Raw genomic sequence first — 57,671 nt, forward strand, 5'->3', positions numbered from 1 at the left:
GACATAGATTTGCAGGGATTATAATATAAGATTGATGACAGCCCGGCACCCGAATTGATGCCGGGTTTTGTTTTTAGTGGAGGTGAACATCCTTCGTGCGTCCGGCGCTTCGCCACGCGTCCAGATCCTTACGTCGGTAGGAAATGATATTGCCCACTTTCTCGTAGGGCAAGCCTCGACGCCGGTATTGAAGCATTGTTCGTTTTTCGACGCCCAACAGTTTAGCCGCATCCTCTTCGTAGAGCCGACTATTGGATAGTTGGTCAGTGGCTTCAGTAAGCGCCTTTTCCGTTCGCTCCAACGTGTCAGCCAGTCGGGTTAACAGTACGTGGTCAGTCACAACCACGTACTGTATTTGGGGCGTATTCATATCATTTATGGGTTAGGCTGTAGCGTTTGGGATAGCTAGAAAGGCAGTTTCGCTGGTCGTAGGAGCTGATTTGTGCGCAGCATCCCACTTTTTACGAATGGCTTCAACACCTTTTGGGGTCACGAATAATTGCGGATACGATTCTTCCTTACCACCCCGATTAAAGGTTTTCTGACGAACCTTAAACCAGCCTAAATCGACATATTGCTGATAGGGTTGGTTATGGCCACGCTGGTAGAAGAAAATGTTCTGTTCGCGCAGGAAGTCGAATAGGCGATTCTGGCCCGTACCGATCATTTTGGCAGCCTCAGCGACCGTATACGTGCCTTCCGCGTTCATGGTGCGGTCGTACTGTTCGACTTTAGGCTGTGCGGCTTCAATCTGTAGCTGCTGTTCCTGCGTTACCCGGAGCTGATCGAGGTAAGCTTGCAGGGCTTCGATGTGATTCTGTGGGAGGTAGTACTGCGAAGTAACTATCTGTTGAGGTTGCCGAATGAGTTTGGCAATTTGTTCGTCACACCAAATTTCAAAGTCAACATCCAGCCATTGAGCTAGCTTCAAAATCAGCTTTTCGTGTATCCAGGTTGAGCCACCACCACCTTCACCACCTTTACGGCTGATAATCAACGAAACGGGATTTTCTCGGTTCGCTCCATTTAGCGCATTGACGTAGCGAATGGTTGTAGTTAGGCGCATCCAATCGTTTGCCTGTTTGCCGAACGGCTTACACATAGCCGTTGCATTGGCGTAGACATGACCATCGATCAGTTCAAACTCAACGTCAAAACCTTGATAGTTAAACACTTGTAGCTGATTCATGGCTTAGTTGTTGAAGTAGGTAGCAACTCGTTTCTGAAACCAAGCCAATTCAGTAGCAGACACTTTTGTGCTGCCTGACAACCTCGCCCGAAAAGCGACCGGGGAAACCTCGTAATGTTTGCAGAAGGCTTTTTGCTCGATTTTCCTTTCTGCCGAATTCAACCGCTTGTACTCAAATCGAAACGTTTGTGTATTTTTTTGTACATCTTCGATTGAAGTGTCTTGCATTGTGATTGCAGTTGACATAGATTTGCTTGCTATCGTTCGTAAGTGATAGCAAACTTACTTAGTAATTCTAAGTAAAGCAAATTTATCTGCACAATTTTTTAGAATTTCTAAGTAAATGGAAATAGAGACACTTAGTATGACTTTAGGCCAAAAGCTAAAAGACCTAAGAAATAGCCTGAAATCGACTGATAAAAAGTGGACTATGGAGTTTGTTGCTCGTAGCGTAGGCGTTTCAAGTGGTGCTATTTCTCAATACGAGGGCGATTTATCAGTACCAGGAAATGATGTCTTACTTAGTATAGCTAAGTTGTATGGTGTTGGTGTAAATGAATTGATTGATCCTGACGAAACACCTTCCACAGAAACCTATAAAAAGAAGAAACAGCGTTGGAATGGAGATACAGTAAGTCCATTACTGCCCTATGAAAAAACCAAACTATACCTGGCCAACTTACCTGATAAAGAGGCGGAGTTGTATATACCTTTTTATGATGTAGAAGTTACGGCTGGTAACCTTCAGTTATATTTTGATGATGTAGAGGAAACGCCAGAAGGATACGTCTACGCTCCACAATATAGAGGCTGCATTATGTGCCACGTAAAGGGCGATTCGATGTACGACCGAATTTACCCAGGCGCACGACTTTACGTTCAGCAGCTACCTAATAAGAAGTACATTGACTTCGGACAGATATATCTAGTCGTCCTAGATGGGTATCGACTCCTGAAGTATATACAACCTCACCCGACCGATGAGACAAAAGTTCGTCTCGTTTCCCACAATCAGCAGTATCATTTTTGGGATGTTGAGCGGGTGGACATATTGAACCTGTTTTTAGTGAAGGGGTACGAGAATCAAAATGCTATGTAAAACTAATAAATGTAATTATGAAAGGAATTGGTTTTATTGATGAAAATCCTGAGCCTGAGCCGCCTCTAGATACTAGACTTAAATATCAGCACCTTATTGATGCCCATAACTTAGCTTCACCATGCCCAAACGAGTGCAGTCCGGTCAATATGGTTGCCTACCGTTTCGTAAAGTCTGAAAATATAACACTAGATGATTTTTTGCCAACCGAAATAGAAGACAAGCAAAAACCTGGATATAATAGAAAGATAAAAAACCAGGCTGCTTTGTGTCATAATTGCGCTATTTCGCTGTATGACAATGCCGAAAAGGCCATTTATAAGCTAAACTATTTATCCGATCGCTTCGCCCATGCATTTGCGGGAAGACTTATTGCAATCGGTATGATTGATGAAACTGATGGACTGGCTTCTAAGTCTGATGAGTCGGGGCATTTCAGTTTTTACGAATACATTAATTCGGAAATTTACACTAATTTTGCTGTATTTACATACGCCGCGTAATGGTTGAGGAAAAGGTCACAATTAGCAAACTACCTTATCGTAACCTTACTAAGGTTATTGACCTAATCACTTTTGAGCGAACTATATTATCCCTTTTTACAAACGATAAAAATGAATATTTTCTTCTATACTTATATGATGTTTTAAGTGAGTATGATGAATATTTTTTTTGGAAGGTTAATTTATTGGATTTGTATAGTTTTTTATATAAACGGGTATCACTTAAAGAATTAATATTAATAGATACGAAAGAATTTGTATTCATTATTTACTCTGATTATCATATAATTGAAGATTTTAGTGATAGTGATAGCTATTTAAGGGTTGAGCAAATATTGTTAGGTGATATTTTAGATGACTGCCTACCCAAGTCTGATAGTTTTTGGGCTTATTCTATACCAAAACCTTTAATTTCAGTATTAGAAAAATTTTCTAGAGAAAACTACCTCGAAACGTTGCGCGAGAATTCTATATACTTTATTGTTGAGCCTAGTGATAGTCGCTTTTTGAATACAGTCAGCACGCTTGATATTACTGGATTCCTAACAAATTTAACTAGTTCTTACTTAGCCTTTGTGGAATATGACTTTTCAGAAAAATTCAGTGGTATTTTTAATGACACTGAAAGTTATGATAATTCTGTTACACTCTTAAAATCCACTATGCTCCCCCGGGTATCTGATACAAAATTTGGGAGTTTTGAGGTTGGGCTAAGCGTTGATTTTCAGTATCCGCTAATACAAGAAAATGACGAAATGGTTGCGTGGCAAAAAACAGCAATTGATGTTTATAAGGAGAAAGTGTTAGATTTAAATTACGAGTCTCCTGTTGAAATTAATGAGATTTTAGAGAGCTATCCATTAAATGTACGGCAAAGAATATTTAATCCTATTTATAATATCTCTACTAATCCAAGATATACAGTTAAGTCAACAAATAGGTTAAAGACCAAATTTGAGAATTTGCCGGTAATCGCAAAAGAAACAAAAAAAATTATCACACAAAATGATAACGATGAATTGTTTGAATTAGAACATGAAATACAACGGGAATTAACAAATGTGATACTGTCACTTCCCAAAGGCGGTAGTATTGGAGATTTAAATAAACGTGCATTTTTAAAAAGCATTCTTGCTGTCACTAAGAGTGAAATATCAGAATCGAAATATTCAGAACCATTTGATTACAGAACAAAGCATTTTAATTTCATTACACCTTTACCGATTTCGATTGCTGTAAGAGGGTTGGCTAATGTATTGTTTTGCGATATATTAGGGATTGAGGTTAACTCAACGGATAATCATGAGTTATATAGGAATTTTCATAAAGAAATTTATGAATATTATGTAACGAGAGTCATGAATAACCCTCGTTCACCAGAAGCAAAAATGTTTTACATATACATTGATGTTTCAGATATTGCCGAATTATAATTCTACCCATCCTCGCTCAGCGCGTCCATTGCTGAATCCAGCCACTCCTGATCCATATCACCAAAGTACATTTCAGTGGTCTTCATGTCGGTATGGCCGAGTAGTTCTTTGGCATCGAAATTCGTCACCACCCGTCCTTTGGCGTCGGTTTTGCCGTGTTTAATGGCCAGTCTTACTTTATCGGCAAAACTATGCCGGGCCGTGTGATTGGTCAGGCTAACCCCATCTGGCAACTGAATGCCAAATTCTTCGCACATCTCTTTCAGCCACCGATTCAATTGACACGTTACCGCATTGACGCGGGTTTTCAATCGCCAGTAGTCACCGGCTGGCATACCATGAATCTGCTGACGGGTCACGTACTTAAAAAACGGCTCATCGGGCCTTAGAAACGGAAGCAGGTAATCCTCTTTTTGCTTGCCTGTCTGCCAGACCCAATCCAGATGCTTTTGCAGGGGCTTGGATACCGGAATGGAGATCCATTTACCATTCTTCTGCATCTGGTAGCGTAACCGAATCGGTTTGCCCTCACTGTCGGTTTCGTACCAGCCGTAGCGGGAACGGATCAGATCGCCAATCCGCATGCCTGCCTGAAGGTTACAGGCCAGCCAGCACCACCGCGCCCAATCAGTCGGACGCTGGTAGAGCTGCTTACCGCTAACTCGTTTAAAGGCCAGATTAAACGGCTTTTCCTGTAAGACATGAATCGTCTCCAATGATAGTCTACCCTTACGGGCCTGCTTGACAATAATATTTTCCCATTCTAAAAACGGCGAAGCCGCAATGGATTCTTTTTTGGGAATATTGCGCAGGCGCTGCACGCGTTCGTAGAGTACCCGCAGGTTGGAGATGTAGGTGTTGATGGTAGCCGGCATCTTATCAATCGACAGCAAATGCTGCTTAAAGCGATTGATGAGGTCGGGCGTAATTTGTTCAATGCAGATTTCTTCACCCGCCCACCGGATAAAGTAATTGTACTGATACAGACGGGCAGACCTGGTTTGACTCGATAAATTAGTTTGATCAAAAATAGTTGGCAGAAAATCAACCAGCCGGTTCATGCTACTGGCTTCGTAGCGTTCTTTTGCCCGCTTGGGCGTCAACAGAGGATCTAGTTTGAGATAACTTTCAACCACTTCTTTGACCTGGTTATAAGCCGACATGATTTTATTATTCATATCGGCTTGATGTTGATGGGATTTGCGGACCCACTTACCCCAGTCCTTTTCGGGGTTCCAGTGTTTGGGAAGGATTTCAATGCTGGTCTGAATCCGGGCCGGTAACTGGCCTTTGCTGTGAAGGCGAATCATGACGTGGTGAATACCACGAGAATCCGGTTTGGCGGTTAGCTCTACATTGTAGGTCATAGCAAACGCAAGATAGCATTTACTGTAACATTAGTGTAACAAAACAAGAATCATTACTGCGTATACGGGAATTTAAAGGAGGTCAAATAAGCCCATAAATGGCAATATTGTAGTGAAAATGCGAAGAAGTGCGGTTTGCTTACGCTATGTCTTTACTTATTTGTAAGGTCAAGCATGAATCTGGTAAATATCCGGCAGTCAATTCAATATCTTTCTGGCTGAATGACGGAGGTTGGTCTAAAGCAATTAAACTGCAAAGTTAGCCTAAAAAAGAAAGCCAGACGCCCCATGCTCCTGGCTTTACGTTTCATGTAAAAAGTTGTTCCGTTACGTTGCCTTTTCTGGATGTCGATTGTGTCTACTACGTATTCGTGGACTCCCCAACAGACTGACTCGCTGGCTGGCGGATGACTACTCTTTCAAGGGCATCGATGTAGCTTTTACTGCTGGCGTTCAGCACCGGGATTTTGCGAAAATCGGCGTATTCGCGTAGGATTTCGTAGCCCAGAAATGTTTTGTGAAGCGATAAAAACTGACTTGCCATAGAAAATGTACGGGTACGATGAGCGTCGCTGTAAACGGGGGCAAAAGCGACGTCTTTCGGCTTATCATAGAAGTGAATTTGCTTGATTAGGAGCTGGTTACCTTCATCTACTCGAATTTGTTCGTGCCAGGACGTATCAGCGCCAAACAGAAAAATTTGCTCGAATTTCCGGTTAATCATCAGAAACAAAGCCGTAATCACAACGGTCTGTGCTTGTAGCATCCCGATATTGGCGCTGTATAACCAGTATCGGAACCATCTGAAACCACGTATCGGGGTGGAGTTAAAAAAAATCAGTTCGATACGTCGATTTTCCGCTTGAATTTTCTGAATGAAATAAGACCCTTTCGCAAAATTCGGTACGTAGAGTCGCATAGGCCAGTCGACCAGTTCGATGAGTGATTTCAGAATCTGGTGCAAGTCTTCGCGTCCGCTTGTGCTCGCATTGAACGTAAAACAGTTCGGGTCGGCTATGATGTAATTGGTTGGGCGCAAACGGGTAAAATAATCAGTCAACGCAAAGCCATTAACAACTACCAGTTCGGTTTCGAGCAGAAAATCGAGGTGATTGGTAAGTGAATCGTTGAGTGAAGGACCATTACCTAAAATCGAACATCGCGTTTTTTCCGGAGCTGGAAGGCGCACGCCCCACCGCGAACGTAGCAGCACTTTTGCCAGCGACAGTACCGACGCAAGTAGATTGGAAAAAAAAGCCGAAACGGCATTAAACGTAGTTTCAAGCATCAGCACAGACGCCCCAAAATGATGGCGTTCTTCTGCAAAATTAGTCACTTTTGTCATGCTAACGAAGGAAGCATCTCAAGGCATCTTTGTTCTCAAGCTATGACACTTTAAGATGCTTCGTGCCTCAGCATGACAAAAGCACTATCCAAAACACATGTTATAATGCCTTCTCGAAAATCAGTTTAGGAGACGTAACAGCGCCCAGATTTAGTTTGAAACGCATCAGACTCGGTTTAGGGCAGTGGTTGCTATCGAGCGATACACCCAGATCGAGCAGCCGGATTCCTTGTTGCTGGCAATACGTATATAACCCATCTGTAAGCATGACCATTGGACTAAACGTGCGATAGTTGGGGTGCGATGCTGGCATAAAATTGTAGAGAATGTCGTGACGTACCCGGACGGCTACGGTCAGAGCAGCCAAATTTGCTCCATCTGTAACTACGAATATGAGAAATTGATCGGGGAAATTTTGCAGTAATTCGGTCAGACGTTCAGGGCTGAGCGTTAGCCGATAGCCTTGTTGTTGCCGCGTTTCTCGCAGAAAATCAACGACTTCAGTGATGGATGGTCTTTTCCATTGACTAAATTGAAAATCGGCGTTTTGGCATTTATTCAGCCGACGACGTTGCTCGGGTTCGATGAGATTTACGAAATTCTGGTTACTGACTGGCAAAAAGAAATTCTGATTGGTTTCGACAACCCGAAAACCATGTCGAAATAGCTTCCTTGTCAACCGACGAGCCTGTCCGGGAGCGTAACAGTGCGGATAGTTGACCACCCGGAACGTAGTGGTCGCCGTTGCCCGAACCGATTCCGTAAGCGTATCTAAAAATTCATCCAGAATAGAATCAGGCAATTTTTCTGTGAACTCGATCGAGCCAAATGGAGCCGCACCAGGGCTAACCGCTTCGTTGGAGCGGACGAAAAAAGCACAGCGGGCATCGGCCTGTCGTGTGGTTTGATTTAGCGCCGTCAGCAGATGAAACTGGCCGTCCTGTTGCTGTTGTAGATGAGAAAGTTCGTTGAAGAAAAATCCAGATTCGCAGAATTCAGGAATGTCGGCCGATTGCGGCTTTTCCTGTAATAACATAGTATACGTTGCCATAGAATGAATACGACGAATGAACGGTCGGAAAGTAATGACATAACATCGGCCAGCGTTCTCGGATGAGTTCTTTTTGAAGCATTACTCAGTAACGTAACGGACTGACGGTGAGCGAATAAATGATTGGAAAGTGATGTATTTAACAGCTTACATTTTAGGCTATTCAACTAATTTTAGGGAACGTATTACTACGGTATTTTACTCGGCGCAAAGTCTGTGCCAGAAGCTTGTAAAGGTTAAATGCACCGGAGTAGAAGCAACGTATCAATAACAAAAAATCCCGCCAGGATTTTGATTCTGGCGGGATTTTGAAAATAGCTAAAGGCTAGTTAGTGACTATGTTTTCGTTTACACAACTGGTTGTAAACCAATTGAATAATCCCATCTTTTAGGCCCAGATCCGGAACAATGATGCGGCTGGCGCCCGCCCATTTCATCACTGAAATATAAATGTCGGCGGCTGGTACGATTACATCGGCGCGGTCGGCGTTCAGACGTAATTTATTGATGCGATCTTCCTGACTGAAACCTGAAATGTGATTCCGAATCCGTTCGATTTCGTCACGAGTGGTTTCTGATTCTGAAATTTTGGAAGCCAGATTGAACAATTTACTGATATTTCCGCCCGTACCGACAGCAATGATCTCCTGCGACGTATCGACATTATCCTCGACCCAGTCTTCTATTTTTCGCCAGGCGCCTTTGCTTTCTTTACCTTCGAGCAGACGTACCGAACCAATCTTAAACGATTTCGAATTGATTTTCTCCCGGTTCCGGTAAAAATTTAATTCGGTACTGCCGCCACCAACATCAATGTGGAGGTATTGACGGTCGTCGAGTGCCTGAACCACTACGTTATTAATCAGTTCCGCTTCTTTACGTCCGTCGATAATTTGAATTTTAATTCCTGTCGTAGCTTCGATGCGTTTTGCTACGTCGTGCCCGTTATCAGATTCGCGCATGGCCGACGTAGCGCAGGCCATATAACCCTCTACTTCATGCAGTTCCATCAAAAGCTTGTAAGCTTGCATGAGTTTTGTAGTACGTTCTTCGCTGGCTGGCGTAAGGGAACCGTAATTAAATACATCGTGGCCTAGCCGAAGCGGGAACCGCACATACTCAACGCGTTTAAAACTTACGGAATTGTCGTTGTGTAAGACCGTTGAGATTTGCAGCCGGGCTGCGTTGGAACCGATATCAATAGCTGCGATTTTCAAGGGCAAACGGCGCTGTAGCGCATTTTGAGTGGCTCAAAGGTACTTTTTTTGCCTTGATGCGCGAATCCGCACAGTCGATTAATTTGTATACGTCTGCTAATAACCAATGTCCCCAGGATTAGATGTTTCGCTGAAAATTATAGGTATTTTCCAACTATTACTGACTTTGTAGAATCAAATAGGTCTCATCAGCAATTATTTAGTACTAAAATTTAGCCGTACCCTACTGTTTGCTTGATTTTAGCTTTTATTATCATAAAACGCTTTATAGTAGAATTGATTAATGAATACGCGTACTCGATTTTACCGTTTTTTCTACTGGTCTTTTATCCCAATTACCCTAATCGCGCTCTTCGTTTTACTGGTCCAGCTAGTGTGGGGGACCGAGTCGGAAGTAATTACTGTTGTTTACAGTACGTTTAACTTACTCGCTGGTATTAGCCTCATCAGTCTGAGCGGCTACGTGTTCGTTTACGGGAAATCGTGGGCGCAGGGTGTTGTGTTGTCAGTAGTGAGCCTGCTGGTCAGCTGGGTCGTGCTGGAAGGCGTGTGCGGATTGATTCTGCGCTGGAAAGAAGGCCCTCCGATTTCAGCAGCAGGTTTTAAAAAGACTGGACCAGTTGCCACGAAGCAGACAAATTTTCAGCTCGTGCATTACGACAGCCTCGGAATGAGCCGCCCGGCACCGGGCGGCTATGAGATCAGTTACGCCGTTGATGGCCAACGATCGCCGGATGGTAAAAGTCACGTTATTCCGGTCAAGTACCACATCGACAGTTTATCCCGCCGGATAACGCCGTTTTCCAACACGCATCCAACGGGTAACTATGCCCTGTTTCTGGGATGCTCATTTACCTACGGAGAAGCCGTATCAGACACCAGCACGATTCCTTATTTCTACGGAAAACAGACGGGCGATCGCCCCTATAATTACGGTGTTTCGGGTCATTCGCCCGCGCACGCACTGGCTATTCTGCAAACGGTTAATCTTCGGAAAGAGATTACTGAGAAGACCGGGGTCGCTTTTTATACCTACATTGATGACCAACTGGCGCGGGTGACACCCAGTTCCAAATGGGCCTACAACTCGGGTGGTTACCTGCCTTCGGTGAATCCGGCCAGTCTGGTTGTCGACGGGACATATGCACAGCGGCATCCTGTCCGGCTTCGGCTGATCAACTGGATGTATAAAAGCAATATTGCGAAATTATTAAAACTTAATTTTCCCCGCCGATATACGACCGAACACTACCAGCACTTTGTTAATATTGTCCGCAAAATAGAGATTATTTACCGGAAGCAGTTAGGTAACAATAATTTCTACGTCGTTATTTTTCCGGCTTATCCGATGGACCCGGAGCTGCGTCGGTTGTTTGAGGAGGCCCACATAAAGCTGCTTGATTATTCGCATTTATTGGCCTGGAAGACAGCACCGGATGGGATGCATCCGGACGATGAAGCCTACCGGCGAGTCGCAATTAAACTGGCTGAAGACGTCAGTCACCGACACAAATGATGTTACATCTATTTGCCGATCAGTAAGTAGTTTGCTACGATTGATTAAAAAAAACAGTTACTTTTGTCCCCTTTGACGATTTTTGTTAATCCATGACCATATTAGGTATTTCTGCTTTTTATCACGATTCAGCGGCTGCGCTAATCGAAGATGGAAAAATTATCGCTGCTGCTCAGGAAGAGCGATTTACCCGCAAAAAACACGACCCGGGCTTCCCCACACAAGCTGTTAAATATTGTCTCCAATACAGTGGCGCTGATCTTAATAAATTAGACGCGATTGTCTTTTATGACAAGCCACTGCTCAAATTCGAGCGGCTATTGGAAACGTATTACGCCTTTGCGCCACAGGGACTGCGGTCTTTTTTAATGTCGATTCCTGTATGGCTGAAAGAAAAGCTGTTTCTGAAGCGACTCATCCGGGAAGAGCTGGAAAAGATTGGCTACAACAAGTCGAGCAAAGTCAAGCTGCTTTTCCCTGAGCATCACCTCTCGCACGGAGCTAGTGCTTTTTATCCATCTCCGTTCGAACGGGCTGCCATTCTGACCATCGATGGAGTAGGTGAGTGGGCCACGGCGTCGATTTGCCTGGGCGAAGGCAAAAATATTTCCATTCTGAAAGAACTGCGGTTTCCGCACTCGCTGGGCTTGTTGTATTCTGCCTTTACGTATTTCCTGGGTTTTCGGGTTAACTCGGGCGAATACAAACTGATGGGGTTGGCCCCTTATGGAGATCCAACGTCGCCGGATGTTAAGCGGTACATGGACCTGATTAAGGAAAAACTGGCCGATCTTCGTCCGGATGGTTCTGTGTGGCTGAATCAGGAATACTTCGATTATGCTACTGGCCTGAAAATGGTAGACGAAGCCAAATGGGCCGAACTGTTTGGTTTTCCAAAACGTCAGCCAGAAGATGAATTGCAGGCGCACCATTGTAATCTGGGGCTGGCGATTCAATACCTGACCGAAGAAGTAGTACTAAACATGGCCAGCGAAGCCAAACGCCTGACCAATGCCGATAATCTCGTGCTGGCTGGTGGCGTAGCGCTGAACTGCGTATCGAACGGAAAACTTCAGGCGGCTGGTTTGTTTAAAGATATTTTCATCCAGCCTGCTGCCGGTGATGCCGGTGGCGCGTTAGGCGCTGCTTTAGCGGCTTACCACATTTATTTTGGTAAAGAACGCGAAGTAACGAAAGAGCGCGATGCCATGCGGGGTTCATATCTGGGTCCGACGTTCTCCGACTTGGACGTAGAACTGATGGCTGTCAAGTACAAAGCCGTTTCGACGCATTACGATAATTTCGGTGATCTGGCTAAAGAGGCCGCACGCTTGCTGGCCGAAGGTAACGTAGTAGGTTGGGTGCAGGGACGCATGGAATTTGGCCCACGCGCACTTGGCGGACGTAGCATTCTGGGCGATCCACGTAACGCCGAGATGCAGAAAAAACTGAACCTGAAAATCAAGTATCGGGAATCGTTCCGTCCATTTGCGCCGTCGGTGCTGGCCGAAGATTGTGCCGAATATTTTGATTATGATGGTATCTCGCCGTATATGTTGCTGGTACATCCAGTAGCACAAAGTCGCCGGACACCCGTTCCCGCTGATTACGCCAGCTTCCCGCTACGTGAGAAGTTGTATTACCAGCGTTCCGACCTGCCGTCAATTACACACATCGACTATTCGGCTCGTATTCAGACGGTTCATAAAGACACCAATCCCCGTTATTACGAGCTGATCAGTTCGTTTAAAGATCTTACGGGATATGGCGTTATTGTAAATACCAGTTTCAACGTGCGTGGTGAACCGATTGTATCGACACCTGACGATGCGTACCGCTGCTTCATGCGTACCGAAATGGATTACCTGGTTGTAGGTAATTATATATTCGACAAACGCAAACAACCTGAGTGGCAGGACACAGATAACTGGAAAGAAGAATTTGTATTAGACTAATCGTCACGGCGCTGACGTATCAATTTTAATGGGTTCAAAACTCGTTTCTAGTGTAGTTCGCTTAGTATTACTAGGGTTTCTGGCCTTTATTTTGTTCTACGGCGATCACTTTGGCGTTAGTTTCGACTATCCGCACAAGGGGCTGTTCGACAATATTTATGTCAGGTTAGCAAAAGCCGCTATGCTATTGTTGCTGGTTGTAGAAATGCTACGTATCTACTACTACGGCATTGTCAAGAACCCGAAACCGCCGAAACTAATCGGTAACGTAGTGACGCTACTCGTACCGCTGATCGTCCTGCTGGTTTTCATTGAGATAGGCTTCATGTTTGTTTCGCAGAGCCAGGAAGGCGGCATTACGTTAGCCTCGAAAATCTGGTTTGAACGCTACTGGCCACCCATGACCGGCGACTATCGCGACGACGTAAAAACCGACACAGTAGGAAAAAAGAAAGTGCTCATCGTGGGCGATTCTTTCACGGCAGGACATGGGCTGAAACGCGCTGAAGAACGTTACGGCAACGTAGTGGCCCAGAAATTAGGTACCCAGCAATACGTTACGTATAACCTGGGTATTTCCGGTTCCGACACCCGCGACGAATTTGCCCGTCTAACCAAATTTGGTGTAAAACCCGACGTACTGGTTCTGCAATATTTTCCGAACGATATCGAGAAAGTGGCGCGTGATCATGGTTTGATACCAGATGCATTTAGGCCCTATTCAGATATACCACGGGCTTTTCAGTCGTTGTTTATCAAGTCGTATTTACTGAATTACCTGTACTGGCAGTTTCCGCACGGTAATTTCTCTCCATTCGATGTATATGCCCGAAAAGCGTATGGTACGGGGGCTATCATTAATGATCATTTAAGCGATCTTAATCAATTTATAACTTACGCAAAACTACATAATGCGCAACTTTATGTAGTTTTATTCCCGTTTTCGCATAATCTGGAGAAAACAAGTGAGTATGTTAAGCCAGTTGTTCAGTTTTTTCAACTGAATAATATCCCTGTTTTGGAAGTCGGTAAACTTATCGGCGACATTGAACCAAACGACCGCGTAGTGGGACGTAATGATGGCCATGCCAGCGCCGTTGTAAATCAACGAGTAGGTGATGCGCTTTTCCAACTGATGCAAACAAACGCGGGTCTTACGAACGTAACAAGTAGTACTAAATAAACTTAATTTAACCATGGAATTTTTACAAGACATCTTCAAATTTCTACAACAGCGCAAGAAATGGTGGTTAGCTCCAATGATTATCTTATTGTTACTCATTGGTGTTCTCATTGTTATTGGTGGCGGTTCAGCTGTTGCGCCTTTCATTTATACGTTATTCTAGAGAATGGATGTTACTGAAAAAGTAAAAGCCCAGTTAGTTATTGTAACGGGTTTAGTCGTATTGTACTTCATATTCAAGTCGCCCTGGTGGCTTTATGCGGCTGGTGCTGTTGGTGTGTTGAGTTTAGCGATCCCGGTAGTAGGCGACCTGATTGTAAAAGCCTGGTTTAAGCTGGCCGAGATTCTGGGGAATATTAACGGGAAAATTATCCTGTCGGTTATGTTTTTCGTGTTTTTGTTTCCTATTGCGCTTCTGTACCGCATGTCGAGCAAAAATCCGCTGGCTATCAAACGTACACAGGATGCTTCGTTTTACAACGAACGAAACCACCTGTATACCAAAGAAGATCTGGAACAGAGCTGGTAAGCCTCTCTGATTTGCATTATTGTAGGGTACGCTGTTTGCTGGCGTGCCCTATTTTTTTGTATTTTTGTGAAAGCTTATCCTGAAAGACGGAGGGAACGGACCCGATGATGTCTTGGCAACCCTTTCAAATGAGAACGTAGCAAGCAGCTAATTACCAGCTAACTACCCCTATTACCACGTAAAAACTTATTGAAAAATGGTGCCAATTTCCTCCCGGCTTAACTGCCCGGGGTAGATAAGTTAGCCTGTTGCTATCTGTCTTTTGCTGCTAAGCTTCTGTTTGATTGGACTTTTTTAAGGACACTGATTGTTAGCTGTCTGACAATCGCGCTAGATAACTGCCTTTGAAAACAATACACGAACTTCTACACGAACGTATCCTCGTCCTCGATGGGGCCATGGGTACCATGATTCAACGGTATAATTTGACGGAAGCTGATTATCGGGGAGAACGATTCCGTGACTGGCCACATGACCTGAAGGGGAATAACGACCTGCTGTCGCTGACGAGGCCTGATATCATTCAGACCATTCATAGACAATATTTGGATGCTGGTTCAGATATTATTGAAACCAATACGTTCAGTGGTACAACCATCGCTATGGCCGATTACCATATGGAAGAGTTGGCCTACGAACTGAATTACGAGTCGGCCCGGATCGCCAAGGAGGTTGCTGCCGACGTAACGCGCCAGAACCCAGATAAACCACGGTTTGTAGCTGGGGCAATGGGACCGACAAATCGTACGGCTTCGCTCTCGCCCGATGTAAATAATCCGGCCTATCGTGCTATTACGTTCGATGAGCTGGTAGATGCTTATTATGAGCAGGTTAGCGGTTTGGTGGAAGGCGGATCGGACATCCTGCTGGTTGAAACCATCTTCGATACGCTCAACGCGAAGGCGGCCATGTTCGCTATCGATAAGTATTTCAATCTGAATCCGCAACGGCCGGTTTTGCCCGTTATGATTTCGGGTACGATTACGGATGCGAGTGGACGGACATTGTCGGGACAGACAACAGAGGCTTTTTTATACTCGGTGTCGCACCTACCGCTGCTCAGCGTTGGCCTGAATTGCGCCCTCGGAGCCGAACTGATGCGGCCATACGTGCAGACATTGGCCAAAGAGTCACCGTTTTTCACGTCGGCTTACCCGAACGCGGGTTTGCCCAACGAATTTGGTGAGTACGATCAAACGCCAGAGAATATGGCGTTTCAAATCGAAGATTTCATAAAAAGTAGCTTCGTCAATATTGTAGGCGGCTGCTGCGGCTCCACGCCCGATCATATTCAGGCCATTGCCAACGTAGCGGCTAAATATCCGCCACGCCAGTTACCGGAACCTGAGCCTTATCAGAAACTCAGCGGCCTTGAACCGTTGAAAATAACCGAACAAACTAACTTTCTGAACGTAGGTGAACGTACCAACGTAACGGGTTCGAAGAAGTTTGCCCGGCTGGTTAAAGAAGGGAATTACGACGAAGCTCTAAGCATTGCTCGTGGGCAGGTTGAGGGTGGGGCACAGGTAATCGACATAAACATGGACGAAGGCATGCTCGATTCAGTCGAAGCCATGACTACGTTCCTGAACCTGATTGCGTCTGAGCCTGACATCGCCCGTGTGCCTATTATGGTCGATTCGTCGAAGTGGGAGGTAATTGAAGCAGGTTTGAAATGCGTTCAGGGGAAAGCAATTGTCAATTCCATTTCGCTCAAAGAAGGTGAAGGAGCTTTTATCGAGCGGGCTAAACTGGTTAGACGATATGGTGCGGCAGCCGTAGTAATGGCGTTTGACGAGACCGGGCAGGCTGACTCTTATGAACGACGTATCGAAATCTGCGAACGTGCCTACCGGATTCTGGTCGATAAAGTTGATTTTGCGCCACAGGATATCATTTTCGACCCCAATATTCTGACCGTTGCAACAGGCATCGAAGAACATAATAATTACGCTGTCGACTTCATCAATGCCACGCGCTGGATTAAAGAAAACCTGCCGTTAGCCAAGGTGAGTGGGGGCGTATCGAATATTTCGTTCAGCTTCCGGGGCAACGACGTAGTACGCGAGGCTATGCACTCTGCGTTTCTATTTCACGCCATTCGCGCCGGTATGGATATGGGTATTGTCAATGCCGGACAACTGGAAGTGTACGATAGCATTCCAAAAGACCTGCTGGAGCGCTGTGAGGACGTACTGCTAAATCGTCGCCCCGATGCTACCGAACGCCTGGTCGATTTTGCCGAAACGGTTAAGGCGAAAGGGAAAGCCATTGTACAGGATGAAAGCTGGCGGAACGAGCCCGTCCGCGAGCGACTCAAACATGCCCTTGTCAAAGGTATTACTGACTACATTGATCAGGACGTAGAGGAAATTCGCCAGCAGGTGGAGCGCCCCTTACACGTAATTGAAGGCCCCTTGATGGATGGCATGAACGTAGTAGGCGATCTGTTTGGGGCAGGTAAAATGTTCCTGCCGCAGGTAGTGAAATCGGCCCGGGTGATGAAAAAAGCCGTAGCGTATCTCACTCCGTTTATCGAAGCCGAAAAATCAGGAGGGGGTTCATCATCGGCAGGTAAAATTCTCCTGGCAACGGTTAAAGGAGACGTACACGACATCGGCAAAAACATTGTGGGCGTTGTTTTAGGTTGCAATAATTACGAGATAATTGACCTCGGCGTGATGGTGCCGACGCAGAAAATTCTGGATGCGGCCCGCGAACATAATGTCGATATTATTGGCCTAAGTGGCCTAATTACGCCCTCATTGGACGAAATGGTTGGTGTCGCTAAAGAAATGCAGCGTCAGGGCTTTACGTTACCGCTGTTGATTGGTGGGGCTACTACGTCGCGGATGCACACGGCTGTAAAGATTGATCCACATTATTCGGGTCCGGTGATTCACGTATTGGATGCCAGTCGGAGTGTTCCTGTAGCAGGTCGATTGACGAGTGAAGCACTAACTACACGCGATACGATCTTCAGCGAGATCAAAGCGGAATACGTAAAACTTCGGGAGGATCATGCTCGGCGTCGGCAGGATAAAGCTACCCTGACTATCGATAAGGCTCGCGAAAATCGTACGTCTATAAACTGGAAGGATTTTGAGCCCACAAAGCCAACTTTCCTGGGTAATCGCTATTTTGAAGATTACGATATTGCCGAACTAGCCAAGTACATTGACTGGACGCCATTCTTCCAGACCTGGCAGCTACACGGAAAATACCCCGCTATCTTCGAAGATGCTACTGTTGGCAAAGAAGCCCGTCAACTCTTCGACGATGCCAATCAGTTATTGCAGGAAATCATTGATGGTAAGCTTTTAATAGCAAAAGCAGTCATTGGTTTTTACCCAGCCAACTCGGCCGACGACGACGTATTGCTGCACGATTTTGATGAGCAGGTTCGTGATATTCCCTGCGAACGACATGGTTCGCACCGGCACATCGAATACAAAATCAGTCGTGCTCAGTCGCGGGCGTCAGTCAATTCAGTAGGCGAGTTGATTTACGATACCAAAACGGTGCTGCATTTTCTGCGTCAACAGAATCAGAAAGCACCGGGCTTGCCCAACTTCTGTCTGTCAGACTTTATTGCTCCTCTGGAAAGCGGGCGCGAGGATTACATTGGCGGGTTTGCGGTAACGGCTGGCATTGGTATCGAAGCGTTACTGGAGAAATACGAGCGCGATCATGACGATTACAACAGCATTATGGTGAAAGCCATCGCTGATCGGCTGGCCGAAGCCTTGGCGGAGCGTATGCACGAGCGCGTACGTACTGAATTCTGGCCCTACGCCAACGGTGAAACGTTTTCCAACGAGCAACTTATCAAAGAAGAATATCAGGGAATTCGCCCGGCACCCGGCTATCCGGCCTGTCCTGACCATACCGAAAAAGCGACGTTATTCAATTTGCTGGATGCCAATAAAATTGGTATTGAACTTACGGAAAGCTTTGCTATGTATCCAGCCTCGTCGGTGAGTGGATTTTATTTCTCACACCCCGAATCGAAATATTTCGCGGTCGGCAAAATTAACAAGGACCAGGTTCACGACTACGCCCAACGTAAAGATATGTCTGTAGAGGACGTAGAGAAATGGCTGTCTCCGGTACTGAATTATGACGCGTGAATTAGTTGATAATTCATAATAAACAACAAACCCCGCCCAAGCTTGGGCGGGGTTTGTTGTTATTGAGCCAATTACGGCATCAACACCGTATCGATTACATGAATCACGCCGTTCGACTGGAATACATCAGCAATTGTAACGGTCGACGTACCACCTTTAGCGTCGGTCAATTGGATTTTATTGCCTTGCTGCATGGCTGTCAACGTACCACCCGATGCCGTTTTCAGTGTAGCTTTACCACTCCCATCTTTGATAGCTTTCATCAAATCTTCAGCGCTCATTCGGCCTGGTACTACGTGGTAAGTTAAAATTCCAGTAAGCATTTGTTTGCTTTCCGGTTTTACCAGCGTTTCTACAGTGCCTTTTGGAAGTTTGTCGAACGCGCTGTTCGTCGGCGCAAACACTGTGAAAGGGCCGGGACCCGATAACGTTTCAACCAGACCTGCGGCCTTAACAGCGGCTACTAACGTAGTGTGGTCTTTGGAGTTGACAGCATTTTCAATAATATTTTTTGACGGATACATAGGTGCCCCCCCTACTGTTACCGTTTTTTCCTGGGCAAATGAAACCTGACCGACAGCCAATAAGCTAAGTAAGGCAAAAGTGAATTTGAGCGTCTTCATTGTCGTTGTTTTTGACGTAGTTGAAAATGTACTGAATGCTTTACTGTGTGTCGATCAACAGGAAGACTTACGCGGGAGTAGTGATGTTTGGATTTGTTGATTTTATAAATATTTTTTAATCTGCTGTAAATCAGTATATTGACTAATCTAATTTTAGGTAAAATTACGTAGTGATATAAAAAAAGCCCCTTCCACTGGAAGGGGCTCAGTAAATTTTCAACACAAAATACCTTAGTTTTTCTTTGGCGGTGTTGCTGTTGAACCGGTTGGAGTCGTTGTCTTAGGAGCAGTTGTGCTACCACCTGTTGTAGCAGGTTTAGCAGCAGCGGCAGCCGCAGCAGCTTTGGCAGGGTCGATTCCCAGTTTTTTCAAAACCAGTTCGGTAATGTTGTTTTCTTCAGGGGCAACCAGCAGGATAGGGATGGTATTAGCACCGGCATCCAAGTTGAATACGTATTGATAACCAGCTTCTTTAGCAACAGCATCAATCGCCTTTTGAATTTTCTGAACCACCGGATTAACCAGCTGCTGATATTTCTGCTGTAACGACTGCTCAGCTGTCCGACCAAACTCCTGAATCCGTGTGTTCAGACTTTGTAGTTCGGTTTCGCGGTCTTTACGAATCACATCCGACATCTGGGCAGCACCTTTTTCGTAGGCTTCGTATTTGCCCTGAAGCTCGGTTTGCATCCGCTTCAGCTCATTTTCAGACTGTGTCCGCTGGATGGTCAATTGGTTCTGAATATCTTTAGCTTCAGGCGTTTGGGCTAATACGTAGTCAATATTCGTATAACCTAACTTCAGTGGGCCTGCTGTAGTCGTAGTTGGTGTTGCAGCGGGCGCTTGTGCCTGTGCGTTTAAACCACCCATTAAAAGGGCTGCCGCAAACGCTATGACAAGATTTTTCTTCATTTCAAATTTAGTTGTTTGTGTTACTTAGGTTTTGTGGTTGTTTTATTTGTTGGATTACTATTTGTAGCCGTTGGTTTAGTATCTAATCCCAGATCTTCCATGACGTAGTCAGAGTAATCGTGTCTGGGATTTGTATAGAGCATAACAAAATCTGAAGCTTTATCGAAAATGAAATCCAGTTTCCGTTGTGCGCATATTTTCTCAAGTGACTTATTAATCAAATCGAGCGGAGTTTTCATTAACTCTTTTTTCTTATCAAACAAAAGACCCTGATAACCAAATACTTTGTTGTTATAATCCCGCGCTTCACGCTCCCTGTCACTGATGATACGTTGCCGTTCGCGCTTCATATCCTCGGTTAGCAAAATTTCTTCGGCCTGATACGCTTTCTGCAACTTTTCAATCTCGACGTATTTATCCTGAATGTCTTTCGACCACTTGTCGGCAAACTTGTCGATTTCCGTTAAGGCTTTCTGATACTCTGGCATTTTACTCAAAATGTACTCGCTATCGATATAGCCAAACTTTTGTGCCTGAGCAGGTAGTACGAACCAAACGGAATACAAAAGTACGAAAAACAAGGCTCTTTTCATGGCCGAACGTTTTATTTTTAAGGGAAGTGATTGATTGTCAGGAAACCCAGTTTATATGAAAAAATATAGATTTCCTGACTGAAAACGTTTGCCGAATTAAAATCTTATCTGAACTGCTGACCAATTGTGAAGTGGAACTGACCTGATGCCTGGTCTTTAACACCCGGAATCTTGTCGAAACCGTAACCATAGTCAATACCGATCAAGCCAAAGGCAGGCATGAAAATACGTGCTCCGAAACCAACTGATCGCTTGAGATCGAATGGGTTATACTGCTTGTAACTCGCCCAGTTATTACCCGCTTCCAGGAAGCCCAGCACGAAAATCGTTGCCGATGGATTCAGCGAAACCGGATAACGTAATTCGGCTACGAACTTGTTATAAACCACCCCGCCCTGACTCCGCGACTGTGCGTCAACGGCCCGGTTGTAGTCGGCTGTATACACGCTCCGATCGTCATAGCCGCGCAAACCAATAATGTCCTGCGCCAGTGCAAACTGCCCCTGACCAGCCAATCCCGAACCACCTAGCACAAACCGTTCGAACGGACCAATTTCGGTGCGGCTGTTGTAGCTGCCCAGGAAGCCCAGGTGAGCCCGCGTGTTAAGTACCAACTTCCCAAATACGGTCTGGAACCAGCTTGCATCGAACATCCACTTATGATATTCCACAAACTTGTACTTATCCTCAGGCTTTGTGGATTCTGTAACCGTTTTGAAAGCTGAATATGGCGGTGTAAACGAGCCACTTAACGTGAATGAAGATCCGTTCCGTGGGAACTGCGGGTTATCGATACTGTTGCGCGACAGCGTTGTATTGAACGTAATGTTGTTCGAAATACCGTTCTTGTAACCGATGTAGAACAAGTCGAGGTTGTTCAGATCGTAACGCTGATAAGAAATCGAATGGCTTAAGGAGAAATAATCGTCGGGTACTTTCAACTGCCGGCCCAACCCTATCGAAATCGCCGTGTTTGTATACGAACCGGTGGGTGTACGTCCTTTCAGACTTTGATAAATACTATATGGATTCAGTGGGTCGTAGAACGTTTGATACACCGTATGGCTTGCACTTACCGATAGCGCATTCGGTTTGCGGCCACCCAGCCAGGGTTCCGTAAACGATAACGAATATACCTGATACTGAGATCCGTTTGCCTGGAAACGTAGCTGTACGCGTTGCCCGTCGCCCGCTGGCAAAGGCCGCCAGGCGCTGAAATTTGTAATGTTACGTGCCGAGAAGTTGTTAAACGTCAGGCCTAACGTACCAACGAAACCAACGTAGCCACCCCAGCCGCCCGATAATTCAATTTGGTCAGACGGTTTTTCTTCGACAGTGTATTCAATATCAACCGTACCATCGTTTTGTGGTATGGGGTTAATTCCGATTTTTTCGGGGTCGAAATAACCGATGGTGGCTAGCTCGCGCTGGGTACGTATCAGGTTAGTTTTGGAGAACTTCTGCCCAGGCAGCGTACGAATTGTACGCATTACTACGTGGTCGCTGGTTTTGCTGTTGCCATTCAGAATCACACGATTGATGGTCGCCTGTTTCCCCTCGGAAATACGTACTTCCAGGTCGATAGAGTCGCCATCAATGGATTTCTCGATGGGTTGGGCGTTATAATACAGGTAGCCGTCGTCCATATAAAGCGAGCTTAAATCCTGACCAGGATTACCATTAAGCTTCTTATCCAGATCTTCCGGATTATACACATCACCCTTGGCAACGCCCAGCACTTCGCGCAGACGGTCGGCGGTATAGAGGTAATTCCCCGAGAACGTAACGTTTCGGTAGAAATACCTGTGACCCTCGTTTACCTTCATGTTGATGCTGATAGTTTTACCACCATTGTTCACCACCGTGTCGTGCTCGACAGTAGCATCGCGATAACCGAGTTTGTTATAATACTCTACCAGCTTCTGTTTATCTTCTTCGTATTTCTTGGGAATAAATTTTGAGGGCGTAAATAAGCGACCGAAGCGCATCTCTTTGGTGCCCTTCATTTTCATACGTACCGCCGATTCTTCCAGCTCGTCTATGCCTTCGAAGTTGATTTTGGCAATCTTCACTTTCTGCCCTTTATCCACCAATACGCGCATGGTAGCGTTATTGCGGGCACTATCAGGAATTGTCGTGATTTTAACTTTGGTATTCAGATACCCCTTATCAACGAAGTATTTCCGAACGGCCATCTGGGTGTTTTTGGTGATTGTATTCGTCACGATTTTACCCAGATTCAACTTCACTTTATCTTTAAGCTGATCCTGTTCGCCTTTCTTGACACCCATGAAGTTTACCCGATAGAGCCTTGGCCGCTCCAGCACGCGAAACATAAGCGCAACCTTCCCTTCTGTTACGTTCGTCGCAAACATTTCGACATTGTCCAGCAGGCCGGATTCCATCAACTTACGTACCGCCGAGCCCATCACTTCGCCCGGAATACGAACTTTATCACCTACTTTCAGCCCTGCCAGCGAAACCAGTGAGTTAGGGTCGAGGTAGCGGGTGCCCGTTACAGTCAGGCCGGTGATTTCATATTCTTTTGGGCTGGCATAATTTAGTATATCGTCGGTGCTTGCCGGTGTTTCGGTCGGGCGACCTACGCCAACCCGCACTTGCGCCTGAACCAGAGCAGGTACTAAACTGCCGAGTAATAAAAGGGCACTCAGTACGATTTTTATACGGTGTTCCAAGTTGTGGTACGTGTTATGTTATTGATTGTCAAGACTCCATTTGATCACAAACCGTTGTAGTGTATCCTGTTTATTTTCAAGCTACAATCCGGCGCGACTCAATCGGTCTTATTTCACTAATTGTTCGCTGGTTTTTCCAAATCGACGTTCCCGGTTCTGATAACTGATGATCGCCTGATAAAGGTGTTCACGCCGGAAATCAGGCCAAAGCACATCGGGCATATACAGTTCAGAGTAAGCCAGTTGCCAGAGCATAAAATTACTGATACGCATCTCCCCGCTCGTCCGAATCATCAGTTCCGGATCGGGCATATCGTGAGTAGTCAGGTGTTGTTTAAATACGTTTTCATCGATACGTTCGGGTGTTAGCCGACCTGCCTGTACATCTAACGCTATCTGACGAGCCGCTTCCAGAATTTCCCAGCGACCGCTATAGCTAAGTGCCAGAACCAGCGTTAATCCCGTATTCTGAGATGTTTCGCGTATGGCTTCGGCTAGTTCGCGCTGACAATCGCCGGGCAAACTTGTCGTATGACCAATAGTTGCCAGCTTGACATTATTGTTCATCAACGTTTTAATTTCTCCCCGAATGGTGTGTACCAGCAGCGTCATCAGGGCGTCTACTTCAAATTTCGGACGATTCCAGTTTTCGGTGGAAAAGGCGTAGAGTGTTAGAAATTTTACGCCTAATTCAGCGCAGCCTTCCGTCACTTCCCGCACTGCCTTAATGGCATTGTGGTGGCCAAACACCCGGGCTGCTCCCTGCTTTTTAGCCCAGCGTCCGTTTCCATCCATGATAACGGCTATGTGCTGGGGCAGATTGCTCGGGTCAATGTGTTCCTTCATCCCAATTGGGGAGTTTTAAGGTAATTTAACAAGACCGCGAAGATACGCAAATTTAATCAGTTAATCAGCCCACTTTTTCAACGAACTCCGCCTACCTTCTCCAATCGTTCTACCTAAAGAACTATGCGTATCTTTGTTCAACGATACGACAGACTAACTCAATCCGTTTCTTATATATAAAATCTCACCTTGTTAGTAAGACACTGGATATGACTACTTCTTTTCCGATGTTTCTGAATCGATTTATCTGGTTGCTGTTGGTGGTGATGGCTGGAGGAAGCTGTAAGAAGGCTGACGATGCTGCCGCGCCTAAAACCATTACGGACTATATACAGGAAAATAATCAGCTCAGTCTGCTGCGGGCAGCTATTGGGCACGCGGGCCTGGGTGATGCCCTCAAAGCGGCCAATCTGACGATTTTTGCGCCGAACGATGCGGCTGTTCAGGCCGCAGGGTTTTCGAGTGAAGCGGCTATTCGGGCGTTACCGAAAGAGCAGGTTAAAGCACTCGTGCTTTATCACGTTTTGTATGCGCCGGTGTCTACGTCGGCCATTCCGTCGGGCGTCAATTCGATTGAGACGGCCAGCAAAGGGATAGCGTTTCTGAATAAAACCAGTGGCGGTACCATCTACATCAATCAGGCTCAGATCACGCAGGCCGATATTTCGGTTGCCAATGGTACGTTGCACGTTATCGATAAAGTGCTGAATCCATCAACGGGTAGCTTACTAACTGCGCTTCAGGGAAATACCAGCCTCACGCTGCTGACGGCCGCGCTGAAACGTATCAGTAGCAGCAACACAACCGTAGCGGGCATTCTTAACAACACTACGTCGACAAATACCGTTACTTTGTTCGCGCCAAACGATGCCGCGTTTCAGTCTGCCGGTTATAAGGACGTAGCAGCTATCAACTCGGCCAACCTGAATACGTTGACCAATACGTTGCTGTATCACGTTTTGTCGGGTGTTACATTTTCGAATCAGTTTCAGACCAACAGTTACACTACGTTGCTGAGTGGTAATAAAGTAAACGTAACGGCAACCTCTAATCAGGTAGCCATTAAAGGGAATAAGAATTCTGGATTTGCGACGATAAAATCCGCTAATATGGCTACTGCCAACGGCGTGATTCATGTCATCGACCAGGTGCTTCTTCCCTAAAAACGTAGCAACTCATTCCAACGCTTTGCCACGAATGGGTGTCTAGTAGCGTAGTAGTTTTATTGTTCACTAAGTTTATTTTCATGCGTACACTTCCTCTTTACATTGTCGGTGCCTTGTTGCTGGGCGGATTAGCTTCGTGCCAACCCGCAAGTGTCGATGCCACTGATGACACAGCTGCTGTATTCGAATCAAATAAGATTGACATCGAAAATTACCGAGTCAGTAAAGGAATTTCTGGTACAGCATTATCTTCAGGTCTGTACTATGCAATTACAAAAGCCGGTTCATCTTCTGTAACCCCTGCATACGGGCAGGAAATCGAATTTAATTACAAGCTTTACGCCCTGACCAGAAGCGCGAGTAATTCAGCGGTAGTGACGGATAAAGTAGTCGACTCCGCTTATGCGACGACACCCGCGTATTTCCCGTTCTTCGCCAGCTCACTAAAACCGGGCCTGGAAGAAGGTATTTTGCGAATGCACGAGGGCGAACAGGCTGTACTCCTTATGCCGTCTATTCTGGCATTTGGTAGCACCGCAAGTGCTGATATTGCGGCCAACTCGCCGGTCCGGTTCGATATAACGTTACGTCGATCCCGCACAGAGGACCAGCAGATCAATGAGTACATTGCGGCTAATAAGTGGACAGTAACCGAAACAACGGCTAATGGCGTGCGCATCATTAAAACTGTAGACAAGCAAACTGGTCCTTTTCCTGAGGCTGGTAAGACAATGACGCTCAAATATGCCGGTAAGCTCCTGCGCGCCACTACTGGATTTGCGGGTGGTACAGGTACCGATACCAAAACGGTGGGCCAGTCGAAATACGTACCGGGTTTTGAAGAAGGTCTGTCGAGATTGCGGGTTGGCGAAAAAGCCACTATTATTTTTCCATCTTCGCAGGGATACGGGTCAGCAGGAGCCGGACAGAATGGAGTGTACGTAATACCGCCCTACTCGCCCCTTCAATTTGATCTGGAAGTAGTTTCGGTGCAATAATCGATACGTTGTAGCGTACTTATAATACCCTAAAAAATCGGCCTGTAGCGTTTATAGGCCGATTTTTTATTCTGCTACGTCTCCTTTCAATTCACCTGCCTGGTGTTATCGTCTGGGTCCAGGTCAAAAAGCAGGTAATTAGGATCGATGCCAGCCCGGTTGGGCTTTTCTGCTACGTTCACTGTAATCGTCTGACTGCCAGATTGAATGCGATGTTTTTGCAGGTGAAGTGGTTTACTGGAGTCGTTCGGAGCGAAAATGCCAATTTCTATCCAGTCATTCATTGGCAATGATTTTTCGGTGCCTGAACCGTTAACGATCACTTTCCTGGCGTCCAGTTTTAGTGTGACCTGCCATGAGTTTTTATCAAGCTGTTGCGTAGTTACCTCTTCTGTTTTGAGTTGCCAATAGGTATTTTTCTCGAAATAGTCTTTCAATAAATTATGGAGGGAGTCAGGAGTAACCGCCTTAAGCTCCTGATAAAGGTTGAGCGAAGTAGGCAAAGGCGGCTGACCAGAACCATGTTTGGCGAGCAATTGCCGGAGTGCATCATTCACGCGCTCTTTGCCGATGTATCGGGTCAGGGCATACAAGGCGAGGGGGCCTTTTCGATAACCAAGGAACGAATTGTTAGCTAGAAGCAATGGAGGAGAAGCACGTTCGCGGGGCACCTCATACGAGTCGCGCCACAAGCTGCGGAGCTTTTGCACCTGCTCATCGCCGTAGTTTTCTTCCAGTACGTTGAGCCCGGAGTAATTGGCCAGTGTCTCAGCCAATAAAATCTCTCCCTGAACAGGCGCAGGGGTGAGTTGAGCCGCTCCCCACCATTGATGCGATACCTCATGCGCCATCCCGAAATAAACAATATCAAGCGCGTTGGGGTGAGCCTTGAAATTCGATAAGGTGAAATTTTCGCCATAATCGATGGTAGTTGGCTCCGCGTTTAGGGCGCCAGCACCGGAACGTTCAACAATGGTGAGATGATTGTATGGATATGGTCCAAACTTCGTCGTGTAGTACTTAAGCGAAGCCAGTATGCTACGTTCGACGCGGTCAATATTCTCTGTATGAGACGAATGATGGTAAATTTTAATAGCTATACCCCGCTTCGGACTTGCTGAAGAATCAACCCAGGTACGTTCACGCACTACGTAGTCGGCCGAAAAAAAGGAGTACGTGTTTCGGGTGGGAGCACTGGTTGCGTACTGGAAATAGTTACGCCCATCTTTCGTCCATTTTTTTAGAAGCGCCCCCGGTGCAACCGCTGTTTGATCCTGCTCTGTACCTATAATGGCCTCGAAATTAACTAGTTCCTGACCATCTAAAATCGCTTTGGATGCTGTATTAAAGGGCGACGGAATGATACGTGGTGAAAGACCGTATTTTTTCCGTTGGATCATAGGTCTGAGTTCGAGGCTTGGCTGGTAGCCAATTTCCGGCATCCAATCATGATTGACGAAATACGTACCATTTGGAATGACAGACGTAGCAACGCCTTTATTGCGGAAGCCTTTTGCATGATAATGCACCTCAAAATTGAGCTGTAATGAATCGCCCGGCTGGAGCGGTTTTGCCAGCTTATAGATGTGGTAGCTAAGTTCATTGTCTGCCAAAACACGACTGGTCGGTCGATCAAACGTTACTGCTCCTGTTTCGACTCCCAATTTGGTAGTCAGATGGATAGAGTCGATTGATACGTTACTGTGGTTAACCAGTTTGTAGGTGCTACGTAGGTCGGCTTTCCGTTGCGATGGATAAAGTTCAACGGAAAGCCTGGTTTCGGTTAGGCGAGGTTGCGGGATGTCGTTGTATTTTTTGTAATTCTGCTCATAATGAGCGTAGTGTTCTGCTACGTCCGATGCCGCGTTGTAGTTGTTTACTACGTTGGTATTATAAAAAATGTAAGCACCCGATAGCAACGTAACGCCTGTGGCTACTCCCGTTGTGATTGCCGTTTGCCGGGTAAAACGATGACATAGTAGCCCAACTCGCCTACCGAACCCTTCCAACATGCTACGTACCCAGAGCAGCCTTGCGACTACGGCCAACAGCAGCGCCCAACCCGCCCAATATAGCTTGAACCACAGCCAGGGCACTACGTTAGGCGCAAAGCCGCGCATATCCGTATAAGACCAGCCCGGATCACCAGCGTAGATAAACAGATTATGTTCGATGCCAATTCTGGACGCGAAAGCTATTGACACATAAACAATTAGCACAACCAGATGACCCAGGTATTTTTGATTGACCACTACGTGCACGGCCAGCGCCAGCAAGGCAAAAAGGAGATAGTCTGTTAATTGAAAACCGAAGAGCGCTTTCAGGTATACGTCGAACTCGAAATGAGTATACCCTTCGTATAACTGAGTGAACATCCCGGCCATCAGTAAAAAAAACAGCCAGATCAGAATGATCAGGCCAAGCCCCAAAAATTTACCCAGAAAATGCGCCCATTCCGATACCGGGAACGTATCAGAAATCCGGTTCACCCTGGCTTCTCGTGCACGCCATACCAACTCCCCGGCATAAAAGACGATGAGCATTGGGATGATGGTTAATGCATTTCCGACATCGCTGAGCGAGGCTGTTAACACGCTGAGCATATTCGCCGTTGTGGGAATCTGAGGAACTCCCAATAGTCTAAGATTTCCCTGCGCGAATAAAACCCGTTGCAGCGCAAAGAATGCCATAACTGTGAGCCCGAACCTGCTTTTCGCGATCATGCGGAAAGACGATCCTGCGATGGTACGTATCTGAGCTACATAGGTTGCACAACCGAAGTCGAGATTAATCTGCGGAACTGTAATCGTTGTTCGCCCGGCAAGTCCGGGTTCTGAAATTGCCGTTTTGTGGGTACGGCGTCTGCGTTTGATACGGCTCCAAAAAGTGCTTTCGACGGGATGACTGAATCGAAACCGGGAATAAGTATAGACAAGCAATCCCAGCGCAACCCCAAACCACAAAAGGCGATTCCAGAGAAATAGACCTTCTAACCCAAGCAGTCGGGTATTTTTCTCAACGGGCAACAACGATTCTATATCAGGTATGAGGTTGATTCCGGATAAATCAATCAGCCGCCACAAATCCCTATTTCCAGACGATTCGGCCACCGATAGCCCGATGATGTGGGAGATAATGGGAAAAACGAGGATACTACCGATGTAAGCACCGATAGCTCTACGTTCCTGAACCGCTACCGAAAACTGACAGGCAGTCACGACAAACGTATTCGTAAAGGCCAGGTAAAAGAAGGTAGTCAGATAGGCTTCTGGTTGAAATGGTCCAAGTGTTCCTTGCTGAATACCAAGTACATAAATGGATACTAAAAAAAAGACCGGAATGGTCAACTGGATCAGCGTATTGAGTACGAAAGCAGCTATGAACCTTCCGCCCAGGTAGTCAAGTTTGCTGATCGGTGCCGCGTACATAAGCGGATGAAGCCCCGTCTGAAAATCCCGTGAAGCTGAATTTCCGGCAATGGCCCCCGCCGACAGTAGCCATACTAATCCGGCAAAAACTGTTCCCGAGACGATAAAGAACGTAGCGTTTACGTTCGCGCCATAATCAGCAGGGTTGACAATTTTCGTTAGCAGCAGAACAAACAAAGGAGGAATCGCTACATAGATCCAGGTCGAAAAATGACGTAGCTGGTAGCGGAGTTCGAATTGAAAAATCTCGCGGAATTTCATGGCTGTACGTCTTTAGCCTGTCCGCTACGGCTATAGTGCCCAGACATGGCACTGAAATAAACGTCTTCCAGATCTGGAATAGCTGTTTCGAATCGGTCGCCTGGCGACGTATTGCTATACACATGTACGAGCGTACGCCCCGATAAAAGTTTTGTGGAGATGACCGCGTGTTGTTGCTCCAACTGCGGAAGTTCATCTTTCGCAATCATGCAGCGCCAGATTTTACCCCGAAGCTCATCCACAGCACGTAATGGTTCGGTTTCAAGCAGAATCTCGCCTTTGTTGATAATTGCCATTTTTGTACACAGCTCACTGACATCTTCGACAATGTGCGTGGAAAGGAGCACTACGCTGTTTTCGCCCAACTCACTGAGCAAATTCAGGAAACGAACCCGCTCGGCCGGGTCAAGTCCCGCTGTCGGTTCATCAACGATCAATAATCTGGGATTTCCCAGCAGTGCAACGGCCACACCAAAGCGTTGCCGCATGCCGCCCGAAAAACCACCGAGCTTTTGGTGACGAACATCCCACAGGTTCGTCTTACGGAGCAATGCTTCCACAACCTCCCGGCGTGACTTACGTTCGGAGAAACCCTTGAGCACCGCAAAATGATCGAGCAGTTCTTCCGCCTTTGCTTTGGGATAGATCCCAAACTCCTGTGGCAGGTACCCAAGTGTCTGGCGTACTTCGTCTTTCTGGTTCACTATGTCAATTTCTCCAAGAAAAACACTCCCTTCGTCGGGCTCCTGCAACGTAGCAAGGATGCGCATCAGCGTGGACTTACCAGCTCCATTCGGACCGAGCAGACCATAAAGGCCATTTGGAATAGTAAGCGTCACATTTTTCAATGCGTGAACCGCGTCAGCAGACCGACCGCTGCGATAAGTCTTGGAAATATTCGTAATGGTAAGCGCCATTGACTCGTGCATGATTTATAGTAAGATCATTGGAGAAGCAAAACTATATAAAAGTACTTTGAATTTCAAAGTGACAGAGTAAAAACTATGCAAACACAATACGAAATGTGTATAACGGACTGAAACAATAGGCCTTTACATAGGGTTATCAATTTTGTCATTAGGAAACTTAGTAAAATTTTATTTTTAGTAATGACGGGATGGATTCTGTATTATTCTGATTTTTCATTTTCAAGCCTTTATCTACCTATGGAAATTCATTACAAACTAAATCGATTGATGTTGAGTGTTGCTCTGTGGGGGCTGACGCTCACGGCCGTTCTGGCTCAGGGAGTTCGGGGACGTGTTACGGATGCTACTTCTAAAGGTGCTATACCGGGAGCAACGATTATTGCAGTGGGAACCAATTTAGGATCGACGGCTGATGCGAACGGGGATTATTCCATAAAACTCAATCCCGGCAATTATACACTTCGGGTAAGCTTTGTGGGGTATGAATCGGTGAGTGTTCCTGTTACCGTAGCCGCCGGAACTGACGTAACGGCTAATGCTGAATTGAAAGAATCAGCAGCAAGTTTGGGTGAGGTAGTGGTTATCGGCTCGCGGGCGCAAACCGCTCGTACGAACGTTCAGACGGCTGCTCCAGTGGACGTCATTTCTACTAAAGAACTGAAAGGGTTTTCTCAGGTCGACATTAGTCAGGTGCTCAACTACGTAGCGCCCTCGTTCAACTCGAACCGCCAGACCGTAACGGACGGCACCGACCACATTGACCCGGCTTCGCTACGTGGCCTGGGGCCTGATCAGGTGTTGGTGCTGGTAAACGGCAAACGGCGGCATACGACGGCACTCGTCAACATCAACGGTTCTGTGGGACGTGGGGCAGTCGGTACCGACATGAATGTAATCCCGGTGGCTGCTGTCGAACGTATCGAAGTGCTACGTGACGGGGCTGCTGCTCAATATGGTACCGATGCGATTGCCGGCGTAATTAACGTAGTGCTCAAGAAAAACTATACCGGTTTTTCGGCGTCGCTGACGGGCGGACAGAACATGACTACCATTAAGTACATGATTCCGAACAGTAACGGCGGACAGGATCAGAAAACCCAGAAAATAAACGATGGTAGCCTGATTCAGTTCGATTTTACGAAGGGTTTCCGGTTGGGGAAGGAGGGTCGTTTGTCGGTCAGTGGGCAGTATAATAACCACGATCGTACCAATCGAAGCGCCGATGATAATTCGCCAACGATTTACATGGGTACGGCGGGTGGTTTTCCGACTACGCCTACTGGTGAGGATGAAACAACATATCGTCGGAACCTGATTACGCAGGATCAGGCTATGATTCAGCAACGGGGCTACGACCGCCACAACATGATTCTGGGTAACTCCAATGCGCAGAATCTGGGCTTGTTCATTAACGGTGGGATTCCGACCAACGCAAAATCAGAGTTCTATTTTTCGGGTGGTGTTACGTACCGTACCGGAACCGGTTATGGCAACTTCCGTACGCCAAACTCGCGCAATCAGCAGCCCGTTAGAACCGATGGCTCACTATATTACCCAGACGGATTTCTGCCCGGAATTCAGTCAAAAATTAACGACGTATCGGCCATTCTGGGTTACAAAACCATGCTTGGCCAGTGGAATTTGGACGTCAGCAACGTAATAGGCCAGAATATCTTTAAATTTTCAGTAGCAAATTCGGGGAATGCATCGTTGCCAGCCAGTGATAATCAGCAGACTTTGTTCGATGCTGGTCGACTTTCGTTTCTGCAAAATACGTTCAATCTGGACTTTAGCCGTCGATTTGTTAACGCCAGCAATGCGTCGCTTAACGTAGCGTATGGGGGCGAGGTTCGGTTCGAAAACTTTATGATTAAGGCAGGCGAACCTAACTCGTATTCTGGTGATCCGAACCGGCGTCTGGCACTGGCTCCTCCACAGTCGGGAACAGTAGTAGCGGCTCCGGGAGCGCAGGTATTTCCGGGATATCAGCCGTCGGATGAAATCAATAAATCGCGTGTCAGTGAGGCCGTTTACGTTGATCTGGAAGGCGAAAAGGGAATTCTGTTGGTGGGTGCCGCCGGTCGTTTCGAGAACTACAGTGACTTCGGTTCGACGATCAACGGAAAGTTGACAGCGCGGGTACAGGTAACACCTGCTATAGCGCTACGTGGATCGGTCAGTACGGGATTCCGGGCGCCTTCGCTGCACCAGCGTTATTTCCAGAATACGAGTACGCAGTTTGTAAACGGCCTGCCATCCAATACGTTAACACTCAACAACGACAGCCCGATTGTGCGAAACGTGATTGGTGTAAATGCGCTTAAACCAGAAACTTCGGTTAACCTGGCGGCTGGGATAACGGCCCGAGCTGGACGAGGCTTTACGTTAACAATTGATGCGTATCAGATCGATATTACGGATCGCATTGTGTATTCAGGTTCGTTCACGCGGGCGCAATTGGGCTTCGGTACGAACGACTATCCGGGCGTGAACCTGGTTCGTTTCTTCGCGAACGCCATCAACACACGTACGCAGGGCCTTGATATTGTGGCCTCAGAACGGTTCAAAGCCGGAACTGGTCAGTTAACGCTGACGGCAGCAGTGAACTTCAATAAAAATACGGTGAAGGCCATCAATAGTACGCCGTTGATTGATGACCCGAAAAACAATCCGGCCGATGCCAATCCCAGCAACTGGTACCGCACGTCGCTGTTCGACCGTAATCAGATTTCGATAATTGAGGATTACCTGCCACGTAGCAAATGGAATCTGAGTGCTATGTACACTATTGGCAAGTTCGATATTTCGCTTCGAACGGTACGTTTCGGGGAAGTGAAATTCAAAACACCTACCGACCCAGATGCCAAAAAAGCCGACGGTACGTACTGGAACACGCAATTTAACCGCGATGAAACTGGTCATGCCTTTATCGATCAGACATTCAAGGCAGTCTGGATTACGGACCTGAGTGTAACGTATCGCGCTACAAAAGCCACTGGTGTTACATTAGGCGCCAACAATATTTTTGACATTTACCCCGATCAAATTTACATTGATCCACGTAATGCTCTCGGCAGCACGAACTATTCATCGGCTCGTGACAATTCGAACCGGGGTCGCTTCCTGTATCAACCCAATCAGGGTGGATTTAACGGTCGCTACGTATTTGGTCGTGTGAGTGTAAATTTCTAAGTGATACGAAGCCCGGATGTCCTCGTCCGGGCTACGTATCACTTAGAAATTTACTTAGGCGCCATGCGAATAGCACCATCCAGCCGGATAACCTCTCCATTGAGCATTGGATTTTCAATAATGCTTTTAGCGAGCAGCGCATATTCAGCCGGGCGGCCTAAACGTGACGGAAATGGTACCTGTTGGCCTAGCGATAAGCGGGCTTCTTCCGGCAAACCAGCCATCAGAGGTGTTTCGAATAAACCGGGTGCAATGGTCATGACCCGGATACCGGAACGTGACAGATCGCGGGCGATGGGTAGTGTCATACCGACAATTCCACCTTTAGACGCCGAATAAGCCGCCTGGCCAATCTGCCCGTCATAAGCCGCCACTGACGCCGTGTTGATAATTACGCCCCGTTCGCCTTCGCCGTTAGGTTCATTATGCTCCATCGCCAATGCCGCTAGCCGAATTACATTGAACGTACCGATAAGATTAATGGCAATTACTTTCTGAAAAACCGCCAGGGAATGCGCGCCGTACACCCCATCGACCTTGCCAACCGTTTTTCGGGCTTCGGCCACTCCGGCACAGTTGACATTAATGTGTAATCCACCAAAGGTTTCAATGGCGAGATTTATGGCGGCCTGTACGTCGATTTCGTCTGTTACGTTGGTTCGGTGGAAACGTACTGAATTCCCCAGTTCTTCGGCGAGGGCATTGCCACGTTCAACGTTTAAGTCAAGAATCACTACGTTCGCGCCGTTGGCCGTAAGCAGCCGCGTTGTTGCCTCACCAAGCCCGGAGGCTCCTCCGGTGACAAGGGCCGTTGCGTTTTTGAGTTGCATGTGTAAAGGTTGTTTCGGAGCCTGGTTAAATTTCTGGCAATAGTCTCAAAACGAGCGTTTTTGTCATGCTGAGGAATGAAGCATCGTAAAGATCCCGGGCGAGCTAGTTAGGAAGCGTTAAGATGCTTCGTTCCTCAGCATGACAAAAACTGCTCTTATGTATAAGTTCTAACTCAAGTCAATCAGACAATAATCTAGTTCGCCTGTTGTTTGTTTTGCGACTTGATCAACTGTTGTAATTTGAGTACGTCGATGTCCTGAACGGATTTTTGGCTATCAATGGCGAGACAGGCTGCCTGCGCTGCCGATTGTCCAAGCACCATAAACACAGGTTCCATGCGGATGGAGCCGTACGCAATATGGCTGGCCGACAGACAAACCGGCACCAACAAATTCTGGATGCTGCCCCGCTTCGGAATGAGCGCTCGATAACTGACCGGATAAGGCGGAAAACCACCAACTTGTACGTCACCTTCGTTACGTACGTGCGCTACGCCGTTTGCATCTTTCACTACCAACCGCTGACAATTGTGCGAATCCATAGTATAAGCGGCCATTCCAATTGAATCGGGTACGACAACTTTGCCTTCGCAATTGGCCTGTGTCATTACGTATTCACCCACTAATCGTCGGCCTTCGCGGATGTAAAGTTGAGGGCTAAAGTTTTTGTTATCAGTGTATTCATCTTTTGGATAACCCCATTGCAACATTTCGTCGCGCAGGTGTTTGGGCATGCGTGGGTCGTGGCCGATGAAATAAAACAGACCCTTTGTGTACTGTTCGTGCTCGCGGATGATTTCGGCCCGGCGGGCGTAGCTGGCATTGGGGTAATCATAATTAGCGCCGATCATGTCGGTTGAAAAACCTCCGCAGTTGTTGATGTCGGTTTTTCGATTGGGCATCATCACAAAATGCATCAAATTCCAGGTCAGCTCTTTGGGCATCTTTTTGGCAATCTGACGTAGCAGTAGCTCGTATTTTGTGGAATCGTAGTCTCCAGGACGCGTAATCGGAATGCGGTTGGCCGGGTTGTCGGTCAGGCACAGGCGAAAGTTATAGGCCTGAACCGTTTGGTCGGCGGTGCCGTTCGGGGCCAACGTAGCAGTACCAATTCCCCAAATCATTCCGCTTTCAGGTTTTCCGGGCATTACGTATGGATCGACGCCGTCGGGAAACTGGTGTTTATCGCGAAACTGTACACCATTCAACGGTTCGTTATATTGAGTGGCCGACTCCCGGCCAACAGTAAATTCTACGCCTGATTTGGCCATCAAATCGCCTTCATAGGAACAGTCGATGAACTGTTTGGCACGTATCACTCGGTTTGGCGCAGATTTATTAGCCGAAGCTGACTCAACCGAAATCTCTTCAATACGTTGATTTACCGTTTTAACCGACGCTAACTGATAGCTATACCAAATCGGTACGTTGGCCTCCCGAACGTACTGATTAAAAACGGCTTCTGCTACGTGTGGCTCAAATGTCCACTGCTCTGGCTTCCCGTAGTGACGTCCAATACGTTTATAAAAATTGCGCGACAGTCCTGTTATGGCTCGTTTGTTGCCAATATCGGTTGCACCTAATCCGCCCGAGGACATACCGCCCAGATGCCGACCCGGTTCGATAAGTACGACTGATTTGCCTGATTTCTTAGCCGAATAAGCCGCAATTACTCCCGCCGACGTACCGCCATAAATGCACACATCGACGGTGAGAGGCTGGCTATATAAATGGATGGGAAAACAAAGCAGAAACAGAACGTAGCAAAATCGATTCATGGCGCAGGAATGATTGATAGCAATGTCAGAAGAGACAAAAAACGCTCAATTGGGGCCTGTATCCAAAAGTTTAAAAAGTTCATCTACAAAATTGCCATGAGTTCGTTCCAGTGGCGAATGTCATAAGTAGGTTTATTATCCACGATCTGGCCTTGTGGATTATAGAATACGGTATCTAAATCAACCCGTTTGGCTCCGAGAATATCGGCCTCGTAATTATCGCCAATCATCAGGCTTTCCGATACGTTCGTTCCGCTGATTTCCATCGCGTATTGAAACACCAGTGGGTCCGGTTTTTTGGCGTTGGCTTTTTCGCTGGTAATAACGTGCGTAAAGTAATGCGTAATCTCGGAGCTAGCCATTTTAGCGGCCTGGATTTCAGCGAAACCGTTGGTAATGATGTGCATAACGTAGCGCCCATGCAGGTAATCCAGAATTTCCCGCGCTGATTCGAGCAGGTGTGCTTTGCAGGGTAACAGCTTCAGATATTCAATATTCAAATCGACCTGAATAGCCGATTCATCAACCCCCATCGCCTGAAATACTAGTGGAAATCGGTGTTTGCGAATGTAGCTGTGTTCAATGAGATTTTTGTCGTAATCGGCCCATAACCTCCGATTGACGGCAATGAAATGACGACTAAACTCATCCGCTGACTCAATACCTAGTTCATTTAATCGAAACGTATCAAACAGCTCGACAAGGCACTCGGCAGAATTCCGGTCAAAATCCCAGAGCGTATGATCCAGGTCGAAGAAAAGATGGCGGTATTTCATACTAGGGGAGTTATAGGGTTATAAAGTTGTAGAGACAAGGCATGCCTTGTCTCTACAACTTTATAACCCTATAACTCTAATAATCAAGTTTGAGACGCTCAACAGGTTGATCGTTAATTAGGTGGCTTTCAACGATTTCGTTGACGTCGGAGAGTTGGACATTGCCGTAATACGTTCCTTCGGGATAAACGACCACCGCCGGACCGAACGCACAGGCGTCGAGGCAGCCGGTACGTTGGGCGCGCATTTCTTTCAACAGACCGCGTTCGGCCAGAGCGGCTTTAAACGCATCGACCAGTTCGTTGCCATGAGCCTCGCCACATGATTTTTTGGGAGCGGCCTTTTGGTTATTGCAGATAAAAACGTGCTTTTTGTATTTCATAGATTAGTTTGAATCAGACTGCAAAGGTACGGAACCATGCCAAGCCAGTTGTTAGCTCTATTTAAAATTGACAGAATAAAGTGAGCATAGGTAAAAAATTCGTTTGCGATAGACGGTCTCGCTGTTGCGTTTATTGGTCAATATATACAGCAAACTAACCGTTCAGTAAGTTGACCGTTTACTAAAACTATTATCAATTGAGCGGCAATTCATGGATATTTATGAAGTTATCAATAGCCTCTCATGAGATTGAACTTTTACGTAATTAGCCTTATCAGTTGCCTGCTTGTTGGCGCGGAGTCGAAGGTAATAGGCCAGACAAAGACTTCTCAACAAGTTGATTCACTGGCCAGCCAGGTGAAAAAATTACAATCGGCTGGTAAAACTGGTGATACTACGTATGCCCGTACCGTAGCCGACTATGCGTATTATCTGTACGTTAGTGGAGCTAGTAAACAGGCCGATTCGATAGCTCGCCAGAGCGAGCAACTCGCACGAAATCTCAATTTTGGTCCGGGTGTCGCCAGGTCGATGGTGACGCAGGGGGGGGCGCAAATGCAACTAAATCACTCAGAAAATACCCTACGAATTTTCCAGCAGCTCATTCGGGATATTGAGCGATACAAACTTCCTAAATTAACCCTGTGCCGTACATTGGCGAATTTAGGAATGGTATATCGGCATCGGGGGCAGCTTAAAGAGGCCCTTGATGTTACGATGCAGGCGATTCAGATCGAAACCCGCTATACTATTCGGCCCCGCAGCGAAAGTCTGCGCGCCACGCTCGGGTATTTGTTCCGTCAAACAGGGGAGATCGACAAGGGGATAGCTTATGTCCGGGAAGGCATTGCCATCGCGCAGGAAAATGAAGATCTTATTCAACAGGCACCCCTGGAGGTCGATTTAGGGGCGCTATATAATGAAAAGGAGCAGTATAAGCAATCCATTGTTGCTTATGGCGATGCGCTGACCCACAGCCGACAGACCGGGTACGAGCATACGCAGGTAGATGCTCTCAATGGCCTGGCGCTCAATCACAGCGCGCTTGGTCATGCGCAACAGGCACTGGCATTTGGCAAGCAGGCGCTGGCCCTCGCCAAGCGACTCGATTATACCCATAATACAGCGAATGCTCATTACACCCTGGGCGAAGTGTACATGAAGCAGAAGCAGTACGTTGCGGCCGATGCTGAGTTACATCAGGCATTTCTGCTGGCGCAGGAAAGCGGCAGTCTGGCCAATCAGGTCTTGTTTGTGGGCGAACGGGCCGTTGTAGCCGCCCTTCGCAACGACTACCGCAACGCCTACATCTACAAGATTCAGGAACAGAAACTGCGCGATTCCGTGATGACGGATGAGCAGAAAACCCGCACCGACGAACTGGTGGCCCGGTATGAAGCCGAAAAGAAAGAAGCTAGAATCAAACTGCTGAATCAGCAGGCGCAGCTTCGGGATAAGGAACTGGCGGTGAAACGCTGGCAGACGAACGCCCTGCTGGTTGGCGGACTACTGATCGTGCTGCTGGGCGGAGCGGTGAGCGCCTGGCTGCTCAACCGTGCCCGACTGCGACGGCTGGAAGAAGCCCAAAATCTGCGCAAACAAATTGCCCACGATCTTCATGACGAGGTAGGCAGCACCCTCAGTAGTATTTCGATGCTGAGTAGCCATACCGATACGTTGCTCAGCCAGAACCGCCCGGAGTCGGCCCAGAAAATTGTACAGAAAATCTACTCCGACGCCCGCCAGATTCTGGAATCCGTCGACGAAATCATCTGGACGATTAATCCGGGAAATGATTCATTGCATCGCATCGCGCTACGTTTGCGGGAATACGCCCAGCCGCTGATGGAGTCGAAAGGGATTGACCTTCAATTCGTTGCCGACACGTCACTCGACCAAATTCCGGTATCGATGGAGGTGCGTCGTAATCTGTACCTGATTGGCAAAGAGGCTATTAATAATCTGGTCAAGTATTCACAGGCGACTCAGGCAGTTCTGCGATTTGAGCGAAAAGAGGATCGGCTGCACGTATTGATTGAAGACAACGGGCGAGGATTTGTGCAGGAAAGCTTTAGTACCCGCAATGGACAGACCAGCATGAAACAGCGGGCCGAAGCGATGGGCGGCTCGCTGGAAGTACACTCAGTGCCTGAGCAGGGTACTCGATTAGTGCTCACTACGTTACTGGCCTGATACGTATCGGTCAGCTACCAATCTAACCACATCTACTATGAGAAACTGCTACGTATTACGTATTATTCTGTTCAGTTTTCTGACTATAAATGGTTCGGTGGCTGTGGCTCAGGTGCCTAAATCACTCGATTCATTGGAAACGTATGTTAAAACGCATACGTCTCCCGACACCAACTATGTACAGGCAATCATCAGTCTGGCGTATGAGCTGAGTACAAAAAAAGCAGCTCACCAGCGCGCTGATTCCTTATTGCAGATTGCCGAAAAGGTATCTGTTCAGTTGGACTACGGACGGGGAGTGGCCCGCACCTATAACAACATGGGCAATACCTGCTACCTGACCAACCGACCAAAAGAAGCATTAGGGCATTTCCAGAAAGCACTGAAAATAGGAGAAAAGTACAAACTCCATCCCCGGACAATAGCCCTGACCTTGTCCAATATCGCCATAGCGTATTCCAAATTAGGGCAGCCCGATAAGGTGGTTGAGATTGAACTTCAGTCGCTGCAACTACAGAAACAATATAACCTGAAGCCGCTTCCATCCAGCTACGAAAACATCGGCCACGCGCTGAAGCGGATGAATGAACAGAAAGAAGCTATTGACTATTACCAACAAGCCCTTGCCATAAAGAGAACAGCCAATAACCCCTACGGGATGGCCATTACCGAGCACAATATTGGTCGCTGTTATGATGATCTGAACCAGGAGATGCCCGCCATAAGCCACTACAAAACAGCACTTAATTACATACTTGGCTCTGATTATGAACTACTAAGGGCTGATATTCTGGGTAATATTGGATTAGCCCTGCGGAAAGAAAAACGTTTTCAGCAAGCGAAACCTTACCTCGAACAGTCACTGGCAATTGCTATTAAACAGAAAAACAATGAATCAATAGGTAGCGGCTACTTCAGCCTGGGCCGATTCTATGAAGAAATCAAAGACTATAAACAAGCGGAGCAGTACATGAAAAAAGCCCTCGCTCTGGCTAACGGAGATGACGATAAAGCGAATATTGCCTTGTATACTCAGGGACTGGCCGACCTCTACGGGGGTATGAAAAACTTCCAGCAAGCCTACGTTTTCCAGCTCGAACGAAACCAGCGCATGGATTCTACCACGGCCATCCGCACCAGCGCCGAAGTGCAGCGGATGGTGGCCAAATACGAAACCGAGAAAAAAGAAGCACGTATCAAACTGCTTCAGCAGGAAGCCAAACTAAATCAGCAACAAGCCGAGCGCACTAGCTTCCGCACCAATGCGCTGCTTATCGGAGCTGCTCTGCTGTTGCTGTTAGGCGTAGCCGTGAGCGCCTGGTTGCTAAATCGGGCCAAAGTCCGGCGGCTGGAAGAAGCTCAGCAACTTCGTAAGCAAATCGCTCATGACCTTCACGATGAGGTGGGCAGCACCCTCAGTAGTATTTCCATGCTCAGCGGCCATACTGATACGTTGCTTCGTCAGAACCAGCCCGAATCGGCTCAGAAAATGGTGCAGAAAATCTACTCCGACGCCCGTCAGATTCTTGAATCAATTGACGAAATCATCTGGACAATCAATCCGAGCAATGATACGTTGCACCGCATCGCGTTACGCTTGCAGGAGTACGCCCAACCCCTGATGGAGTCGAAAAATATCAACTTTACCTTCCAGGTTGACCCAACTTTAGAGGAAACGCCTATTTCGATGGAGGTACGACGTAGTTTATACCTGATTGGTAAAGAAGCGATTAATAATTTAATCAAGTACTCACAAGCCACACAGGCAACGGTGAAATTTGAACGTAGTGATACCCAACTACGGGTGCTGATTGAAGACAATGGGCAAGGTTTTGATACGTCCCAACAAAGTGGGCGAACGGGCCAGACCAGCATGAAGCAGCGTGCACAAGCGATGGGTGGTTTGCTGGAGGTACGTTCAGTGCCGGAGCAGGGGACACAGTTGGTATTCACTACGTCATTAGCCTGATCCAATGAAACACTACCGACGCTACGTATTAAGTTTGATTTTGAGTCAGTTACTGGTTGTGGTGGCTCGGGCACAGCCTACTGCTACGTCCGTTTCCGACTCGCTGCTACGTTACCTGCAAACGGCAAAACAGGACACGAGCTACGTGCGGGTAGCCAACGAGTACGCTAACAGGTTAATTAATTTTGTCGACGACTTAGCCAAAGCCGATTCGGTGCTTCGAAGTACGGAACGGTTAGCTAAACGATTAAACGACCCGATGGGGTTACAACGCGTTTATTTTAATCGTGGGCGTTATTGGATGCGTTCCGATGAGGGTAATCTTGCTCCTTCCATACAAGCCTTTGAGAAAGCTCGTCAACTTGTTCTGGATGCTCATTTGCCGCCGGGCGAGTTGCAGCGAAATCTATCAGGACTTGGTCAGGCATATTTCTTCAATAATCAGTTTGAAGTATCGCTTCGCTACTATTTAGACGCGATTCAGCTCACGGAGCGATATAAATTAAATGAGTATGTTACGTTGGCATACAGCGGGGCGGGTGAAGTACTGAGAACAATGGGCCGGGAGCAGGAAGCCAAAAAATATGCCCAAAAGGCGTATGAAGTAGCCCAAACCGACCGTGACCGTTCGATGCGCCTGCGAGCCGAACTAACAATCGCTTATTATTACAAAGGACGGAGCGATAGTCAGCAGGCTTTGGTGCATTTCAGAAAAGCACTCACTTATGTTGATCAATATGCAAATAGAACGATAAAAGTGTCGCTGTGGGGTGATCTTAGTAATTTTTACAGGGCAACAAAACAGTACGATTCCGCTTTCCATTACCTGGAAATTGCCAGGCTGTATTGTCTTCGAAATGAAGTAAGTCTGGGGGCAAAACTCTGGATTAATACCTGTCTGGGGAATTATTATCAGGATACACGCAACTACGTTCGGGCAGAAGCTTCTTTTAGGAAAGCCTGGCAGATTGCCAATCAGTATAACTGGGCACTTGAAAAGAAAGAAGCCAGCGAATCTTTAGCAAATCTTTATGCCCAAACCAATCAATTTCAGAAAGCTTATCGATTTCAGGTTTTGCTTAGCCAGTTAAACGACTCGCTGTTCTCAAACCAATCCGCTCAGAAGATCCGGGATCTGGAAACCCGACACCAGATTGAGAAACGGGAAACGCAAATTAAACTGCTCAACCAGCAAACGCAGAATGCTCAATTTCAACGTAATGCCTGGATCATAGGGGCAGCGTTATTGCTTTTTTTAGGGATTACGATCAGTGCCTGGTTGCTGAACCGGGCCCGACTCAGGCGGCTTCAGGAAGCGCAGGCGCTACGTCAGCAGATTGCGCACGATTTGCATGATGAGGTAGGTAGTACATTGTCAAGTATCTCGTTATTGAGTGGCATGGCAAAGGGATTGATCGCCCAGAACCGTCCGGAACGTATTGAACAGGCGATTCACAAAATCAATACCGACGCGCGTCAGATTCTCGAATCAGTTGACGAAATTATCTGGACCATCAATCCCGGCAATGATACATTGCACCGCATCGCACTACGTTTGCAGGAGTACGCCCAACCCCTGATGGAATCTAAAGACATCGATTTTGACTTTACAGTCGATGCTACGTTGGATGGATTTCCGGTACCGATGGAGGTGCGTCGGAATTTGTATCTGATTGGTAAAGAAGCCATTAATAATCTGGTGAAATATTCGCATGCGATGAAGGCTACGCTACGTTTCGAGCAACAGAATGGGCAGCTTAAGGTATTGATCGAAGACGATGGGCAAGGATTCGACGTAGCACAGCCAACCACGCGGACCGGCCAAACCAGTATGCAGCAACGCGCCACAGATATGGGCGGTACGTTGGCTATCCAGTCGACGCCGGGGCTGGGGACCCGTTTGCAGTTGGTCGTTGGCTTGTGAGGTCATACGTTTATCCGATTTACTGGCGTCAATGGTTACCCTATTTTTGTCTAATTGTAGTGTGCAGATTCCCACATAATTATGATACGTGTTTCCATTTTTGATGATAACAATTCTCTGCGCGAAACGCTGGGGCTAATTTTCGAAGCAACCGACGATCTGCTTACCGTCGGGAAGTATGCCGATGCCCTGCACGTAGTGGAATACGTCCGGCAGGACCAACCCGATGTGATTCTGATGGACATCGATATGCCTGGTCGGACAGGTATTGAAGCCGTCAAGCTCATTCGCCAGCAGACGACTAAGCCTAAAATCCTGATGCTGACGGTTTTTGAGGATGTCGAACGCATTTTTGCGGCTATCTCGGCCGGAGCGGTGGGCTACCTGCTCAAAAAAACACCCGCCGACAAAATCATGGATGCTATCCGGGAAGTAAAATCGGGGGGAGCCGCCATGACGCCTTCCATCGCTCTGAAAGTGCTGGAAGCGTTTCATCAGCCCAAACCCAATGATTTTTTGCTGACCGACAAGGAAAAGGAAGTATTGCAGCGGCTGGTCGAGGGCGACAGTTACAAACTTATTGCGCACCATTGCGGGATCAGCATGGGTACCGTGCGCACGCACATCGTAAATGTTTACGAAAAACTGCACGTCAACTCGAAGTCGGAAGCCGTAGCTAAAGCCCTGAAAACCGGGCTGTTCAAGTAATGGATTTTACGTCCACACCGATAATACAGCACATGAATACATCTGTCCGATTCGCAGTGACCATACTACGTGGCTTAATCGTAACGCTATTATTTTCTGCTGTTCTTTCCGCTCAAACCACATCATATACGCCCGCCCAAATTGAACGAGTGGCCAAACTTTCGGAACTATACGGTCACATCAAGTTTTTTCATCCGTATCTCGGTTACAAACCCATCAACTGGGATTCGGCCTTTGCGGCAGCGGCTCCGCTGGTTGCACAAGCCAAAACCGATGAAGAAACGATTGCGGCCATCCGTCAGCTGCTCGCCGTCTTGAACGACGACGTAACGACAGTTTCACTAAAAACCAAACCGGTGAGCAGCACAGCAACCGGCGATACAATACAGGTATCGTTCGACTCCGACAGTACGTTGGTATTAAAAATGAATGGCTACGGGGGCGTGGCCGATATAGAGCCGTTCATCGACAAATTGGGCTACTTCGCCAGCCAATTGTCCAAAGCGCGGTCGCTCCGGCTTGATCTACGTAGTGCCCGACCCCTCAGTGAAATGGAACTGGAGGGATTCCGCTTTGTATTGGATTACGTTGGATTGGCCCGCGTGCTGTCGACGGAGCCGTATGCGACACCCGGTATGCGTCGGCGCCAACACAGCGGGTTCGCTACCGAAGGTGGAGGAACGAGTGAATATTGGTCGGGATTTTATTTGCGAAGCGGGCAGTCGATTCAGCCTCGGGCGTCGGCGAAAAATCGTCCAGTTACGTTGCTGATCAACAAAAATGCAGCGTTACCTCCTGCGTTGTACGCCCTGAAAAATCGCCCACACGTTACGTTGAAGAGCGACGATACGTTGACCGATGCGCAGTTGGCCAGCACCGTTACGTTCTCGTTCAGTGAAAACATTCAGGTGAAGTTCCGTACTGGTGAACTGGTTAATCCAGATGGGACGCTGGGCGTTAAAAGCCTGCCTGCACCGTTGCCCGTCGCCCCTCCACCGACCAAATATGCTGCCGATAAATACCCTACACTGGGTAACCGTCTGCTTGCGGGCGCTAAAATCTGGTCGGTCATTAACTATTTTTTTGCCTACAAAGGCTTGATGCCAACCGACTGGAAAGTCAATCTGCGCACGGCCGTTGGGCAATTGGCTGCCGCCCAGGACTCGACAACTTATGCCATTGCGGTGGCTAAGTTTTACCGGAATATTCAGGATAGCCACGGCTTCATTAACGCAACTCCACTACGTTATTATGCCGGTGCAGGCAGTAGCCTGATCGACATTCGGTTTATTGAGAACAAACCCGTTATTACGCAGGTCTGGACTGATTCGGTACGTAGCAAAGGCATTCAGATCGGCGACGTGCTTACGGAAGTGAACGGCGAAACGATTACGGAACGTATCGCCCGCATGGCTGCCATTCAGCCCGCGTCGAACGAGTGGGTTCGCCAGCGCGAACTTTCCTGGCGACTCATCCGTGGCCCTGTAGGAAAGCCTATTCGATTGAAATTGCTCGGTGCTGATGGTCGCGAAAAGAACGTATTGATCACGGCTCAACCTGCCAATGAACTACGTCTCCCGAATGATACGTCGGCTGTGTACAAGTTGTTACCAGGTAACATCGGTTACGCGCACATGGGGCGGCTTCAGACCAAGGACGTAGCAGGAATGTTTGAAAAGTTCAAAAACACCAAAGCAATCATCTTCGATATGCGCAACTATCCGCAGGGAACCGCCTGGACGATTGCGCCTTACTTAACCGATAAACGTAACGTAGTGGCCGCTCAGTTTTTCCGTTACGCACCTAATGCGCCGGACATTCTCGCTGGCGACTCTGAGAATGCGACACAGAAATATTTCTTCAGCCAGCAGATTCCACCCAACACGGGACAGCCAGTTTACAAAGGCAAAACGGTGATGCTTATCGACGAACGTACTCAGAGTCAGGCTGAACATTCGGGACTGTTTTTCGAAGCCGCCAACGGTACGGAGTTCATCGGTAGCCCCACCGCTGGTGCCAACGGCGACGTAACGAGTTTTCAGATTCCGGGTGGTATTGGCCTGACATTCAGTGGTCACGACGTGCGCCATGCCGACGGGCGGCAGTTGCAGCAGGTTGGTTTGCAGCCCAAAATTCTGGTTCGCCCAACGATTAAAGGCGTTCGGGCGGGTAAAGATGAGGTGCTTGATCGGGCGATGCAGTATTTGCAGACGGGCAAGTAAGTACGTTTAAACTATAATTAACGCATGAAACAAGCTTACTACGTATAGTTAAAGGCTTGGAAATCGGTGCCAATTCTTGACGCTGATAATACAGACTACTCCATCAAGACCCAAAACTTCCGACTCATGCAAAAAAAACTACTACATCTTCTGACAGTTGGACTGTTGGTCGTCCAGCCGTTGTTTGTCCGCGCTCAGATGGGATTTAACTCTCCGGTGGGTCTGACACCCAAACAGGACATCGAAATGTATAGCCGGAATAAGTTTCAGGTGCAGACAAACTACAGGCTTACCACCGATCCGGTTTCTGGTACGTACACGATGAATTGTACAATCCAGACAATTGAAACAACAACCGGCGTATTGCTTGATCCGGGCGGTGCCGGAAACTACCCGGCCAGTTTTACCTGTAGCACATCAATATACGATGATGCTAATGTGACGGCGGGTTACGAACTGACCTTCGAGCTTCTGAACACTGAAGCCAATGGAGATTCGGTCATCATCGAAGATGCGTATGGCGGGCGGGCTGCCTACTCGGGTAATGTACACCCCACTTCGGCGCTGTTAGTGCCCGGCTACGGGGTAACCGTTACGTTTAAATCCGACAATGATACGAACGTAGGGGCTGGATTTCGGCTGCGCTGGCGTCGTTTATATCAGGTTGATCCGGGTAATTATGATCCACTTGGTTCCGGCTTAGTATATGATATTACCAAAGCATCTCTGGTCAGTGGTTTCCATGGCTTCTCTACAATTCCTCAGGCTGGCTACGCAAGTTTTATAACTGGGTCTCAAAATAGTGCTAAGGGCGTAGGTGCCACAGCGTTAGGGCTTTTTCAGTTTGCCAGTGGCAATTATTCATTTGCGGTAGGTTATAGCAATGTAGCGCTCTTGCAGGGTTCGATTGCTATGGGTGAGAATAATCGAGCCAGTGGATCTAATAGTGTAGCAATTGGTGAGAATAATATAGCTAGTGGTGGGGCTGCGGTAACCATAGGAGAGTCAAATACCGCCAGCAGCACGGGGGCTTTGGCGCTGGGTTATAAAAGTATTGCCAGTGGAGGCTTCTCCGTTGCTTTAGGAAATGCGGCTTCTACCAATGGTTTTACCGGTGCATTCGCAGTTGGGGATGCCAGTACTTCGACAAGAGTAACCAGCACAACTGTCAATCAATACACATCTCGATTCGCCGGGGGCTATCGGCTGTTCACTAATTCAGCTACTACGGTTGGCGTGCAGTTGGCCGCGAATGGCAATGCCTGGTTGTCAATCTCCGACTCGACCAAAAAGGAACGCTTTCTGCCCATCGATCACGCTGATTTACTGACTAGTATCCGCACGCTACGTCTGGGCACGTGGAACTACAAAGGCCAACGTAGCGAACGGCATTACGGCCCAATGGCGCAGGATTTCTTCGCCCGTTTCGGACGCGATGCGCTGGGTACTATCGGCTGTGATACGTTGCTCAACAGCCACGATTTTACGGCCGTTACGTTGAGTGGAGTTCAGGCGCTGGCTCTGGAAAATGAGCAATTGAAAGCCCAGATTCTCGAATTAAAACAACAGGCCGAACGCGAACGAAAGCAGACCGCAACCCGACTGGAAGCTCTCGAACGGGCACTTCTGATTCGGCCTTCGCAACGCGTGACCCAGGACAGTCGGCGTAAGAAAAACCGGTTGTAAAGCAGTGGTTTTGTCATGCTGACGAAGGAAGCATGACAAAACCACTGCTCATCTGAAAAATTATAAACAGACCCTTAAATCAATGGTCCAAGGTATTTCTAATTAGCCTCTCTTTATAGACTGACCTTTATTTATACTACTCAATGAATCCACATTTTCGCCTTCTCTTTAGCGGACTGCTCACCTTTCTGGTTGGGTCAGTTGACGCGCAAACGCCCTGTTTCACCCCCCAAAGCCTGCCACCTACTTCACTGACTATTGCCGGTCTGCCCAGTAATGGTCCCGTTTATGTATCGACCGGCGATCTAAACGCCGATGGCAAGGCCGACCTTGTCGTTAGCAAAGGGAACCAGACCTTAGCCGTATTGCTGGGAAATGGGTCGGGTGGTTTTGCGGCTCCGACCAACGTGACTACCATCCACAATAGTCAGTTTACGGGTTTAGCTGACCTCAACGCCGACGGTCGACTCGATATCGTCTCCATCGATTTCGGTACACATACGGCTAACGTATTACTGGGTAATGGCTCCGGCGGTTTCGGGGCTGCTACGTCAGTGACTCTGAATGGTTCTAGCACGTCGGCAGCACTGGGCGACGTAACGGGTGATGGTCGGGTAGATATCGTAACGGGCAATTCCGATGCGCAGGGCATCAGTGTTTCGTCGGGTAATGGTTCGGGTGGATTCGGGGCGGCTGTTACAACAGCTTTCAACGTAACGAGCCCAATTATCGGGTTGGGCCGAATCGATAACAATACGTCACTCGACGTAGTGATTTCCAGTAGTAACAGTAACTACGTTCTGCGAGGGCTGAACAACGGGACCGGTACGTTTAACTTCACCAGTGGAGCGTACGCCGTAGGCGACGGCCCCTCCAATCCTGTTCTTGCTGATGTGAACGGCGACAACTTCAACGACCTGCTGACCGCCAATACAAACTCGGCGAACCTGACCGTGCGGCTCAACAACGGATCGGGCGGTTTCGGCACTACAACGAATTATGACGTTAATAATAATCCGTACTTTCTGACGATGGCCGACATAAACGGCGATACATACCTCGACGCGGTGATCGCCATGCGCGACGCTGGCAACGTAACGATCAAACTTGGCAATGGGGTGGGCGGTTTTGGCGAGTCGCAAATTTACGCTACCGAACAGGGTGGTTCGGCCCCGCCGATGGTAGTTGCGCCCGATCTGACAGGCGACAATCGACCCGATCTGGTTACGCCGAACGCTAATGGACTGGGGCTGGGTGTGTTACTGAACAATGGATACGGAAGTTTCCTCGGCTACAACACCGTCAATTCAACTACCGCCATCGCCATCGGCGATCTGAACGGCGACCGACGGCCCGACATTGCCATAATTTCGTCATTCAACGTCCGCCTGCTGATGGCTAATGCAAATACTACCTACGCTCCGGCCATTGCGCTGGCGGTATCGGGCAGTCTGACCGACATCGGTATTATGGATGTAAACGGAGATGGAAATAATGATTTATTGGTGACTAAAAGTAATGGCACCACGACAAACGGCGAATTACTGACCATGCTGGGAGCCGGAAATGGTACGTTTGCCAATCCTACCAGCCTGGCCGTTGGTCGCGACCCAACAAAACTGTTCATTGCCGATGTAAACCGCGATACCCGGCTCGACGTAATGGTATTGAACGCCAGCAACAACTCAACATCCGTATTCTTAAGATCGGGTTCGGGATTGGCATCGCCTACCACTGAGGCAAGCGGTAATGGCAACCTTGATTTATTGGCCGTCGATATCAATGGCAACGGGTCCGTTGATCTAATTACCCTGAATCAAGCGAATGGATCAATCTACGAGTTATATGGGAACGGCGATGGCACCTTTGGGGGAACAGTGACGCGCACTGTCGGGACGGCTCCCAACAAAATGGCGGCTGGGGATTTAAACAATGACGGACGGACCGATCTGATCGTAACGTTGCCCAACTCCGGTGAAATTTGTATTCTACAAAATACCGGCAACGTAGGAAACACACCAGCCGGGTCAGCTATCCTGATAGGTACAAATGTTGGCGTGGGTGGAACTCCGATGGGTGTGGAGTTGGCCGATTTGAACGGCGATGGTCGACTTGATATTGCTATAACGCAATTAGCGAACGATGCCGTAAAAATTCTGTACAACACAGGAGCCATGAGCTTTACAACTTCCACTACGTTGTCGACAGGAAAAGGCCCGTATATACTGAAAGTAAGACAACTGGCAGGTGACTCCCGCCCCGACCTGGTGGTCGGAAATACTGCCGACCGAACGCTATCCATCATCAATAACTGCACTACGTTCCCGTCGGTGAGCATCCTGCCATCGGCACCGCAGACTTATACGGCGGGACAGCCTGTTTCCTTTACGGCGGTGGCCAGTTTGTTTGCGCCCACGAACTATAACTGGCAAAGTCGCCCTGACTGGCCGTATGGCTATGCAAGTAACAGTACAGAGCCCATCAACGAAGAAATGGCACCTGGTGTGATGCAACCTACTACGTATACCATCACCGTTACGGCCAGCAACAGCCTGGTTTCAGCATCGGCTTCCAAGATTATTACCGTAGTTCCCGCTTTTCTTCAAACTGTGAAAAACGGTACGTGGACCGATCCAACAGTTTGGTCGGGCGGCTACGTGCCGCATGGGTATGAGGTCGTACGTATTGGCCATGAGATAGATGTGCCCGTAAAGCCTGGTAATGGCCCCAACTATACGCTCAAAGTAATTTATACGGCGGGCGGCAAACTGCGGTTCATGAACGGGGCACGACTCTATTTCGGGCCAGATTGATTGTATTAGTGTAAGTGTTTTTGTCATGCTGAGGCACGAAGCATCTTAACGTATCCGAACAAGCGAGCTAGGAAATCTCAAGATGCTTCCTTCGTCAGCATGACAAAAACAGCGCTAACGTAGCAGCGTTAACTAACCAGACACCCGCAGATCAATACGTACTTATACGCTATCTGGTCTGCGGGTGTCTGTTGTTTAAGAGAAATCAAGTGATTGTTTGTCAGGTAGTTGAGGTGGGATTCTGCCGCTACGTAGTTTCCCCATCATACATTTATCCGATTGATTGCCGCTAGAGGGCTAAGTAGTTTTGACACAAGTTTTTAGCACTAAAAACCGTGTCAGAAATGCGCTCAACTTTACTACTTCTCCTTTGCGGATTCTGGCTGAGCTCTCCCGCCTGGGCTCAGACGGAGGCTCCCTCTGGCAAATCGTCACCAGTGAAGCTGTCGGGTGGGCTGAATGCGTATGCAGGCTTTTATTCCGCCAGTGGTATTCAGGTTCGTAACCAGCCTTCGCCATTCGGTCTGAGTGGTTCGGTTACGGTATCGCTGCCCGGTGGCATCGCTATTCCATTCTCAGCAGTGCTGGGCAATCAGGGCAGTAGCTTCCGGCAACCTTTCAATCAGTTTGGTATATCGCCTACTTATAAATGGGCTACGGTTCACGCCGGTTACCGCAACGTATCATTTTCTCCATTCACGCTGGCCGGGCATACGTTTCTGGGTGGTGGCGTCGAACTGAATCCGGGTAAACTGCGGCTGGGCGCGGTTTATGGTCGGTTCAATAAAGCCATTTCCACTAACATTGCCGAACCCGATATTATTCCGGCTTACCAACGTACCGGCTATGCTGTGAAAGTGGGTTACGGCAAACCCGGCAATTACGTAGACCTGATTATGCTACGTGCCAAAGACGATTCTGCATCCATCGCTTCCGTACCGCAATCGTCGACGCAAACCGTATCGCCCGCCGAGAACCTAGTGGTTGGTCTTACCTCTCGTTTGCTGATTCTACAGCACATCACCGTCGAACTGGACGAAGCGGTGAGCGCCTACACCCGTGATGTTCGGGCCACGATGGTTTCAACCGAAGGTAGCAATCCCGTGACGCGCTTTTTTGGTCGGCTATTTACCCCGCGTTTGTCCACTCAGCTCACGCAGGCGACTCAGGCTGCCATTGGCTATAAGGGCAGGAATGCAGGTATCAAAGTACAGTACAAACGTATCGATCCCAATTTTCAGACGATGGGCGCGTATTATTTCCAGAGCGACATCGAGAGTTATGCTATTGCTCCAAACGTTACGTTGCTCGAAGGAAAACTGCGGCTGTCGGGTAGTTACGGCGTTCAGTACGACAATCTGGCGAATAACAAAAGCGCTCGCACCGGTCGGCAGATTGGTTCGCTGGTGGCGTCGTATAATCCCGAAACAAAGTTCGGAATCGACCTGCAACTGTCCAATTACGGCATTAGCCAGCAGGCGGGACTTCGGCCGATTATCGATACGTTGCAACTGGCACAGAATAATCTCTCAGCTACCGTCAATACGCGCTACACGCTTCAGAAAGAGGACGTAATACAGGTATTCAATCTGACCACTACGTATCAGAAACTCAGCGACCTGAACGCCAATACGGCTAATCAGACCGAGAACAACAACATCAACCTGAATCTGGGCTATTTCTACCAGCAGACAACTACGGGCTGGGGCTTCAACGGGATGCTGTCGTACACCCAGACCCAGTTGCCAATTGTACTTGGTGACACCAACCGTACGGTACGTTTTTTCGGCCCTACACTCGGTGCAACTCAATCTTTTCTGGAAAAGAAACTAACCACCTCGGCCAACGCCAGCTACTTAATCAATCAGCAATTCGGTGTTACGGGTAACGTACTGACTGTGTCGGCAAATGCGGGTTATCAGGTGGCTAAACAGCAGACAATCAACGTATCGCTCAATTACCTGAACTCAAATACAGGCATTCAGACAGAGAAATTCAACGAACTAAGAGGCAACCTCGGCTATGGCATCTCGTTCTAACAAACTCGTTTTATTCACACTATTCCTGATCCTGCTCAATCTGACAGGATGGGCACAGACGTTCCCGCTGCAGATTCAGGTGAACGTAATGCCGCCCTACAGCGCCTATTTGCAGGATTATCCCGGCACAGGGCAGCAGGTGCGGGTGTTCATCATCAATACCAGCCGTACTACGTATCAGATTCGGCTGTCGGGCCAATTGACTGGCGATAACGGCATCGAGATCAAAACCTCACCGAACTACCGGCCACCGCGCCCCGTAACGGTGCCCCCAGGCCAGACGCTATTGACCCGGAATGACCTCGAAGGCTTGTTCGACCTGAACCAGATCGACGTAACGGGTATCGACAAAAACCTGCTGGCTCGCGGATTGCCCCTGCCTGATGGTACGTATCAGCTTTGTGTGCGGGCCTTCAACGAAACGGCCACCAACACGGCTACGGTCGCGTTCGGGCAGCCTTTATCGGCGGAGTTTCCAATTGGTTGCTCGGCACCCATCGTCGTCCGATCGGTTGAGCCGCCCATTCTGATTGCGCCCCTTTGCGATGCAGACGTAATGGCGACTACGCCACAATCGCTCGTTTTTACGTGGACTCCCCCGGCTGGTGTTTCTCCGGCATCCGTTGAGTATACACTACGTGTAGTCGAGCTGCCGCAGGTTGATGTTGATCCGAATGTGTTTATCGATGCAGTCGCTCTGCCAAAATCTGGTGTGGAAGTGCGAAACCTACGTACCAGTACGTTGCTGTACGGCCCCACGCAGCCGCCGTTGCAGATGGGTAAACGTTATGCGTGGCGTGTGCAGGCTATTGATCGGTCGCGCAAGCTGGTTTTTCAGAATGACGGCAAAAGTCCGGTGTGTGCGTTTACGTATGGCATCGTTCCGAAAGAACAAATGAAACCGGGTGTCGAGTTGACGCAAACGCCCATCAAGATGGCGCCAATCGCCCTTGATTCAAGCATTACGTCGGCACCCGCTCAGAAAACGGCCATTGCGTCAGTCATCGAACCACCAAAGCAACTCAATGTCAATGTGCCACCGGCAGGGCTGGGACAATTGGTTTTTGCCGGGCAAACCATCATTGTCCAGAAAGTAACCAACCCCGATCAGGATCATTTTTCGGGCCGGGGAACGCTCACCATTACGTCACCAGTGAGCCTGAGCACTGACGTTGATTTTGCCAATCTGGTGATTCGGCCAACCAGTTCTGACCAGTCTGCTAAGAAAGGGAAAAATGGCTTTACCAGCTACGTTGTCGTAAAAGGCAAGCTTGAAACCAGTCTTAAAGGTGTAAAGCAGGGTAGAGGGGCGAAATTCAAAACCGACCGTCATACGGGCGGAACAGCGTCTGCTACGTATGAATCCATCCGGCTCATTGCCGATCACACTGCTACGTTAGACCAGACACTCAATACCTATTCGCTCAACAAAGGCGGCAACGAAGAAGCGTCGATCAAGACTGGTTTTGTCTGGAACAGCCCCATTACTTTGACAACGATAGGCGCCGTCAATTCGGGGTCGGGTAATAAACTTTCCGTCGGTTCGGTCAAGACGTATGATGGGAATATGACTGTTGAAGTACCGGGCGAGTGGCATCCGCTGGCATCGGCTGGTCAGGCCGCATCATCGGAAACGCTGAAAATTCCGTTTGGACAGTCCTACAGTGGCCAGATGACCGACCTGAAAGGTTTCCGATTGGAAGTTAAAGAAGATTCGTATTTCGAGATTCAGAACAACGTATTAAAGGCCCACCTGAATGGCTCGTTGCTGGTGAACGGTGGTAAAAAAGGCGTTCCTGACCTGACTATCCCTTTCCAGAACAGCGACGGCATTACGTTCACGCAACAGATTGACGATCCGCAAATCGTACTGGGAACTGTTGATGATCAGGCGCGGTTGTTCCTGAGCTTTCAGGCCGTGAACGTACAGCTCGGCGACTTATTTGAGGCCGACGACCTGCCGTATCCGCAGTGGGTCAAAGGGATTTCATGCCCTACTGTGGATTTGTGGGCCGGTAAGATGGTCTACATGCAGGATCAGGACCACCCCACTTCGCAGGATCACCTGGATTGGATGACCATTCCGCTCAATCCGATTGTGAATCGTGGTAAAGGCTACGAATCAAGCTATGGTGGGCGCGACGATCTGAATATTCAATCGCCGTATCTGGGCTATAAAGGGAAAATCACCCATGCGGTCGCCTTCATCAAAAACACCGAACTCACGATGGGCTTTGTTGCGGGCGAGGTATACATCCCGTTCGTGGGCGCTGTCGGCGATTTGCAGATCAGCATCGAGAAATACGGTTTGGGCGATGCGGATGTATTTTTCACTAAACCCTCAGAACGGACCTTATTACAAACACCAGAAGGTGATCAGGTAACGCTGAAAGTAACGGGTGGCCATTTCGAAGACAGCTATTTCCACCCCGATATGTGGATTTCGGCCTACAATCCGACGAACTCCACGCGCGGCATCGATGCCCGTAACATTCACATGGATGGCGTCGATATAGCCATTACACCCAAAGGTGAATTGGTCAGTAATTACGTGGGCAAGGACGCTGAAGCCTACTTCGGCGGCAGCAATCAGAAAACCGCTTACCTCAACGGCATTGATTATCAGCTGGCGCGGGTAGTACTGGCCGACGAACCGGGGGGCAAAAACTCGCGGCTTTCGTTTGTCGGTAAGCTGGTGCTGGGTGATAAAATCGTGACCAAGCCGCAGGATGAGTACGACATTGTGTTTGCCAAACCCGACAAAGATGCCTTTGAGTTCGATGGTACCATTAAGTATCAACCCATTAACAACGGACCGAAGCTACCGGCAGGGTCGGGTTTTGGTGGTGGCAAAAAAGGCAGCGGACCCTACAACGACCCCAACGACGAACGCTACGCAGCCGAATTTGCGCCGGCCAGTCTCGGCTACTTCCTCGAACGCTCAGCGCCGGCTTCGGCTATAGTGCCCACGGCTACCAAAACGTATGGCGGTAGCTACTCGACCAGTACTGGGGCATTCAGCGCGCAGTTCACGATTTTCAACGACGACGCTACGTATGGCAACGGCTTTATGGCCACCCATAGCATGCTGCTCTACAACCCGTCGTACATGAAAGTGGAAGCCGCCATCCGGGCCGGTAAGATGCAGGGTGTGAAATACTGGTTTGCCGGGTTCAAGTACGAAAATCCCAGCTCACCCGGTATCCCGCTGTTCCTGAATCTTGAGGGCTACGGCTTTGAAGGACGGCTCTACAGCCACATGAAGCACGTGGGCGCTGCCAGTGCCATCTTCGACGATAACTACGTTCCCGATGCCAACACCAGCTTCGGCCTGTACGCAGCGATGCCAATTCAATCGACCGTTGATAAGGGACGGTTCCTGTGGGGGAAAACCGGCATGGAAATGGCGTTTCAGGGCTTTGTTCCCAGCACCATCACGATCCGGGGCGACGTGAACATGGAACAGATAGGCGGTACGGGCGATGCCACTACGTCGCGTATTCAGGGGAATGCGGTGCTTACGATGACTCCCAAAGAAAAAACGCTCATGGGGGTTGTCAACATGACCAAAGGCGATTTTGGGGTAGCCTGCATGACCGGAAGCGCCTATCTGTACGTTGGTCCGAGTGGATTTGCGGCCTCAGTCGGCTCGCCCGCCGGGCCTGTCGAAGTGAAAGCCATGTGCGGCCTGATGGGTGATTTTACGCCCTCTGCAAACGGGTATCTGTCGATCTACGCCACCAACGGCAGTATCGGTGGAATGGATTGGGTACCCAGCAGCGGCATTGGCGTATTTGCGCATCTCGGCGTTACGTTGCTCAATATCAACACAAAAGATCATTTCGATACCAATCCCTGGGCCAGTGTATACGCGGGCGCCAATGCCGACCTGGGCGTTACCATTCGTCCTTCGCTGGACCTGAAAGCCCGTGTTGGCACCCAGATTTCGTTGAACGTGGGCTACAGCAATTATTCATTTAATCTGGCCAACGTAACCGAAACCGTCCAACTCACCCTGCCTAATTTCTGCCTTGCCTACAACAAACGTATTTGCTTCCCGGTGCTGGGTGGCTGCAACCTGATTGTAGGATTGTCTCCTGGCCCATACATACGAACCAACGGCGAAGTATCGGATATGTGCTACGACGATGGCTCGGTGCAAGGGCCTTGCGAGGGTTTGTTAGGTTGGC

38 protein-coding genes and 1 riboswitch (1 of these 39 running past the window's edge) are annotated in these 57,671 nt (G+C 48.1%); of the genes, 21 read left to right on the forward strand and 17 right to left on the reverse strand.

Features of this window, described 5'->3' with window-relative positions:
- Nucleotides 1-73: 73 nt before the first annotated feature.
- The gene (locus tag IC229_RS08990; protein WP_190886634.1) at nt 74-370 is read right to left on the reverse strand and encodes a helix-turn-helix domain-containing protein; all 297 of its coding nucleotides are present in this window, start codon (nt 368-370) and stop codon (nt 74-76) included.
- A gap of 12 nt (nt 371-382) precedes the next feature.
- Nucleotides 383-1,189 carry a phage antirepressor KilAC domain-containing protein gene (locus IC229_RS08995; RefSeq protein WP_190886635.1) on the reverse strand — a complete coding sequence of 269 codons (807 nt, stop codon included), beginning with the start codon at nt 1,187-1,189 and terminating at the stop codon, nt 383-385.
- Between the two features lie 343 nt (nt 1,190-1,532).
- Between IC229_RS08995 and IC229_RS09000 the strand changes: the two genes are divergently transcribed.
- Genes IC229_RS09000 through IC229_RS09010 form a run of 3 tightly spaced genes read left to right on the forward strand, consistent with a single transcriptional unit; the run spans nt 1,533 to nt 4,224 of the window.
- The gene (locus IC229_RS09000; protein WP_190886636.1) at nt 1,533-2,288 is read left to right on the forward strand and encodes an XRE family transcriptional regulator; all 756 of its coding nucleotides are present in this window, start codon (nt 1,533-1,535) and stop codon (nt 2,286-2,288) included.
- Between the two features lie 17 nt (nt 2,289-2,305).
- Entirely contained in the window at nt 2,306-2,791 is a 486-nt protein-coding gene (locus IC229_RS09005) for a hypothetical protein (protein ID WP_190886637.1), read from the forward strand.
- On the forward strand, nt 2,791-4,224 hold the full coding sequence (locus IC229_RS09010) for a hypothetical protein (protein WP_190886638.1): 1,434 nt from the start codon (nt 2,791-2,793) through the stop codon (nt 4,222-4,224). The genes IC229_RS09005 and IC229_RS09010 overlap by 1 nt, the downstream gene beginning before the upstream one ends.
- Nucleotides 4,225-4,226: 2 nt before the next feature.
- On the opposite strand, the gene IC229_RS09015 is transcribed toward IC229_RS09010, so the two are convergent.
- The 4 genes from IC229_RS09015 to IC229_RS09030 all read right to left on the reverse strand — a co-directional run bounded on the left by IC229_RS09015 (nt 4,227) and on the right by IC229_RS09030 (nt 9,204).
- Nucleotides 4,227-5,591: a tyrosine-type recombinase/integrase gene (locus IC229_RS09015; RefSeq protein WP_190886639.1), complete on the reverse strand. Its 1,365-nt coding sequence runs from the start codon at nt 5,589-5,591 to the stop codon at nt 4,227-4,229.
- A gap of 361 nt (nt 5,592-5,952) precedes the next feature.
- Nucleotides 5,953-6,936 carry a hypothetical protein gene (locus IC229_RS09020; protein ID WP_223833930.1) on the reverse strand — a complete coding sequence of 328 codons (984 nt, stop codon included), beginning with the start codon at nt 6,934-6,936 and terminating at the stop codon, nt 5,953-5,955.
- Between the two features lie 100 nt (nt 6,937-7,036).
- Nucleotides 7,037-7,987 (reverse strand): GNAT family N-acetyltransferase, encoded by a 951-nt coding sequence (locus IC229_RS09025; RefSeq protein ID WP_190886640.1) that lies wholly within the window; start codon nt 7,985-7,987, stop codon nt 7,037-7,039.
- A gap of 329 nt (nt 7,988-8,316) precedes the next feature.
- Complete coding sequence (locus IC229_RS09030; protein WP_190886641.1) at nt 8,317-9,204, reverse strand: Ppx/GppA phosphatase family protein; 888 nt, start codon at nt 9,202-9,204, stop codon at nt 8,317-8,319.
- A gap of 283 nt (nt 9,205-9,487) precedes the next feature.
- Between IC229_RS09030 and IC229_RS09035 the strand changes: the two genes are divergently transcribed.
- From IC229_RS09035 to metH, 6 genes are all read left to right on the forward strand, one after another.
- A complete protein-coding gene (locus IC229_RS09035) occupies nt 9,488-10,720 on the forward strand; it encodes a hypothetical protein (protein ID WP_190886642.1) in 1,233 nt (410 codons plus the stop codon).
- 92 nt (nt 10,721-10,812) lie between these two features.
- Nucleotides 10,813-12,675 carry a carbamoyltransferase family protein gene (locus tag IC229_RS09040; protein WP_190886643.1) on the forward strand — a complete coding sequence of 621 codons (1,863 nt, stop codon included), beginning with the start codon at nt 10,813-10,815 and terminating at the stop codon, nt 12,673-12,675.
- Nucleotides 12,676-12,703: 28 nt separating this feature from the next.
- Nucleotides 12,704-13,858, forward strand: a complete 1,155-nt coding sequence (locus IC229_RS09045; RefSeq protein ID WP_190886644.1) for an SGNH/GDSL hydrolase family protein — start codon at nt 12,704-12,706, stop codon at nt 13,856-13,858.
- Nucleotides 13,859-13,871: 13 nt separating this feature from the next.
- On the forward strand, nt 13,872-14,021 hold the full coding sequence (locus tag IC229_RS09050; RefSeq protein ID WP_190886645.1) for a DUF5989 family protein: 150 nt from the start codon (nt 13,872-13,874) through the stop codon (nt 14,019-14,021).
- A gap of 3 nt (nt 14,022-14,024) precedes the next feature.
- Nucleotides 14,025-14,387: an SxtJ family membrane protein gene (locus IC229_RS09055; RefSeq protein WP_190886646.1), complete on the forward strand. Its 363-nt coding sequence runs from the start codon at nt 14,025-14,027 to the stop codon at nt 14,385-14,387.
- Between the two features lie 71 nt (nt 14,388-14,458).
- Nucleotides 14,459-14,629, forward strand: a riboswitch (SAM riboswitch).
- 102 nt (nt 14,630-14,731) lie between these two features.
- A complete protein-coding gene (gene metH, locus IC229_RS09060) occupies nt 14,732-18,517 on the forward strand; it encodes a methionine synthase (RefSeq protein ID WP_190886647.1) in 3,786 nt (1,261 codons plus the stop codon).
- A 71-nt stretch (nt 18,518-18,588) separates the two neighbouring features.
- On the opposite strand, the gene IC229_RS09065 is transcribed toward metH, so the two are convergent.
- From IC229_RS09065 to IC229_RS09085, 5 genes are all read right to left on the reverse strand, one after another.
- Nucleotides 18,589-19,140 (reverse strand): fasciclin domain-containing protein, encoded by a 552-nt coding sequence (locus IC229_RS09065; RefSeq protein WP_190886648.1) that lies wholly within the window; start codon nt 19,138-19,140, stop codon nt 18,589-18,591.
- A gap of 231 nt (nt 19,141-19,371) precedes the next feature.
- Nucleotides 19,372-20,052: an OmpH family outer membrane protein gene (locus tag IC229_RS09070; protein ID WP_190886649.1), complete on the reverse strand. Its 681-nt coding sequence runs from the start codon at nt 20,050-20,052 to the stop codon at nt 19,372-19,374.
- Nucleotides 20,053-20,072: 20 nt separating this feature from the next.
- Nucleotides 20,073-20,645 (reverse strand): OmpH family outer membrane protein, encoded by a 573-nt coding sequence (locus IC229_RS09075; RefSeq protein ID WP_190886650.1) that lies wholly within the window; start codon nt 20,643-20,645, stop codon nt 20,073-20,075.
- A 104-nt stretch (nt 20,646-20,749) separates the two neighbouring features.
- Nucleotides 20,750-23,341, reverse strand: a complete 2,592-nt coding sequence (bamA, locus tag IC229_RS09080) for an outer membrane protein assembly factor BamA (protein ID WP_190886651.1) — start codon at nt 23,339-23,341, stop codon at nt 20,750-20,752.
- A gap of 108 nt (nt 23,342-23,449) precedes the next feature.
- Nucleotides 23,450-24,187, reverse strand: a complete 738-nt coding sequence (locus IC229_RS09085) for an isoprenyl transferase (RefSeq protein ID WP_190886652.1) — start codon at nt 24,185-24,187, stop codon at nt 23,450-23,452.
- 209 nt (nt 24,188-24,396) lie between these two features.
- Between IC229_RS09085 and IC229_RS09090 the strand changes: the two genes are divergently transcribed.
- Both IC229_RS09090 and IC229_RS09095 read left to right on the forward strand, forming a co-directional pair.
- Nucleotides 24,397-25,350, forward strand: a complete 954-nt coding sequence (locus IC229_RS09090; RefSeq protein ID WP_190886653.1) for a fasciclin domain-containing protein — start codon at nt 24,397-24,399, stop codon at nt 25,348-25,350.
- 83 nt (nt 25,351-25,433) lie between these two features.
- The gene (locus IC229_RS09095) at nt 25,434-26,351 is read left to right on the forward strand and encodes an FKBP-type peptidyl-prolyl cis-trans isomerase (RefSeq protein ID WP_190886654.1); all 918 of its coding nucleotides are present in this window, start codon (nt 25,434-25,436) and stop codon (nt 26,349-26,351) included.
- Nucleotides 26,352-26,437: 86 nt separating this feature from the next.
- Here IC229_RS09095 and IC229_RS09100 read toward each other — a convergent pair whose 3' ends face one another.
- Both IC229_RS09100 and IC229_RS09105 read right to left on the reverse strand, forming a co-directional pair.
- A complete protein-coding gene (locus tag IC229_RS09100; RefSeq protein ID WP_190886655.1) occupies nt 26,438-30,040 on the reverse strand; it encodes an ABC transporter permease/M1 family aminopeptidase in 3,603 nt (1,200 codons plus the stop codon).
- The gene (locus tag IC229_RS09105; RefSeq protein WP_190886860.1) at nt 30,037-30,957 is read right to left on the reverse strand and encodes an ABC transporter ATP-binding protein; all 921 of its coding nucleotides are present in this window, start codon (nt 30,955-30,957) and stop codon (nt 30,037-30,039) included. The genes IC229_RS09100 and IC229_RS09105 overlap by 4 nt, the downstream gene beginning before the upstream one ends.
- 249 nt (nt 30,958-31,206) lie before the next feature.
- Between IC229_RS09105 and IC229_RS09110 the strand changes: the two genes are divergently transcribed.
- Nucleotides 31,207-34,161 carry a TonB-dependent receptor gene (locus IC229_RS09110; RefSeq protein WP_190886656.1) on the forward strand — a complete coding sequence of 985 codons (2,955 nt, stop codon included), beginning with the start codon at nt 31,207-31,209 and terminating at the stop codon, nt 34,159-34,161.
- A gap of 50 nt (nt 34,162-34,211) precedes the next feature.
- Here the strand turns inward: IC229_RS09110 and IC229_RS09115 are convergent, their stop codons facing one another.
- The 4 genes from IC229_RS09115 to IC229_RS09130 form a co-directional block, all read right to left on the reverse strand.
- Nucleotides 34,212-34,991 carry a 3-hydroxyacyl-CoA dehydrogenase gene (locus tag IC229_RS09115; RefSeq protein ID WP_190886657.1) on the reverse strand — a complete coding sequence of 260 codons (780 nt, stop codon included), beginning with the start codon at nt 34,989-34,991 and terminating at the stop codon, nt 34,212-34,214.
- Between the two features lie 194 nt (nt 34,992-35,185).
- The gene (locus IC229_RS09120; RefSeq protein WP_190886658.1) at nt 35,186-36,769 is read right to left on the reverse strand and encodes an FAD-dependent oxidoreductase; all 1,584 of its coding nucleotides are present in this window, start codon (nt 36,767-36,769) and stop codon (nt 35,186-35,188) included.
- An 83-nt stretch (nt 36,770-36,852) separates the two neighbouring features.
- Nucleotides 36,853-37,545 (reverse strand): YjjG family noncanonical pyrimidine nucleotidase, encoded by a 693-nt coding sequence (locus IC229_RS09125; RefSeq protein WP_190886659.1) that lies wholly within the window; start codon nt 37,543-37,545, stop codon nt 36,853-36,855.
- A 76-nt stretch (nt 37,546-37,621) separates the two neighbouring features.
- On the reverse strand, nt 37,622-37,927 hold the full coding sequence (locus IC229_RS09130; protein ID WP_190886660.1) for a (2Fe-2S) ferredoxin domain-containing protein: 306 nt from the start codon (nt 37,925-37,927) through the stop codon (nt 37,622-37,624).
- Between the two features lie 243 nt (nt 37,928-38,170).
- Between IC229_RS09130 and IC229_RS09135 the strand changes: the two genes are divergently transcribed.
- The 9 genes from IC229_RS09135 to IC229_RS09175 form a co-directional block, all read left to right on the forward strand.
- A complete protein-coding gene (locus IC229_RS09135; RefSeq protein ID WP_190886661.1) occupies nt 38,171-40,120 on the forward strand; it encodes a tetratricopeptide repeat-containing sensor histidine kinase in 1,950 nt (649 codons plus the stop codon).
- A 37-nt stretch (nt 40,121-40,157) separates the two neighbouring features.
- The gene (locus IC229_RS09140) at nt 40,158-42,089 is read left to right on the forward strand and encodes a tetratricopeptide repeat-containing sensor histidine kinase (RefSeq protein WP_190886662.1); all 1,932 of its coding nucleotides are present in this window, start codon (nt 40,158-40,160) and stop codon (nt 42,087-42,089) included.
- A gap of 4 nt (nt 42,090-42,093) precedes the next feature.
- Entirely contained in the window at nt 42,094-44,013 is a 1,920-nt protein-coding gene (locus tag IC229_RS09145) for a tetratricopeptide repeat-containing sensor histidine kinase (protein WP_190886663.1), read from the forward strand.
- 81 nt (nt 44,014-44,094) lie between these two features.
- Nucleotides 44,095-44,721, forward strand: a complete 627-nt coding sequence (locus tag IC229_RS09150) for a response regulator transcription factor (protein WP_190886664.1) — start codon at nt 44,095-44,097, stop codon at nt 44,719-44,721.
- Nucleotides 44,722-44,753: 32 nt separating this feature from the next.
- The gene (locus tag IC229_RS09155; protein ID WP_190886665.1) at nt 44,754-46,943 is read left to right on the forward strand and encodes a S41 family peptidase; all 2,190 of its coding nucleotides are present in this window, start codon (nt 44,754-44,756) and stop codon (nt 46,941-46,943) included.
- A gap of 126 nt (nt 46,944-47,069) precedes the next feature.
- Nucleotides 47,070-48,629 (forward strand): tail fiber domain-containing protein, encoded by a 1,560-nt coding sequence (locus IC229_RS09160; RefSeq protein ID WP_190886666.1) that lies wholly within the window; start codon nt 47,070-47,072, stop codon nt 48,627-48,629.
- A gap of 143 nt (nt 48,630-48,772) precedes the next feature.
- The gene (locus tag IC229_RS09165) at nt 48,773-51,442 is read left to right on the forward strand and encodes an FG-GAP repeat domain-containing protein (protein ID WP_190886667.1); all 2,670 of its coding nucleotides are present in this window, start codon (nt 48,773-48,775) and stop codon (nt 51,440-51,442) included.
- A 344-nt stretch (nt 51,443-51,786) separates the two neighbouring features.
- The gene (locus IC229_RS09170; RefSeq protein ID WP_190886668.1) at nt 51,787-53,481 is read left to right on the forward strand and encodes a hypothetical protein; all 1,695 of its coding nucleotides are present in this window, start codon (nt 51,787-51,789) and stop codon (nt 53,479-53,481) included.
- A protein-coding gene (locus tag IC229_RS09175; protein WP_190886669.1) for a hypothetical protein crosses the window boundary here: on the forward strand, nt 53,465-57,671 show its 5' portion. 137 nt of this gene lie beyond the right edge of the window; only the first 4,207 of its 4,344 coding nucleotides appear in the window; its start codon is at nt 53,465-53,467; its stop codon lies off the right edge, out of view. The genes IC229_RS09170 and IC229_RS09175 overlap by 17 nt, the downstream gene beginning before the upstream one ends.

The sequence above is a fragment of the Spirosoma profusum genome, assembly GCF_014699005.1.
In the GTDB taxonomy this organism is placed as follows: domain Bacteria; phylum Bacteroidota; class Bacteroidia; order Cytophagales; family Spirosomataceae; genus Spirosoma; species Spirosoma profusum.

Excerpts from the sequence above, each read along its gene's own strand:
- IC229_RS08990 (WP_190886634.1), bottom strand. The coding sequence starts at position 370 with ATGAATACGCCCCAAATACAGTACGTGGTTGTGACTGACCACGTACTG.
- IC229_RS08995 (WP_190886635.1), bottom strand. The coding sequence starts at position 1,189 with ATGAATCAGCTACAAGTGTTTAACTATCAAGGTTTTGACGTTGAGTTT.
- IC229_RS09000 (WP_190886636.1), top strand. The coding sequence starts at position 1,533 with ATGGAAATAGAGACACTTAGTATGACTTTAGGCCAAAAGCTAAAAGAC.
- IC229_RS09005 (WP_190886637.1), top strand. The coding sequence starts at position 2,306 with ATGAAAGGAATTGGTTTTATTGATGAAAATCCTGAGCCTGAGCCGCCT.
- IC229_RS09010 (WP_190886638.1), top strand. The coding sequence starts at position 2,791 with ATGGTTGAGGAAAAGGTCACAATTAGCAAACTACCTTATCGTAACCTT.
- IC229_RS09015 (WP_190886639.1), bottom strand. The coding sequence starts at position 5,591 with ATGACCTACAATGTAGAGCTAACCGCCAAACCGGATTCTCGTGGTATT.
- IC229_RS09020 (WP_223833930.1), bottom strand. The coding sequence starts at position 6,936 with ATGACAAAAGTGACTAATTTTGCAGAAGAACGCCATCATTTTGGGGCG.
- IC229_RS09025 (WP_190886640.1), bottom strand. The coding sequence starts at position 7,987 with ATGGCAACGTATACTATGTTATTACAGGAAAAGCCGCAATCGGCCGAC.
- IC229_RS09035 (WP_190886642.1), top strand. The coding sequence starts at position 9,488 with ATGAATACGCGTACTCGATTTTACCGTTTTTTCTACTGGTCTTTTATC.
- IC229_RS09040 (WP_190886643.1), top strand. The coding sequence starts at position 10,813 with ATGACCATATTAGGTATTTCTGCTTTTTATCACGATTCAGCGGCTGCG.
- IC229_RS09045 (WP_190886644.1), top strand. The coding sequence starts at position 12,704 with ATGGGTTCAAAACTCGTTTCTAGTGTAGTTCGCTTAGTATTACTAGGG.
- IC229_RS09050 (WP_190886645.1), top strand. The coding sequence starts at position 13,872 with ATGGAATTTTTACAAGACATCTTCAAATTTCTACAACAGCGCAAGAAA.
- IC229_RS09055 (WP_190886646.1), top strand. The coding sequence starts at position 14,025 with ATGGATGTTACTGAAAAAGTAAAAGCCCAGTTAGTTATTGTAACGGGT.
- IC229_RS09065 (WP_190886648.1), bottom strand. The coding sequence starts at position 19,140 with ATGAAGACGCTCAAATTCACTTTTGCCTTACTTAGCTTATTGGCTGTC.
- IC229_RS09070 (WP_190886649.1), bottom strand. The coding sequence starts at position 20,052 with ATGAAGAAAAATCTTGTCATAGCGTTTGCGGCAGCCCTTTTAATGGGT.
- IC229_RS09075 (WP_190886650.1), bottom strand. The coding sequence starts at position 20,645 with ATGAAAAGAGCCTTGTTTTTCGTACTTTTGTATTCCGTTTGGTTCGTA.
- IC229_RS09085 (WP_190886652.1), bottom strand. The coding sequence starts at position 24,187 with ATGAAGGAACACATTGACCCGAGCAATCTGCCCCAGCACATAGCCGTT.
- IC229_RS09090 (WP_190886653.1), top strand. The coding sequence starts at position 24,397 with ATGACTACTTCTTTTCCGATGTTTCTGAATCGATTTATCTGGTTGCTG.
- IC229_RS09095 (WP_190886654.1), top strand. The coding sequence starts at position 25,434 with ATGCGTACACTTCCTCTTTACATTGTCGGTGCCTTGTTGCTGGGCGGA.
- IC229_RS09100 (WP_190886655.1), bottom strand. The coding sequence starts at position 30,040 with ATGAAATTCCGCGAGATTTTTCAATTCGAACTCCGCTACCAGCTACGT.
- IC229_RS09105 (WP_190886860.1), bottom strand. The coding sequence starts at position 30,957 with ATGGCGCTTACCATTACGAATATTTCCAAGACTTATCGCAGCGGTCGG.
- IC229_RS09110 (WP_190886656.1), top strand. The coding sequence starts at position 31,207 with ATGGAAATTCATTACAAACTAAATCGATTGATGTTGAGTGTTGCTCTG.
- IC229_RS09115 (WP_190886657.1), bottom strand. The coding sequence starts at position 34,991 with ATGCAACTCAAAAACGCAACGGCCCTTGTCACCGGAGGAGCCTCCGGG.
- IC229_RS09120 (WP_190886658.1), bottom strand. The coding sequence starts at position 36,769 with ATGAATCGATTTTGCTACGTTCTGTTTCTGCTTTGTTTTCCCATCCAT.
- IC229_RS09125 (WP_190886659.1), bottom strand. The coding sequence starts at position 37,545 with ATGAAATACCGCCATCTTTTCTTCGACCTGGATCATACGCTCTGGGAT.
- IC229_RS09130 (WP_190886660.1), bottom strand. The coding sequence starts at position 37,927 with ATGAAATACAAAAAGCACGTTTTTATCTGCAATAACCAAAAGGCCGCT.
- IC229_RS09135 (WP_190886661.1), top strand. The coding sequence starts at position 38,171 with ATGAGATTGAACTTTTACGTAATTAGCCTTATCAGTTGCCTGCTTGTT.
- IC229_RS09140 (WP_190886662.1), top strand. The coding sequence starts at position 40,158 with ATGAGAAACTGCTACGTATTACGTATTATTCTGTTCAGTTTTCTGACT.
- IC229_RS09145 (WP_190886663.1), top strand. The coding sequence starts at position 42,094 with ATGAAACACTACCGACGCTACGTATTAAGTTTGATTTTGAGTCAGTTA.
- IC229_RS09150 (WP_190886664.1), top strand. The coding sequence starts at position 44,095 with ATGATACGTGTTTCCATTTTTGATGATAACAATTCTCTGCGCGAAACG.
- IC229_RS09155 (WP_190886665.1), top strand. The coding sequence starts at position 44,754 with ATGAATACATCTGTCCGATTCGCAGTGACCATACTACGTGGCTTAATC.
- IC229_RS09160 (WP_190886666.1), top strand. The coding sequence starts at position 47,070 with ATGCAAAAAAAACTACTACATCTTCTGACAGTTGGACTGTTGGTCGTC.
- IC229_RS09165 (WP_190886667.1), top strand. The coding sequence starts at position 48,773 with ATGAATCCACATTTTCGCCTTCTCTTTAGCGGACTGCTCACCTTTCTG.
- IC229_RS09170 (WP_190886668.1), top strand. The coding sequence starts at position 51,787 with ATGCGCTCAACTTTACTACTTCTCCTTTGCGGATTCTGGCTGAGCTCT.